Origin of the sequence: Virgisporangium aurantiacum, assembly GCF_016863635.1 — a bacterium.
GTDB lineage: Bacteria > Actinomycetota > Actinomycetes > Mycobacteriales > Micromonosporaceae > Virgisporangium > Virgisporangium aurantiacum.
In genome coordinates, this window is sequence record NZ_BOPG01000076.1 from 57672 (window position 1) to 114602 (window position 56931).

A 56931-nucleotide genomic window follows, 5' to 3' on the forward strand; every position below is an offset into this window, starting at 1 on the left:
GCAGCTCGCGGTGCACCCGGATCATTGCCGCGGAGTCCAGCCCGAGTTCGAAGAAGTTGACGTCGTGGGGCAGCGCGGCGCCGGTGGGCAGGTGCCGGGCCAGGATGTCCTCGATCGTCCGTTCAATCGTCCGTTCGATCGCCCCGGCGGCAGCGCCGGTCGTCGGCGCGGGCTCGGCGAGCGCGGCCGTCGCGGCGACGTCGGGCTTGCCGTTGTGGTCCAGGACCAGGTGCGGTACGACGTGGAGCGTCTCCGGCACCGACCACGCCGGCAGCCGGTCCGCGAGCCTCGCGGGCACCGCCCGGTACCGCTCGGCGTCACCGTCGCGGAGCGCGTCGTCGGCCACGGTCACATAGGCGACGAGCGCCCCCGCCGGTGACCGGCCCACGACCGCCGCCGAGATCGCCGGGTCGTCGGCGAGCAGCCGCTCGACGGCGGCCGGCTCGATCCGGTGGCTGTCGATGTCGAACTGCCGGTCCGCCCGGCCGGCCCACTCCACCAGACCGTCGGGGCGCAGCCGACCCAGATCGCCGGTGAGCACCGCCGGGACCGGGCTGCCGTCAGGTGTCACCGAGCGGAGCCGCTCACCGGTGACGAGCACCGGCGGGTAGGGCTCCAGCACGCCGATCTCGCCGAGCTGGCCCACCGCGGCGGGCCGGGAGCCGCGCAACACGACGAGCCGCCTGGCCCCGCAACCGGTCCCGACGGGGACCCCGCCCCGGTCCGCCGGGGACCGGAGGTGAAGGCCGCTGAGTTGCGGTACCTCGGTGAGGCCGTACCCGTTGCCGATGCGGGCATTCGGACACAGCGTGCCGAGGCGGGCCGCGAGGTCCCCGGTCAGCTCCCCACCGGCGGTGACGACGAGCCGCACGTGCGGCAGCCCCTGCCCGTCGGCTGCGGCGGTGAGCAGGGCCGCGCGTGCGGGGGTCAGCTGCAGCACGGTGACCCGGCGCTCCCGGATGAACGCCAGCAGGCGGCGGGGGTCGGCGACGGTCGCGTCGTCCGGCACCGCGACCGTCGCGCCGAGCACGAGGGGCATGACGAGCTCGCGGAGGATCGGGTCGTGTCCCGGTCCGGCCAGGGCCACGAACCGGTCGTCGCGACCGACGCCGAGATGCTCCGCCTGCTCCACGAGGGCGGCGGCCACCGACCGCCCCGGTACGGCGACGGACCTCGGCTCACCGGTCGTCCCCGACGTGGTCAGCACGTGGGCGATCGGACCGGCCGGTGCCGGGTCCGGCCGCGGTCCGGCCGCTGCCAGGCGGCTCAGGACCGGCTCCGGCGCCCGCAGGTCGAGCTCGTGGTCCGCACCCACCGCGCGCAGCACGGCCGAGCGCAGGCCGCCCGGCAGGCGGGCGTCCAGGAGCACCGGTGGTCGGCCGACCGACCACCCGGCGAGGATCGCCACCGCAAGCGCCGGAGCCCGCCGGGCCACGGTCCCCACGGGTCGGCCGGCGTCGACCGACGCGCGCAGCCGGTCCGCCAGCGCGGTCACCCGTCTGCTCAGCTCGCCGTATGTGGTCACCCCGCCGGCGCCGGTCAGCGCCGGACGTTCCGGCTCGGCGCGGGCGACGGCGAGGAAACGCTCCACCAGGTCCGCCACGTCGACGGCGCGCGGGGCGACCAGCGTCGGGAGGCGGCCGGTCGGCAGCGCGTCGGCGATCGCGGCCGTGGGCCGCCCGACGAACGCCGCCACCACGTGGGCGACCGCCGCAGCGAGGTGCCCGGCGACGTCCCGGCCGAACAGGTCCGCCGCGCAGCTGGTCGAGAGGTCGATGCCGCCGCCGCGACCGGCATAGACGTAGAGGCCGACGTCGAACAGCGCGGGCGGGTCGGGTACCCGGACCCGCTCGACGTCGCCGCACTCGGCCGGCAGGGGCTGCTCGGCGCCGCTCAGGTCGTTGAACCACGCCTGGAAGACCGGGTTTCGGCCGTTGCGGCCGGCCGGGCCTGCCTGACGCACCACCGTTTCGAAGTCCACCGCGCCGTGTCGCATCGCGGCGACGAGCGCGTCGTGGCAGCCCGCCGCGAGGTCCCCGAGCCGGCGGTCACCGTCGACCGCCACGGTGAGCGGCAGGGTGTCGACGAAGAACCCGACGACGTCGGTGTCCGCCAGCGACCGCCGGCCGTCGACCGGCACGCCGACCACGACACTCCCGTCACCGGACCAGCTGCACAGGACGGCGGCCAGGGCCGCGAGGAGCACCGGCGAGCGGCGGAGTCCGTGTTGACGACAGACCGTCGCCAGGGCCGACCAGGTGGCCTCGTCGAGGTGCCGCACCGCGGTGACCCCACGGAACGTCGGCGTCCGCGGCGGCGTGCCGCCGAACGGCAGGCGCAGCGGCTGCGGCGAGGCCACGTGCCCGCGCCAGTAGGCGAGGTCCTCCGGTCGGGCGTCGACGTGTGCCCGGATCCGTCGCTCGACCGCGGCGTGGTACTCGTCGACCGGCCGGTCGGTGCGCGGTCGCCCGAGCAGCTCCGCCCACAGCAGCTCGACGGAGTGCTGGTCGGCGATCAGGTGGTCGGCGGCGAAGACGAGAGCCGTCGTGTCCGACGCCGGGTCGGACAACACGGAGAGCGTGTGCAGCGGCGCCCGGTCGAGGTCGAACGGCATCCGTTGCAGGCGGCTGATCTCGCGGCGGACCTGCCCGTCGAACGACGTGTGCCGGTCGACGGCCACGACCCGCGGCCGCACCGGGGCATCGGCGAGCACCTCCTGCCACGGCTCGTCGGCGTCGACGCGGATCCTGGTGCGCAGCGCCGGATGCCGGCGCACCGCACGGGACAGGGCGTCCTCCAGCCGGTCCGGGCCCACCCGGCCCCGGACGGTGACGGCGCTGACCACGTTGTACTCCGGCAGGCCGCCGTGCATCCGGTGGAGCAGCAGCAGCCGGTGCTGCGCCGGGGTCAACGGCAACCGGTCCGGTGGCCGGGTCGACGGGGCGGCCCGCGGGATCTCGGCCCGCAGCCGCGCGCGCACCTCGTCCAGCGACGCGTTGTCCGCCACGAGCCACCGGACCGGCACTCTGGTGCCGGTGTCGCGGTACAGCGCGGCGGAGAAGCGCGCCGCGCGGAGGCTGTCGCCGCCGAGGTCGAGGAAGCCGGTGCCGGACAGGCCCGGGTGGCTCTCCGCCAGGTCACCCAGCGCCGCGAGCCAGATCTGTTCGATCGGGACCGCTGCCCCGTCCCACTCCGCCGCCGCACCCACCGCAGTGACGTTAGGCAGCCCGCCGACGATCGACACGTCGCCGGAAGCTGGGACGGGCCCCGACGTCACCCCTCTGTCGTCGGTCATGCGGGGGCGGCCCGGTGCCGGTCGATGGTGCGGATCACCTCGTCGTACCACCCGATCTGCTCGCCGGCCGGGCCGTCCTCGGGCAGGTACCAGTCGTCGGAGCCGCCGATGCCCAGGTCGCGCCCGACGTCGCGGAGCAGCTTGAGGCCGTCGGCCCAGGCCCGGATGGCCTCGTCGCGGGACAGCGCCGCCGGCACGGCCAATCGGTGCTCGAGGAAGTGCCGGGCGGCGGCGATCTCCCGGCGCAGGCCCTCCTCGTCGGCCGGCGCGGGACGCAGCAGCAGGTCCCACGCCTCGGCGGCGAGCGCCGGATCGGCCCCGGCGAGGCACCGCAGCACGACGAGAGCCTCCTCGACGTAGTCGGCGGCGCCCGGCGGATAGACGCCGCGGCCGTGCAGAGCCAGCTCGACGCCGAAGACGATCAGGTTCGACCGCGCCCGCCAGGCCAGTTCGAGCTGCCCGGCGGCGACGGCGCCGTCGAGGTCGAAGTGGTGGATCCAGAGGATCTCCTGAACCACGTTCGTCCGTCGCATCCGCCGCAGCCAGGACAGCAGCGGTTCGGCGGCCGCCGTCATCGCCCGGCCAGCCGGGCGCGCCAGTGCTCGGGAAAGTGGTCGAGCAGTCCGGTCTCGGCCAGCAGTGTGATGCCGGCCGCCGGGTCGGGTGCGGTGAGTATCCTGCTCAAAGACACGATCACGCTCCAGCTGAAGTCGGGTGCGATGGTGCCGGCGAGGTCCCTCATCGCCGCCTTCACGTCGGGGTCGACGTCGAAGCCCAGCTCCGCGGCGAAGCGGGCGTACCGGACCATGGTGTGCGGGTTGCCGGCGATGGCGACGTGCGGATCGATCGGCGGCCGCAGGATCCGGGCGGCGATGTCGGCCTCCGCGCCGAGCGGGTCGATGTACCGGCGTCCGGGCAGCACCACGGTCGCGCAGTTGATGGTGACGTCGGCGCACAGCAACTGGTTGAGCAGCGGGTCGTCGTACAGCCGGGCCGGGTCGAAGTCCGGACACCAGTCGCGCGGACTGCGGAACGTGAGAATCTGCAGCTTCAGGCCGTCGACGGTCGCGCTGACGACGCCGAAGCGGTTCGGGCTGCGGGTGGCGTTCCCGGCCCATCCGGTCAGGATCCGTTCGCTGTCGGCCGGGTCCGCGTCGCTGACGAAGTCGAAGTCGTGCGGGCGCTTGCCCAGGAGGAAGTCCCGGGTGGCTCCCCCGGTGAGTGCGAGTCGGTGGCCGTGCGCGGCGTAGACCTCGGCCAGGTCATCCGCGAGCGACATGACGGGGTGGTCGAACACGAGCCGGACGCCCGCCCTCATCCGCCGACGGTGTGCCGGAAGTACCGATCCAGGCTGGTCGCGTTCACCATGTCGAAGATCTCGACCTCGACGCCGGTCAGCTCCTTGATCCGGACGGCGAGTTGAAGGGCGTGCAGCGAGTTACCGCCCAGGCTGTAGAAGCCCTGGTCGGGGTCGACGCTCGCGTCGAAGACCTCGTTGAGGGCCGCCAGGCACCCGGCCAGCTTGTCGTTCATGTCGATCCGTTCTGTTGATTGGACGCCGTCAGGACAGGAACCCCTGCGCGCGTAGCTGCCTCGTCTCCGCCCACATGGCGGTACGGACCTCGACGGGCGGCAGCCGCAGCGACCGGCCGACCGGGTCCGTCGCCTCCCGCCAGGACCGGCCCTCGGCGAGCTGCCGGCACAGCGCCGTCGTGGGGCCGGCCACCGGCACGATCGAGTCCCGGCCCTTGATGAGGTGCGCCGTGTCGCCGGTCTCGACCAGCCGGACGCCGGCCGCGAGCCGGCACGACCGGGAGTCCAGCGCCTCGGCCAGGTCCGGGTGCACGGCCAGCGCCGCCCGCAGCTGGTGGATGCGACCGTCGAGCGCGCCGGTGGGGCGCAGAAAACCGTCGACCAGCTCCCGGAACCGCGCCGAGTCCCGGCCGTGGCGACGGGCCGCCTTCTCCCCGGCCCACTTCAGCGACGGGTACGCCTCGCCGTCCTCGGCGAGCGTGGCGGTCGACCGCCACTGGATCGCCTCGCGCAGCAGAAGTTCGGCCTCCTGACCGGCCCCGGTCGCCGCGGCGAGCGCGGACCGGGCCAGCTGCTCGAAGGCGCGGTAGGTCGCGTGCCGGGCCAGCGCGGTGGCGGCGCACGCCGGGCTGAGACCGGCGAGGGCCCGGGCGACGGCCGGCGTCACCCGCACCGGCACCCCGATGGCGAGCCGGTAGTACCGGTCGATGTCCTTGAGGCTGTGGTCGACGACGTCGTGCCAGTCCTGCCGCTCCACCCGCTCGCCGAGCTGCTCCAGCTCGACCAGCTTCAGGTACTCGCAGTCGACGTAGTGCGACCCGCGCAGACCGATGGTGGTGCTCCGCCCGGGCGAGCCGTCCTCGCTGATCACGTACAGGTCCAGGTCGGAGCTGGCGTTGCCGATGCCCTCGATCAGGGAACCGGAGACGACGCAGGACGCCGTGGGGGCAAGCCACCCGACCACCCGCCCGATCTCGGTCTGCAGGTGCTGCGGCAGCGCGGCCAACCGCCGGTCGCCGCGCTCTGCGGTCTGTGCCAATGCCCGTCCTCCGTTCACGACCGGTGTCACCGCGCCGGCGTCCGGCTGCCGAGTGCCTTCTCCATCAGGGCGAGCGCCGGGCGGCCGCCCTCCGGCGGCCGGGTCGCCTCCGCCACGGCCGCGGCTTCGACGGCGGCCAGCACGTCGGCCGGGTTCGTCGCGCCGACCAGTCGCGGGTCGACGCTCAACAACAGCTCGGGCGCGGCCCCGGTGCCCGCCACGGACAGGTGGACGGCGCGCCGCACGTGCGGCGGCGCCGAGCCGAGTAGCGGCGCCTCGGTGACGTCGGTGTGCGCGCGCAGCGCGGGAATGCCGTCCGGTGGGACCGGCGCCGCAGGGGCCGACCGGTGCACGTTGTTGACCACGCAGTCGACCTGGTCCAGCAGCGTGGCCAGCCCACCGTCGACGAGGTCGTCCATGTCGTAGAGGGCGTTGCTGAAGGCGTCGAGGCTGGCCACCTGCGCCCGCCGCAGGACCGTCGGCAGGTCGGCGTCCGCCAGGTCGACGGCCATCGGCGCGTACTGGTTGAGCGTGCCGACGTAGTCGACGCCGCGCGAGATCCACCGGTTGGACGCGACCGTGTTGAGCACGCACGCCGTCCGGCCGGACAGGGTGCCCACGACGACCGCCAGGAGGCCCAGGTACACCTGGGCGGCCGTGACCGCGTGCCGCGCGGCGAGCACCCCCACCGCGGCGCCGAGGGCCGGCGAGCGCATCCGGGTCCGGGGGCGCGGCCCGGACGGCGCGGAGCCGAGGTCCGCCGCGCCGAACGTCGGCACCATCGCGGGGTCGAGGACGCCACGCAGGTAGCCGACGGCCCTGCGGTGAAGCGCCGCCGCGGCCGGGGTCGCCTCGTCGGCGGCGCGGTCGGCCGGCTGGTACCGCTCCACCGGCGACCGCTCCACCGGCGGCCGTTCCACCGGCGCCTGGTCGCGGACACCGCTCAGCCGGCCTGTCAAAGCCCGCCGCACCAGGCGTGCCCCGGTCAGGTCGACGCTCAGGTGCGACAGTTCGAGGACGACCCACGCCGGAGCGTCGTTCGCGGTGACGACGGCGACCCGCAGCGGGAAATCGTCGGCGGGCCGGAACTCCGTCCCGAACCCGGGAAAGGGCGCGTCCGGGTCGCCGTTCCAGCCGTCCGCCGCGACGACGGCCAGCGGCAGCACGCCCTCGCGGCGGACGCGTTGGTACAGGCCGCCCGCCGGACGCGTGGGGCAGGTCGTGCGCAGCGACTCGTACTCCTCCACCAGCCATCGGACGGCGGCGCGGACCTGCGACAGCGTGGTGCCGGCGGGCACCGGCAGCATGGTGCGCACGTTGAAGAACGCCGCGTGCGGCGTCTGGTGGCTCCACGCCCGGTAGATGTCCTTCTGCCCCCACGTCAACGGGTGCGTTCCCGCGCGCGCCCCGCGGAACGGCACCGGGATCGTTCCGGTGTGGCGCAGGACCACGGCGGTACTCCTTCGGTCGCCGCCCGGCCGGCGGCGGTGGACGGCGGTGGCTAGGCCGGGGTCGGAGCGACCTCGTGCGAGAAGTACCCCGTCGACGACTTGTGGCCGCCCGACCGCAGATGCGCGCCCTCCTGCACCTCGTACAGCGAGTTGAACTCCGCCTCGGCGATGGGCAGCCGCCAGTGGCCGCTCTCGCACCGCGCGACCTTCGCCGGTCGGCCGCGCAGCAGCCGTGCGTTGGGCTCGTTGTGCGCGGCGCGCGGGCCGTAGTACACCGGGAACGCGTCGGCGCTGCGGTAGGAGGGGATGAACGCGCGACGGTAGCGATCCGAGATGTTCTTCTCCGATGCGTGCGCCAGCAACGGATGCAGGAAGATGGCCGTACCGGCCGGCGCCTCGCAGTCGACGACCGAGGACTCGTCCACGCCGACCCCGGCCAGGGTGGCGATCTTTCCCCGGAAGTGGCCGTCGACCTCGTGGCTGAGCAGCCCGAGGCGGTGCGAGCCGGCCGCCACCTTGAGGCACGCGTTCTCCCGGGTGGCGTCGTCCAGGTAGATGAGGACGGCCACCAGGTCGGTGTTGGTGTGCGGGTAGTACGCGAAGTCCTGGTGCCACTCGACGACGCTGCCCACCCGGGGCGCCTTGATGTTCAGCTTGGAGTACTGGAACTCGACGTCGTCGCCGACCAGTTGGGACACCGCGTCCAGCAGCGGGGGGTACTCCACGATCTCGTTGAACACCGGGTCCCGGCTGGTCGGTGCCCACACCCGACGGATCATCGCCGGATCCTCGGGCTCCGGCTCGCCCACACCGTCAGTCGCGTCCGACGCCAACAACGCGTCCACGAAGCCGCGCGCCCGGTCGACGAGCTCGTCGCCGACGAGCCCCTCGACGACGAGAAACCCGTTGTCCCGATAGGTTTTGACATCGTGCCCGGTCAGGATCTCGGTCATCCGCAAGCACTCCCTTCGCGTCCACCGCAGTCTGGTGTCGCGCATCGGGCCCGGGCAAGGCATTCCACGAACGTGCCGGCGGCAGGTTCGCCCCGAATCTGCCGCCGGATCTGCCGGGTCGTTCTGCCGGACCGCACCGGCGGGCGCCGGTAGGTTCCGGCGGAATGGCAGATGCATCGAGGATCCGGACAGCGGGCGGTGCGGTGGTCTCCGCCGACGTCATGGACTGCACGCTGCGGGACGGCAGTTACGCCGTCGGGTTCCAGTTCGCCGAAGGCGACATCCACGCGGTCCTGACGGGGCTGGACGCGGCGGGCATCCGGCTCGTCGAGCTGGGCCACGGCCTCGGGCTCGGTGCCGCCGGAGCACTCGGCAAGCCGATGCTCGTGCCGGAGGAGCGCTGCTTCGAACTCGCCGCCGGCCTGCGGCGGGCGGCGTGGGGCATGTTCTGCATCCCCGGTATCGCCACGCTGTCGCACCTGCGCCGGGCCGCGGCCGCCGGCATGCGGTTCGTCCGGGTCGGGGTCGACATCACCGACGTCACGCCGGCGGAACGGTTCGTCGAGACGGCCAAGGGGCTCGGCCTGCTGACGTTCGCCAACCTCATGAAGACGAACGTGCTCGACGCGGACGGAGTCGGCGACGCCGCCCAGCAGTGCGAGAAGTACGGCGCGGACGCGGTCTACCTGGTCGACTCGGCCGGCGCCTACCTGCCCGACGAGGTCCGCGACCTGGTCGCCGCGGTCGGCCAGCGGCTGGACGTCCCGCTCGGCTTCCACGGCCACGACAACCTCGGCCTGGCCAACGCCAACGCCCTCGCCGCCGCGGCCGCCGGCGCGAGGTACATCGACACGACGCTCGACGGCATCGGCCGCGGTGCGGGAAACGCCGTCACGGAGTGCTTCGCGGCGATCGTCCGCGACGACGCGGCCGGCGGCTACGACTACCGTGCCCTGGCTCAGCTCAGCGAAACGGTGGTGCGCCCGCTGGCGCGCCTGCACGACGACCGCGTGTACCAGGTGATGGGTGCCGTCACCCGCACGCATTCGAGCTTCTTCCCGCTCATCTCCGGGTGTGCCCGGGCCGCCGGCGTCGACGCGTTCGAGCTCATGGCGGAGGTCGCCGACGTCGACCGGATCGCGCCCACCGAAGGCCTGGTGCGGGAGATCGCGGGCCGCCTCGCCGCCCGCCTCGCCGCCCGGTAGCGGAGCCGTTGGATGCGGATCGACTTCGACCTGGCGCTGTCGGGCCCGAACACCTGCTTTCCGCGCGGCGTCGAGACCACCACCGACGCCGTCGCCGCCGGCCGCGTCGACGCCCGTTCGGCGGAGGAGCTCGGCGTGGAGCTCATCCACATCGCCGACCCGGACGAGACTCCGCCGGCCCTGGCGGTGACCGCGGCGCGGCGGGCGCTCACCGCGGCGGGGCTGTCGGGGCCGGACGTCGGGCTGCTGCTGCACTGCTCCGTGTGGCACCAGGGCTGGGACATGTGGAGCCCGGCCCACCACATCGCCGCCCGGATCGGCGCGGACGCCGCCCTGCCCATCGGTGTCAACCAGGGATGCAACGCGGTCATGGCCGCCGTCGAGCTGGCCGCGCCGTGGCTGGCCGCCGACCGGTCCGGCCGCAGCGTCATGGTCACGGCCGGCGACCGGTTCCTGGCGCCGGGGTTCGATCGCTGGCGTGGCAACTTCGGCTTCGTGCACGGTGACGCGGCCACCGCGGCGGTACTGCGCCGCGGACCCGTGGCCGGCGCGTTGGCGGTGCGGGCCGTCCGCAGCCGCACCGCCCCGCACCTGGAGGAGATGAACCGGGCCGGGCTGGAGCCCACGGTGGCGGCGCGGATGAACGGCGACGTCGACCTGCGCGCGCCGAAGAAGGCGTACTTCATGCGCCACGGGCTGCGTGACTTCGAGAAGCTCACCGAGGAGTCGGTGCGCGGCGTGATCGAGGAGAGCCTGGCCGACGCCGGTGTGGCCCCGGACGATGCCCGGATCCGCGGCGTCGCCGTGCCGCGCATGAGCGAGGCCCTCGTCCGCCACGTCTACGCGCCGCTGCTGTCGACGGTGACGCCCGCACCGGTGCTGCCCATGCAGCGCCGCACCGGGCACCTCGCCTGCTCGGACGTGCTCGCCAACGTGGCCGACCTGCACGTGGTGGCGCTCGACCGGCCCGGTGACGTCGGCGTCGTGCTCAACATCGGCGGCGGGTACACGTGGTCGGCGCTGGTCGTCGAGGTGCCGGGGTGGTGAGCTCCTCCGCGCCGTCGCCGGCCGAGGACTTCGGCGTCAACGCCTGGCTGGTCGAGGAGATCTACCGGAACTACCTCGCGGATCCCGCATCGGTGGACGAGACGTGGCGCGGCTTCTTCGACACGCCGTGCCTGGCGACCGTCGTCCGGGAGGTGCCCGCCACGCTGCTCGCCGAGAACCGGTTCGTCATCAACCGCGACCGCCGCGGCACCGGTCGCGGGCGGGTGTCGGTCGTCGACCTGGTCGGCCACGCCCTCGTCCACGCGGTCCGGTCGCGACCCGGCGGGAATGCCTCGTTCCGCGTGGTCGACGGCCGGCCGGCGGCCGGTGCCGGCACCGGCCCGACGATCGCGGTCGGCCCGGTGGAGGTTCCGGCGCGGTACCGGGGCCTCCCGCGGCGGACCCTGGCCGCGTCGGCCATCGGGCCCGTGCTCACGGTGACCGCGACGTTCGACCGCCGGGTCGTCGAGGCCTCGGCGGCGGCCGAACTCCTGCGTGCGATCGAGGCCTCGCTGCTCGGCGAGGGCGGGTTCTACGGGGACGTCTTCGCGTCGCTGGGAGTCGCGCACCAGCCGGTGCGGTGGCCGCCACCGGGGTCGGCCCGGCGGGTGACCGGTTCCGGGCGCGCGGTCCGCGTCGCGCGCCTGATCGAGGCCTACCGGGCGCACGGGCACCTGGCCGCGGACCTGGACCCGCTGCGGCGGCCACGTCCGGGCCACGCCGACCTCGACCCGGCCGCCCACGGCCTCGCCGTGTGGGACCTGCGGAGCACGGTCGACACCGAGGGGGTCGGCGGCCGGCCACGGGCCCGGCTCCGCGACCTTCTCGCCGCGCTGCGCGACCGTTACTGCGGCACCGTCGGCGTCGAGTACACCCACCTCGCCGACCCGGAACGACGCCGGTGGATCGAGACGGCCCTCGATCGCCGCCCCCGCCGACCCGATCGCGGGCGGCGACTGCGCATCCTCGACCGGCTCACCGCCGCGGAGTCGCTGGAGCTGTTCCTGCACACGCGGTACCCGGGGCAGCGGCGGTTCTCGTTGGAAGGCGGCGAGTCGGCGGTCGTGCTGCTCGACGAGGTCCTCGGCGCAGCGGCGGACGCCGGGCTCGCCGAGGTCGCGGTGGGCATGTCGCACCGCGGCCGCCTCACCCTGATGGCCACCGTTCTGGGCCTGCCGTACCAGGAACTCCTCCGGCGGTTCGAGGGCCGGCACGAGTCGGCACCGGCCGCGATCGCCGGCGACGTGAAGTACAACCTCGGTGCGCGGACGACGTTCGTCTCGCCGTCGGGCGGCCGGACCGAGCTGTCGCTCCTCCCCAACGCCTCCCACCTGGAGGCGGTCTACCCGGTGGTGGAGGGCTTCGCGCGGGGACGGCAGGACGCGCGCCCCGGCGGGCCGTTCGACCCGCTTCCGGTGGTGCTGCACGGCGACGCCGCGTTCGCCGGCCAGGGCGTCGTCGCGGAGACGCTCAACCTGTCCGGGCTGCGCGGGTTCCGCACCGGCGGCACGATCCATGTGGTGCTCAACAACCAGATCGGTTTCACCACCGCGCCCGCGGACGCCCGCGGCGGCACCTACCCGACCGCCGCCGCCCGCACGGCCGACGCGCCGGTCCTGCACGTCAACGCCGACGACCCGGAGGCGTGCGCGTGGGTGGCCCGGCTGGCGTTCGCGTACCGGCAGGCGTTCCACCGCGACGTCGTCATCGATCTGGTCTGCTACCGGCGGCGCGGCCACAACGAGAGCGACGACCCGACGATGACGCAGCCGGACCTGTACCGGCTCATCGAGGCCAGGCCGCCGGTGCGCGCGCTCTACACCGACCTGCTGGTCCGCCGCGGCGACCTCACCACCGCCGAGGCCGAGGCGCTGCGGACGCGGTACCGGCAACGGCTCGAACGGGCCGTCCCCGCACCGGTCCCCACGCCGATCCCCACGCCGGTCCCCGACGCGGCACCGGCGGAGCCCGCGCCCGCCGCGCCGGTGGTCACCGCGATCGACGACCAGACCATCAAGCTCGTCGCCCAGGCGCTCGCCGAACTGCCGGCCGGCGTCGAGCCCCATCCCCGCGTGGCGGCGCAGCTCCAGCGGCGCGCGGCGACGGCTGTCGACGGTGTCGTCGACTGGCCGATGGCCGAGACGCTGGCGTTCGGCTCGCTCCTGCTCGACGGGCGGCCCGTCCGACTGACCGGCGAGGACTCCCGCCGCGGCACGTTCGCGCAGCGGCACCACGTCCTGGTCGACCGGAGCACCGGCGCGGAGCACCCGCTGCTGTCCCGGCTCAGCCCGGACCAGGCCCGGTACGCCGTCTACGACTCGCCGCTGTCGGAGTTCGCGGTGCTGGGCTTCGAGTACGGCTACTCGGTGGCCCGCCCGGACTCCCTGGTCATCTGGGAGGCGCAGTTCGGTGACTTCGCCAACGGGGCGCAGACCGTCATCGACGAGTACGTCGCGGCCGGCGAACAGCGGTGGGGCCAGCGGTCCGGCCTCTGCCTGCTGCTGCCGCACGGGCTGGAGGGCCAGGGACCCAACCACTCGTCGGCGCGGGTCGAGCGCTTCCTCCAGCTGTGCGCGCAGGACAACCTGACGGTGGCGATGCCGTCGCTGCCGTCGTCGTACTTCCACCTGCTACGCCGGCAGGCGCTCGCCCCCGAGCCCCGGCCGCTGGTGGTGTTCACCCCCAAGTCGATGCTGCGCCTGCGGGACGCGACCTCCAGCGTGCGGGAGCTCACCGATGGCCACTTCCGGGCGGTGGTCGGCGACCCCGCCGCCCACCGCGCGACGACCCGGCGAATCCTGCTCTGCTCCGGCAAGCTCGCCTGGGACCTGGAGGCGCGGCGGGCGCGGACGGGCGGCACCGACACCGCCGTCGTCCGGATCGAACGGCTGTACCCGGTTCCGCTGCCGGAACTGGCCGCCGAACTGTCGGGCTACCCGGCCGGGGCCGAGGTCCGGTGGGTCCAGGAGGAGCCGGAGAACCAGGGCGCATGGCGGTTCCTGCGCGGGCACCTCCCCGCCGCGCTGGGCGGCCGGCCGCTGCGTGCGGTGACGCCACCCGCTGCCGCGACGACCGGCACGGCCTCCCCCGAGCGCCACGCGACCGCGCACCGCCACCTCGTCGAGCGCGCCTTCCGGTAGCCGGCGGGCCGCGTCGGTGCGGCTCCCGGGTCAGTCCGGCTCCCGGGTCAGTCCAGCGCGGACCCCGGCCCGGCGCGGACCACGTTCCGGAGGCGCCCGACACCCTGCACGTCGGCCTCCACCCGGTCGCCGTCGCGGATCACACCGGCTCCCGGTGTACCCGTGGCGATGACGGATCCCGCCTCCAGCGCCATGCCGCCGGAGAAGTAGCTGACCAACCAGTGCGGGTCGCGCATCATCGCCGACACCGGGCCGCTCGCCACCGTCCGCCCGTTCACGATCGTGGCGATGCGTACGGCCGCGAGGTCGGGGATCTCGTCGGGTGTCACCACCCACGGGCCCAGGCTGCAGAACGTGTCGAACGCCTTCGCCCACGGAATGAATCGGGGGTTGGCCCGGATCACGTCCTCGGCGGTCATGTCCAGCACGGTCGTGTAGCCGAAGATCACCGATCCGGCGTCGCCGGGCGGGACGTCGCGGCAGTCCTCGCCGATGACGACGCCGAGTTCCGCCTCCGCGGTGACCCGCGCGGACTGCCGGGGCAGGAGGATGGTGTCGCCGTCACCGATGACCGTGCTGCTCGGCCGCAGGTACGAACCGGGCATGCCCGCCGGCTGTGCGACGTCGAGGTCCACGGCGTGCCCGCTGAAGTTCAACCCGACGCCCCAGAGCTTGGGCGGGTTGCGGTACGGCGCGGTGAAGCACCCGTCGCCGAGCGGCGCCGCGGTGCGCAGCACGGCGGGTTCGCGCAGCGCCGACCGGATCGCGTCGAGCTGTCCACCCACCACCACACCGAGCAGGTCCGGCCCCAGGTCCCGGTTCAGCACCGCGTTGATCGTGCTCAACCGGACCACGCCAGGGCCGACGCGGATGCCCACGTCGACGCCGTCGTCCGTCCGCATGCCGCACAGGCGCATGGCGACTCGCTTCCGCTTCGGGGTCAGGAAACCGTGCCGCCGCACCGGAACCGGACGACGTTGAGCACCTCCAGGACCGCGCGGTCGCCGTCGTCGCGGCGGCGCAGCAGGCCCAGCGTCAGCAGGGTGAAGACGTCGCTGGCGCAGTCGTCCGCGTCGATCCCCGCCGCCGCGGCGGCAGCGCCGACCGACCAGGCGAGCCGGCGGCCCGACATCGTCGTCAGCAGGCGTCGCTGCCGTGGGGTCAGGCCACCGACGATCTCCGGTACGGAGTCGAACAGCGGCGGCATGCCCGCGTCCACGAGGTCCGGCGGCCTGGCCACCAGCAAGGGGTTCGCCCGCAGCAGCCCGGCGAGCTGGTGCGGCGAGTAGACCAGGCTCCACCGGGCGGCGGACTCCAGGGCGGCGGGGATGCCGTCCAGCGCGTGGCAGATCCCGGCGATCGCCGCGGCGTTGTGCGCGTCGAGCCGGAAGCCCGGCCGGAGCAGCGCCGCGTGGCGCAGGAAGACCTGCACCGCGGCGGACCCGCCGACCGTCGCCGGATCGGCCTCGCTGTCCGGGGCCGGCTCGGGAAGTGTGAGCGGGGCGAGCGGCAGCAGCGATTCACCGGGGATCCCGACCGGGGACCGCGCCGTCACCATCACCCGCAGCCGGCCGCAGCCCTCCAGGAGCGCGTCGACGACGGGCGCCAGGGCGGGGCCCTCGCGGTCGCCCCGGGCGCCGTCGAAGACGATCAGCGCCCGCCGGGCGGCGACCGCGTCGCGCAGGTGACGGACGCCCGCGTCGCCGGCGCGAACCAGCTCTGGCAGCGTCAGGGCCGGATCTCCCGACCGCCCGGACCGGTCGTCCGGCGGGGACGGGCGCTCGCCGCACGGGATCCACAGCACCAGCCAGTCGCCGCGCTGCCGCACCGAACGGGCGAACTCCGCGGTGGTCCGGGTCTTGCCCACCCCCTCGATGCCCGTGACGGTCACCAGCCGGTGGTGCCCGGCACCGAACAGGTCGGCCAGCGCATCGAGCTCCGCGGTCCGATCGAGGAAGGGTCCGCCGGCCCGGGCGCCGGGTGGCGGACCCGGGTGGGTCGCCGGTCCGGTTCGCCGGTGCGCCGGATCGTCGGCCGCCGGAACCGGGCGCGGATCCTCGACGTCGAGCACGCGCATGAGAAGGTCCAGCGTCTCCTGTCGGGGCCTGGTGACCCGGCCGTTCTCGATGTCGCGGATCGCCCGCACGCTCAGCGTGCTGAAGTCGGCCAGCTGCTGCTGCGACAGCCCGGCGCGCAGCCGGAAGTCCCGCAGCCGCAGGGCCAGCGCCGGCGGGCGCGCATCCGCCGGCGGAACGGTCGGCGACGGCGGGTTCAGCGGCCACCGCACCAGGTTCGGCCCACCGGTCTCATAGGCGACGCGCACCAGCACCACCTCCGCCGCCCATCATGCGTAGCCGTCTCCCCCGGGCGCACGTCACCGCTTCCGGTGACGATCTTCGATCGCGTCGGCCCGGCCGACGGCGTAGACGCGGGCCTATACTCGGCCGGTGCCCGACCGCGACGACGCAGACCTCACCTGCGTCGAGATCCGCGACGAGACGGAGTTCCGGAAGCACCGCGACGACCCGCGCGCCTGTCTGCACATTCTCGACGGCACCTATCCGGTCATTTCCAGCACCGCCCGGATCAAGTCGATATTCTCCGGTGCCCGGGTGGAGCAGGTGCTGGGCCGCACCCGGATCGGTTCACTGCGCGGATCCACCAGTGTCCAGGTCATCGGCGCCGAAGCCGTCGTCGACTGTGTATGTGACTCGGCCGCGATCGGCTATCTCCGGGACGCCGCGACGGTGCGTCGGTTGTGTGACTCGGCACGGATCGGGTTCGCGTCGGACCGTGCGCGGATCCGGTCGGTGGAGGACTGGTCCACCGTCGGCTCTGTCGCCGGAGCGGCCCGCATCGGCGGCGTCCGGGACCAGTGCCGGATCGGCGACGTCCGCGGCGCGGCAACCGTGGCACTCGTCACCGGTCAGGCCGCGGTCGGCTCGATCGACGGCGACGCGGTCATCGGTTCGCTGGCGGGATCGGCCGCCGTGCACCGGGTCGGCGGCGCGGCGGCCGTGACGGCCACCGGCACCTCCCGGGTCCACGCCTACGGTGGCAGCGTCACCGCCACACCACTGGTCACCGTGTACCGGCACGCACCGGCCGCCCGGATCGCCGGCGGCACGGTCATCGACGTCTCCCGACCGGGCACCGACCCGCTCGCGTGGGCCGAGCACGCGGGAGTCCGCACCGTGGACGGTGTGTTGGTTCTGTACCGGGCGTCGGGTGACATCGAGGGCTCGCGGCTGACGAGCCATCCGCTGGCCGGAGACGTCGGCCGGGCCGAGACCCGCTTCGTGGCGTGCGCCGTCGACGTCGCCGACGCCGTGGTCGTCGACGAGGAGACCGTGACGGCGCGTTCGTGGCGCGTTCTGCACGAGGTCGACGAGTCCGGAAACCGCGTGTAGGTCCGCGGATCAGGACAGGCGCCAGTCGACCGGTTCGGCACCGCAGCGGCGCAGAAGCTCGTTGACGCGCGTGAACGGGCGGGATCCGCAGAATCCGCTCGCCGCCGACATCGTGCTGGGGTGGGCCGAGGCGATCTGCGCCACCCCGGCGAGGAGCCGGCCGTGGGCACGGGCGCGGTGACCCCACAGAACCGCCACCAGCGGACGGTCCCGGCCGGCCAGCGCCCGCAGCGCGTGTCCGGTCACCGCCTCCCAACCCCGGCCCTGGTGCGACGCGGGCATGCCCTCCCGGACCGTCAGCACGGTGTTCAGCAGGAGCACACCCCGCTCCGCCCACGGCGTCAGGTCACCGGTCGAGGGCATCGGCAGACCCAGGTCGACCGAGTACTCGCGAAGAATGTTGACCAGACAGCTCGACGGCGTGACGGAACGCGGTGCGGCGAAGCTCAACCCGTTGGCGTGTCCCCGCGTGGGGTACGGGTCCTGGCCCACGATCACCACGCGTACGTCGTGGAACGGCTCCCGAAAGGCGCGCAGGACCGACGTCCGCTCCGGCAGGTACGGACGACCGGCCGCGGCTTCCGAACGCAGGAAGTCGTCCATCGCGTCGATGTCGGGCAGGACCGGTGCCAGCGCGGCCGCCCAGCCCGGGTCGAGGTCGCGCGTCAGCGGTTCAACCGTCATCACGGCCGGCAGTCTCACCTGTGAAGCGGACGGGCGGAAGTCGCCTCTTCCTGGGACGCCGTCGCCTACATCCGACGCGGTCGCGGTTGTGGCAGAGTCCGCGCATGGAGTACGCGAAGCCGGGCCGCGCGTGAGCACACCCGCACTGTTCGATCGCGTTGCCGACGACTACGACCGGAGCGCGGCGGTGAGCAGCGGGGCCGCATCCAGGCCGGGGAGGTGCTCCGGTGGCTGGTGCCCGGACCGGTGTTGGAGGTGGGCGTCGGTACCGGCCTGGTCTCGGCGGCGCTGCTCACCGCCGGACGCGACGTCATCGGCGTCGACATATCGGCCAACATGCTCGTCCACGCCCGTCGACGGCTCGGTTTCCGGGTGGTCCGCGGCGACGCACGCGCGCTGCCGCTCGCCGACGAGTCGGTTGCCAACGTGGCCTTCGTGTGGATGTTGCTGTTCGTCGACGGCGCCGGCGCGGCGCTGGCCGAGGCGGCGCGCGTCCTTCGACCCGACGGCCGCGTCGTGGTGATCGGCGGCCGGCCCGCCGGCCCCCGCACCGACGTCGACGAGACGATCGCGCCGCTGGACGGACTGAGGTCGCGCCGGCCCCAGGACGTCGACGCGAAACTTCCGCGGCTCGCGGCCGCGGCCAGGCTCAGACCGGTGCACCAGGGTCTGACCACCGGGTACCCGGTCGAGACCGTACCGGAGGACATGGCCCGGCTCGTCGAGGAGCGTTCGGCGTCCTGGATGTCGCAGGTGGACGACGCCGTCTGGGAGAGGACGGCGGTGCCGGTCATCTCGGCGCTTCGTGGCCTGCCCGAACCGCAGCGCCCGCGGCGGTACCTGCAGCGCAACACCCTGCTGGTGTTCCGGCGCCCGTGACCTGAGGACGCGGGGCTGACGGCGGCGGGCCGGGTTATGCTGCCGCGCACCCCGACCGCGCAATCACACACACGAAGGAACCCCTGGAAATGACGACGAGTCCGCCGATTGTTGTCAACGGAGATCTCGGAAGCGGCAAGACGACGGTCTCCGAGGAACTGGCCCAGCGGCTCGACATCAAGCGCATCTGCGTCGGCGACCTCTACCGCGAAATGGCGCGCCGTCGCGGCATGACCAATCTGCAGCTCAATCTGCACGCCCAACTCGACGACGAGGTGGACGCGTACGTCGACCGCCTGCAGAGCGAGATCGCGCGGTCGGGTGAACGGTTGGTTGTCGACAGCCGCCTCGCGTGGCACTTCTTCCCGGGGGCGTTCAAGGTCCACCTGATCGCCGACCCTGTCGTCGCCGCGCAGCGGGTGATGTCCCGGCCGGCGAGCGCCGTCGAGTCGTACGCCTCGGTCGACGAGGCCATCAAGCGGCTGCGCGAGCGGAGCGACAGCGAGCGCCTGCGCTTCGTCACCCGGTACGGCGTCGACAAGACGCGGCTGCGCAACTACAGCCTCGTGTGCGACACCACCAGCGCCACGCCGGAGGAGGTGATCGGGTGCATCACGCGCTGCTACGCGGACTTCGCCGACGGCAGGATCGGAACCGAGGACACTCCCCTGCTGTTCCTGGATCCGCGGCGCATCCATCCGACCGCACCCGACGACCCCGACACGGCGCCGCAGCGGCCGATCCTGGCGGGATACACCGGCACGAGATTCTTCCTCGTCGACGGCCGGCGCAGGGTGAGTGAGGCGCTGCGCCGCGGGCATTCACTGATCGCCGCCCGGCTCGCCGCCGAGGCCGAGGAGGTTGTCGACGGTGGGCTGACCGCCGCCGAGTACTTCGCGTCACGAGTGGATCCGCGGCTGGTCGCCGACTGGGAGTCCGCTCACGACACGACGTTCTATCTGTCGGACGAGCCGTAGCGGCGCACGTCCGGCGGTTCGGCGGTCCGGCGGGTGGCGGTGGCGTCGAACGCCTGCCGGTAGGCCCGCAGCGGCACGCCCCGGTGCTTGACGAACCGCTCACGTAGGACGGTGGCACTGGCGTACCCCACTCGCCGGGCGACCTCCTCCATCGGCAGCTCGGTCGACTCGAGCAGCTCCTCGGTACGGATCAGCCGCTGGTGCAACAGCCAGGCGTGCGGGGTCGTTCCGGTGATGGCCTTGAACCGGCGGACGAAGGTGCGGGTGCTCATCAGGGCACGCCGGGCCATTTCGGTGACCGGAAGCGGACGGTCCAGGTTCGCGGCCGCCCAGTCCATCACCCCGGTCAGCCGCTCGCCCTCGCTGTCGGACGGCGCCGGCGCGAACTGTGCCCGTCCGCCTTCCCGGTACGGCGGCACGACGATGTACCGGGCAATGGTGTTGGCCACCGTCGAGCCGTGCTCCCGGCGGACGAGGTGCAGGTACAGGTCGATACCCGCGCCGGCACCGGCGCCGGTGACGATCCGCCCCTCGTCGACGTACAGCACCTGGGGCACCACCTCGACGGCCGGGTGGCGGGCGGCGAGGTCGTCGACCCGCAACCAGTGCGTCGTGGCTCGACGACCGTCCAGCAGCCCGGTCGCGGCCAGCGTGTAGGTGCCCACGCCGTGGCTGGCGAGGATCGCGCCCCGCCGGTGCGCGCCCCGGATCGCGGCCGTGAGCTCCGCGGACGGCTCCGGCGGCTCCGCCGACGGCAGCACCACGAGCAGGTCCGCTCCGGCGAGCCGGTCCGGGCCGTTGCCGACGACGAACGACAGTCCCAGATCCGTGGTCAGCCGCCCGGGCCGGTCGGTGCAGTACCGGATGCCGAACGCCGGCAGGCCGCGGGCGGCGCCGCCGCCGAACACCTCGGGCACCAGCCCCAGGCTGTAGGTGTGAACGTGATCAGGAACGTACACAGCAATGGATTCGAATCCGGACACGCTCCGACTCCCGTTGGCTGCGGATGGGCCGAAGCGAGGCTAGGTCCACGTCCTGACATTCCACGTTCGTGGCACTTGCCGGACGCTTGCGTCAGCCGATTCCGGTCGGCACGCCCATCTCGGCGAACCGGCTCGCGGCCTCCGACCGCAGCCGGTCGGCCGCGGCGGCGTTACCGACCGCCGCCTCGACCCGCGCGATACCGGCCGTCGCGCGGGCCTGTTCGTACCGGTCGCCGACCCGGGCCGCGACCGCCGCGGCCCGTTGGTGGTGTTCGCGGCTGGCGGCGTGGTCGCCCATCGCCGCGCGCACCTCGGCGACGCCGTTGAGCGCGCTCGCCTCGTGCCCGGGCACGCCGATCTCGGTCGCCACCGCCAGGGCGCGTCGGTGCTGGTCGAGCGCCTCGCGGTACCGGCCCAGCCGGGCGTACGCGCCGCCAGCGTGGTCCAGGGCGGACGCCGTCCCGGCCCGGTCACCGACCTCCTCGTAGATCGGTAGCGCCCGGGCGAGCAGGTCGAGGGCCTCGTCGGGCCGGCCCTGGCGCACGAGAGTACCCGCGAGGTTGTCGAGGGCCTCGGCCTCGCCCAGGCGGCTCCCGGCCGCATGGTGGGCGGCGTACGCCGCGCGGTGGTGACGCTCGGCCGCCGCGTAGTCGCCGAGCCGGTCGCAGGCGTTGCCGAGGTTGTCGAGCATCCCGCCGAGCGCGACGGCGTCGCCGGACTCCCGCGCGATGGCGAGCGCATCGAGGTACTGGTCCCGGGCCTGCCGGTAGCGTCCGGTCTGCCAGTACACGACCCCGAGGTTGCTCGCGACGCGGCCCTGGGTGCGGTGGTCACCGAGTTCCTGGTAGATCGCGATCGCCTGGCGTAGGTGTTCGATGGCCTCGTCATGGCGCGACCATCGCGCGTGAACGGTGCCGATGTTGTTCAGGCAACCGGCCTCCCCCGACCGGTCGCCGGCCCGCCGGACCAACGCGAGTGCCCGGACGAACTGCTCCAACGCCCGGTCGTGGCGGCCCCACCGCCACTCGACCGTGCCGAGCTGGCGGCGGCACATGGCCTCGCCCGCGACGTCGCCGGTGGCGCTGGCTGCGGCGACGGCCGGCGCGAGCATCGCCGCCGCCTGGAGGTGGTACGACGCGGTGTCGAGCCACGGCCAGAGCACCGCGATCAGCTCTACGGCATACCGCTCCCAGCCGTCGTCGGCGGCCCGCGCGACGACGGCCACCAGGTTCTCCAGCTCCGTCTCCAGCCAGCGCCGGGCCGCGTCGGCGTCGGTGAACGGCGCCGACCCCTCCGCGGTGCCGGACCCGTCCGGGAACACCGCGGCGACGGCGGCGCGGCCGGCGGCGACGTAGTGCTCGAGCAGGCGCCGCACCGCCGCCCGCCGCGCCGGCTCGTCGTCCTCGTCCGCGCACTCGGCCGCGTACACGCGGAGCAGGTCGTGCATGCCGACCCGGCCGGGAGCCACGGCGGCGATGAGGTGCGAGCGGGTGAGCCGGTCGAGGATCCGGCCGGCCCCGTCCGGGCTGGCGTCGAACAGAGCGGCCGCCGCGGCGTGGTCCACGGTGCGGCCGGGATGCACCCCGAGCCGGCGGAAGCCCTGCCGGGCATCGGCTGGCAGCCGCCGGTACGACCAGGACAGCACGCTGCGCACCGCGGTGCGCTCGTCCCCGTGTACGTCGAGCAGATCGAGCCGCCGGCGCTCGTCGGCAAGCTCGGCGTCGAGGACCCGCAGCGGGACGGTGGGCCGGCTGGCCGCCAGTTCGGCCGCCACCCGAAGCGCGAGGGGCAACCGGACAGCGCGCTCGGCCAGCCGCGACGCGGCCTCCGGCGCCAGGTCGACCCGTGCGCCGATCAGCGACCGCAGCAGGTCGACCGCCTCGGCCGGTGCCAGCACCCCCAGCGTGATCCGCCGGGCGCCGTCGCGGGCGACCAGCCCGGAGAGGTCGTCGCGGCTGGTCACCATGACCGCCGCCGACGGTCGGCCGGGCAGCAGCGGCCGGACCTGCTCCACCGAGGCGGCGTTGTCGAGCATGAGCAGCATCCGCCGGTCGCCCAGCGTGCTCCGGAACATCGCCGAACGCTCCGCCGGATCCACCGGGATCTGCGCGCCGTCCACGCCCAACGCGCGGAGAAATCCGGCCAACGCCTCCGTCGCGGTCACCGGCCGGTCGGTGTCATAGCCGCGCAGGTCGACGTAGAGCTGGCCGTCGGGGAAGTCGGTCCGGACCTGGTGCGCGCAATGCACCGCCAACGCGGTCTTCCCGACGCCGGCCGTACCCGACACCACGACCACCGGCGGGGCGAGGTCGGACCCGGCCGGCCGCGCCAGCGCGTCGATCAGCTGGCGGGCCTCCGCGGCGCGGCCGACGAACGCCCACGTGCCGGCCGGAAGCTGCGCCGGCCGGGCCGCCGGGCCCACCCCAGGGTTCACCGCCAGCGCCTCCGGCGCCTCGGGCGCCTCAGGCGCCTCGGTCCGCAGGATCGCGGTGTAGGCCTCGATCAGCTCCGCGCCGGGGTCGACGCCTAGATCCTCGGCCAGCCGCGTCCGGGTGGCCTGGTACACGGTCAACGCCTCCGACCGGCGACCTGCCGCGTCGAGCGCCCGCATGAACAGGCCCACGAGCCGTTCCTGCAGCGGATCCTGCTCGACCAGCGGGGCCAGCGCGGCGAGCACCCGGCCGGCGTCGCCGACGGCGAGATCCGCCTCGGCCCGCAGCTCCACCGCCTGCAGGCGCAGCTCGTCGAGCTCCAGCCCGACCCGCGCGCGCAGCTCGGCCGGCATCGAGTCGGCCATCAGCGGCCCCCGCCACAGCGCCAGCGCGTCGGCCAGCCGGGCCGACCGCGCGGCCGGCTCGGCGATCAGGCACGCCTGCCGCACCGCGGTCCGGAAGCGGTGCACGTCGACGGTGTCCGGGTCGGTCTCGATGACGTACCCGGGCCCGCGCGTGATCAGCCGCGCACGGGTCTGCGCCGTGCCGTCCGGGTCGAGCCGCCGCCGCAACCGGGAGACGTTGACCCGCAGCTGCGCCCGGGCGTTCGACGGCGGGTCGGCCACCCACAGCTGGTCGACCAGCCGGTCGACCAGGACCAGGCGGCCGGCGTCGAGCAGGAGCAGCCCGAGCAGGCAGCGTTCCCGCCGGCGGCCCAGCGGCACGCGGTGCCCCAGGTGCCAGGCCTCGATCGGCCCCAGGAGCCGAAATTCCATGGTCGGCCATCATAACGAGGCGCGGTCGCGGCGCGCTTACCGCAGGATCTCGCGCCACTGTCGTACCCCGCACACCCGATAGCGGTTGATCCGGCGGGTCGGCGCGGGCACCCGCCCGGCCAGCACCAACTCGTCGACGGCCCGCACCAGGCCGGGGTACTGCCGCGGCCGGTAGTCGTCGAACACGACGACGGCGCCGGCGTCGAGGTGGGGTTCGACGGCGGCGAAGTCCGCCTGCACGGCGTCGTACGTGTGCAACCCGTCGATGAACAGCAGCCGAACCGGCCCGTGCGACCAGGTGCCGGCCGCGTCGGTGGCGGTCGCACACTCGATGTCGACGAGGTCGAGCAGGCCCAGCCGGTGCAGGTTGTGCCGCATCAGGGGCAGCGTGCTGGCCGCACCGGTCGGGTCCTGGGAGTCGACGTCGCCGGACCCGCCGCGGTGCGGGTCGATCGCCACCACCCGGCCCTGTCCGCGCCCGCGGACCGCCTGGGCGAGCACGGCGGTGGACCGCCCCAGGAACGAACCGATCTCCACCACGCAGCCGGTGCCCGGCAGGTTCTTCGCCAGCGCGTAGAGCACGACGGTGTCGGCGCGCTCCCGGCTGAACCCGCCCACCGAGTCGACGTGCTCCCAGACCGCGCGGAACTCCGCCGGCCCGCGCAGTTCGAACACCGCGGAGTTCAGCTCGTCCCGGACCCGCTGGCCCAGGTCCCGACCGACCTGCCGAACGGTCGCGAGCCGGCCGGTGGCGGCCGTCGCAGGCGTCATCACAGAACCTCCTCCGGGGTCAGCCCACCGGCACCGGGCCGACGGGGGTGAAGTCGCGCGAGCCCAGGAACTCCGGCCGCGGCGCGGCGGCGGCGAACGGCTCGACCAGCGTGTTGTGGACACTGTTGAAGACCACGAAGAGGTTCATGCGCGGATCAGGCGTGATGTTGCCGTTCGACCCGTGCATGCAGTTGCTGTCGAACACGACGGCGTCGCCGGCACGACCGGTGAACGCGGTGATCCGGTGCGCCGCGGCGAGCGTGCGCATCGCGTCCTCGTCCGGTACCCCCACCGTCTGATCCTTCAACGACGTGCGGAAGTTCGCTCCCGGCGTGCTGCCGCGGCCGGTGACGAAGGTGCGGTGCGAGCCGGGCATCAGCAGCAGGGGGCCGTTGTGCGCGTGGTTGTCGGTCAACGCGACGCAGACGGTGAGGGCGCGGATCCGCGGCATCCCGTCCTCGGCGTGCCAGGTCTCGAAGTCCGAGTGCCAGTAGAAGTCCCGGCCGCGGAAGCCGGGCTTGCAGTTGACCCGGGTCTGGTGCAGGTAGACCGCCGAGCCGAGGAGCTGGCGGGCCGGCGCGACCAGCTTCTCCGCCGCGCACAGCGTGGCGAACACCGGGCTGAGGCGGTGAACCGCGAAGACCGACCGCAGTTCGGCGGAGTCCGGCTCGGGCACGAGCCGTTCGTCGCCGCGCAGGTCCGCCGCCGTCGCCAACCGCCGCACCTCCCGCCGGCAGGCGGCCACCTCGGCCTCGTCGAGCAGCCCGCGCACGACGAGGAATCCGTCGTCGCCGTAGCGGTGCATTGTCTCGGCGTCCAGCGGCCCGTCGTCGACCCCGCCGTACACCACCGGGTCCCGCCGGGGCAGGGCGACGGACGGGCCGCCGCGGCGGGTGGGGTAGCCGTCTCCGGCATGTTCGTTCGGCACGGCACGGCACGGTAACCGACCCGGTCCGTGTGAAGACCCACCGTTGTTGGCAACGTTCTGGCAACGCCGGCACGCAAGGGTGACACGGTTTCCGGCCACGGCCGCTCGTGCGGTGGCCCGGAGTGCGGTCACGGAAGGTGGACATGCGCGACGCCAGACAGAACGCGGAGGCCGATGCCGGGCCGGCCCGAAGGGCGGTCATCCACGTCGAGGTCCTCGACCCGCCACCGGTGTTCCTCCGCCGCCTCGTGGAGATCCTCGAGGCGGCGGGCGTCCGCGTGGTGGCTGCCCGGACCACGTCGACGGACCGGTCGGGTGGCACAGCCGACGGGCGCCCCGCCGACGCGGACGCCACCGGCGGCTCCGTGTTGTCCGCCCGCGAGGAACAGGTGCTCACGCAGATCTCGTGCGGGCTGACCCACACGCAGGTGGCCCGCCGGCTCGGGATCAGCGCGCACACCGTCGACACCTACGTCAAGCGGATCCGGTCCAAACTGGGGGCCGGCAACAAGGCCGAACTCACCCGGGCCGCGGTGTCGATGCGGTTGTCCGCCCCGCCGCCACCGTCCACCCGCCCGCCCCGCTGAGCCGGTCGCGTCGGCCGCGTCGGACTTCGCCGTGGTCAGCGGGCACCCGTGCCGGTCAACCGCTCATCGTGCGCACTTGCACAGCTGGCAGGTCGTCGGGTGCGCCGGCGAGGTCGTCGAGCCGGTCGGCGAACTCCAGCCATCGCTGGGCGCACGAGCGGGCCAGTTCGGCCATCAGCAGCGCGCAATGTGCCGGTAGCCGTTCCAGGTGCGCCTCGCCGCCGGCCGGGCCGCTCGCCCGGGCGTCGAGCCACCGCAGCAGGCCGCGGCCGTGCTCGGTCAGGCGCAGCGACGGGTCGCGGCGCAGGATGTGCAGCAGGGCCGCCGGATCGCGCAGCCGGTCGACGCGCACGGCCGCGTCGGCACCGTCGTGCGGGGCGCTCCGGTGCGGGCGGACCGCGTCGTCGCCCCGGGTGATCCTGGCCCGCACGTCGCGGGCGGTGCCGGTGGAGATCCCGGCGGCGCGGGCGATCTCGCGCAGCGAGGCGTCCGGGTGACGGGCGATGAAGTCACCGGCCAGCCGGCGTCCTTCGGTGGCGTCCAGCGGCCGCCGGCGGCCGTCGCGACCGATGCGCGCCGCGCCGGAGGTGGTCGGCGCCCAGCGCCGCCGGATGGCCGCGACGGTGTTGGGTGCCAGGCCGGTCACCGCCGCCACCGCCCGGTCCGACCAGTCCGGCTCGGTACGCAGGATCCGCTCCGCGGCGGCCTCCCGCTCCGCCAGGGACAGCGGCAGTCCGTGCATGACGTTGGCCTCGACCGCGAGCGGAAACGTCATGCTCTCCGCGCCGTCGAAGAACCGCACCCGGATCGTCTGGGCGCCGCGCAACCGGGCGGCGAGCAACCGGTGTACGCCGTCGATCACCTGCATCGTGGCGCGGTGCACCAGGATCGGGGGCAGCTCCGACTCCGCCTCGGCCAGGGTCCGGACGTGGTCCGGCCGCTCACCGCCGAGCCGCGGCGAGGTACCGGGCCGCACCGCGCTGACCGGCACGACCGCCGTGGGCGCGTTGTGCAGCAGATGCGACACCCGCCCGCCACCCGGGCCGGCCCCCGGCATCGGACGCGGGGCCGGCGCCCGGCGTGGTGGTAACGGCTGCACTGAACAGGTTCCTCCGAGCCCGACATCGTGACCGCGCCGGACCCGCCCCGACGGCGACCACCCTTCGTCGCCAAGCATGCGACGCGCCGCGCGGCCCCGCACGTCCCGTCTTCCCGGGACACGCCCGGCCCGGCCCGGCTACGCATACTTCGTGCCGTGGGTGGGGCTGCGTCCGGACGGCGGATCCGGCGCAGCGGCGACGCCCGGACCCTCCTTGCCCGGCCGGCCTTCGTCCGGCTGTGGATCGCCGCCCTGATCTCCCGCACCGGAGACTGGTTGCTGCTGGTCGCGCTGCCGGTGTTCCTGCTGCAGGAGACGGGCTCGGTGGCGGCGACGTCGACGATGCTGCTGATCGAACTCGTCACCCGCGTCGGCAGCGGGCACCTTCTCGGCGTCCTCGCCGACCGCTACGACCGCCGGTCGTTGGTCACGTGGACCTCGATCGGCCAGGCCGCCGCGCTGCTGCCACTCCTCGCGGCACAGGGCGACCGGCTCGTCGTGATCGTGTACGCCGTCGCCGCGGTCGAGGCCGTCCTCGGCACGCTGGCCGGGGTGACGCTCGCCGCGTTGCTGCCCGACATCGTCGACGGGGCGGACCTGATCCGGGCCCGCGGCCTGCTCGGCATGACCTCCGACATCGGCCGGTTCGCCGGCGCGACCGCCGCCGGGTTCGTGCTCGCCGGCGGCGGCATGACCGGCGTCGTGCTCGTCGACACCGGCTCGTTCCTCGCGGTCTGGTTGGTGTTCGCCACGCGGCTGGACCGCGCCGTCGCCGCCACCCCGGCCGGGAAGGCCCGCACCGGTTTCCTCGCCAGTTGGACGACCGGCCTCGCGGCGGTGCGCCGGGACCGCCGCCTGTGGGGTGCCGTCGTCGTCACCGGATGCACCGCGACCGCACAGGGCATTCTGCTGATCGCGCTGGTCCTGTTCGTCCTGGCGGTGCTGCACGGATCCGCCGCGCAGGTCGGTGTGTTCCGCGGCGTCGTCGGCGCCGGTGCGTTCGCCGGCGCGGCACTGGTCAGCGCGCTCGGCGAGCGGATCGCGCCGCACCTCCTCGCCGGTGGCAGCCTCGTCCTGACGGCCGTCCTCCTCGTGGCGATCTGGAACGCTCCACAGTGGACGACCGCGTGGCCTTACTACGTCGTCATGCTGACGCTCCTCGGGCTTCCGGCCGTCGCGTCGTTCACCGCGCTGTCGGTGCTCGTGCAGCGCCATGCGCCACGCGCCGGCCGCGGCCGCGTGTTCGGACTGCTGGCGTCGGTGAACAGCGGCGGCCAGGGCCTCGGGCTGCTGCTCGGCGGTGGCCTCGTCGATGCGGTCGGCCCCACCGTGATGCTCAACGGGCAGGCCGCGTTGACGCTGGTGGCCGGCGTGGTCGCGCTGACCGTGCTGCGCCCGGCGCCCGGCGCGCACCGACAGGTCGCCTGAAGACGGGACGCGCGGCCCGGCCGGAGCGTGTGGTTGGGTTGTCCGCGTTGCTTCCCGACGGTCGGCGTGCGGCGCCGCCCGGACCGACACCGACAGGCAGCGGGGATCGGCTGTGATTGACATTCTCGACCGGGTGACGGCGCGTTGCCAGCGGGCCGTCGACGACGGCGGATACCTCGGTATCCAGGTCTACGCCGCGCTCGACGGCCGGCCGATGGTCGATCTCGCCGTGGGGCACCGGGATCCGGTCCGCCCGCTGACCGCGGACGACCCGCTGCCGTGGGTGTGCGGGGCGAAGGCGTTCGGGTCGATCGCCGTCGGGCAGCTCGTCGACCAGGGGCTGCTGGACCCGTGGACCGCGGTCGCCGACGTCGTGCCCGAGTACGCGGCCGGCGGCAAGGCGGGCGTCACCGTCGCGCAGCTGATGTCCCACTCGGTGCCCATCGCCGACCCATCGCCGACGCTGCCGCTGATGTCCGACGACGAGGCCCTCGCCGAGGTGTGCCGGACCCCCCTCACCGCGCCGGCGGGCACCCGGGCCCGGTACAGCGGGTTCGCGTCGTGGGTGGTCGTCGCCGAACTCGTGCGCCGCCTGTCCGGCCGCACCTACGAAGACTACGTGGAGGAGCAGATCCTCGACCCGTTGCGGCTGGACCGCACCGTGTTCGGCCGTCGCCGCGCCGATCGGCAGGGCGGACCGCCGTTCGGGGTGCTGTACGAGGTGGTCGACGGTCACTTCGTCCCCTCGTCCCGCCTGGCACCGTCCGCCATGGCTCCGCACCTGCCGGGGACCGGCGCGCACGGCACCGCGGCCGAACTCGCCCGGGTGTACGGCTGCGTGGCCACCGGACGGTGGGGCGAGCGTCGCCTGCTCTCGGCGGAGGCCGTGACCGCGATCGCCCGCCCGTACCGGGCCGGGCTGCCCGATCCGACGTTCGGCGGGCTCGACCTGCGGTGGGGACTCGGCGTCTGCATCGACGGTGTGCTGTTCGGCGCGCCACCGACCGCCTGCGTCGTCGGCCAGATCGGTTACAACTGCTCCCTTGTCCTGGCCGACCTCACGGTCGGGCTGGTGGTCGCGTTCCTGACCAGCAGCGTCTACGCGGGCACGGGTCGCGACCGGGTGGAGAAGCGGCTGGTCCGTGACCTGTACGACATGGCCGCGGCGGAACGGTGACCCCGCCCGGCGGTCGGGGGCTGGTCCGCTGGCCGGCGCCGGCGCCGCGGGTGCGGTTGCTGTGCGTTCCGCACGCCGGCGCCGGTGCGGCGCTGTTCGTCTCCTGGCCGTCCCGCCTGCCCGCGTGGATCGAGGTCGTCGGCGTGCGCCTGCCCGGGCGGGAGAGCCGGCGCCGGGAGCCGCCGCTGACCTCGCTGGACGCGATGGCCGACGACGTGCTCGAACGGCTCGGGGAACTCGGGGACGACCTGCCGGTCGCCGTGTACGGGCACTGCTCGGGTGCGCTGGCGGCGCTGCGGATCACCGAACGGCTGGTGCGCCTCGGCTGCCGGCCCGTTCCGCGGCTGTTCGTGTCGAGCGCGCCCAGCCCGAGCCGTCCCGGCATCGGCGAGCCGGTGCACCTGCTCAGCCGGTCGCACCTGATCCGCTACCTCGACGACGCCGGTGCGGGCCGGTTCGGCGACGCCGACGTCGACGAGGTGTTCCGGCTCACCGAACCAGCCATCCGGGCCGACTTCCAGGCGTTCGAGACGGCGGTGCCGCTACCGGTGTCGGCGCTGCCCGTGCCGATCACCGTGTTCCGGGCGCGCCACGACCGGGTCGTCTCGGAGGCGAGCAGCCACGACTGGGCCGGGCGGACCAGCCGGGGGGTGACCCGGCGCGTGCTGCCTGGACGGCACTTCCTGCTGGACACCGCCACGGCCGACGTCCTCGCGGGCATCCGCGTCGACCTGACCGACGACCTGACCGACGACCTCGCCGACGGCGCGTGGTGACCGGCCCGCCGCCGCGCGGCGTCACCCCGACGGTGACCCGGAGTCCGGCGCGGCCGCGACCGGCTCGAAGCAGCAGCCGAGGAGCGCGCCACCGAGGCCGAGCGACACGATCCCGGGCGCATCGGCCCGGGCGGCTCGGGCGACGAGCCCGGCGTACCCGCCGCCGATCACGTGCACGCCCAGGTTCACGGTGCGACGCACCGGACGGCGCGGCCAACCCTCGAGGAACGTCTCCGGCGCCGCCGCCACGTGGCGTTGGACCACGTAGTCGGCGCGCAGGCCGCTCTCGACCGCCGCCGACCACTCCGCGTCGGTCGTCTGATTGCCCATGACGACTCCCGCGCCGCCCTGCAGCATCGCGGGTTTGAGGACCAGGTCGGCACGGTGCCGGCGGCAGTGGTCGACGGCCGGTACCGTGGTGCCGTCCTCGGTCGTGACGGCCGGCCGCAGCCGCCCGGTCCACGGCACCAGATCCGCGACGAGGGCCCGCTCCCGCTCGCTCAACCGGTCCCGGACCGACGGCTGCCACAGCAGCGCCAGCGCCGCCTTGCTGCCGCACAGTTCGGCCGAGAACGGCGCCACGACCCGGATCCGGCCGCGCTCGTGCGCCCGCAGCAACGGCTCCACCAGGTCCCAACCGCCGGGGACGTCGACGTCCTCGATGACGAAGAACCGGTGCACGACGTCGACCGGGCGCCCGTCGAGCACCACGGCGTCGTCGACGTGGCGCAGCTCGTCGAGCCCGCACGCGATGACGTCCAGGCCCCGGTCGGCCAGCATCGCGGCGACGAGGTGGATGGTGCGTTTGGTCGGAGCCGCCCCGTCCGGCCAGTAGGCGAGCACGATCCGCGGGCGGTCCCCCGCACCGGCCCGCTCGCACGCGGCGCGCAGCACGGCCGCGAGCCGTGGCATCGGATCGACGTAGCCGAGCCCTTCCCGCGCGACGAACGCGCTCACCTCCGGCATGTGCAGCATCGCCCGGCACACCTCGCCGACGTCGGTGCCGCCGGTCGCGCTGGTGAGGTTCATCTCCAGGACCTGGAACCGGTCGCCGGTCCAGAACAGATCCGCCCGGCCGACCTCGAACCGGACGCCGTCCTCGGTCCGCAGCACGGCTTCCCGCTGCCGGGGCGACGCCCCGCACATGGCCGCGAAGCCGTCCAGGCCGGCACCGGTGCGCTCCGGAAGCGACCACAGCAGCGCGGTCAGCTCGGCCAGCGGACCGCGGATCAGGTCGCGCTGGGCGGCGGTCAGGAACAGTGGCCGGGTGAGGTAGCCCCGGTCCAACGCCCGCTCGATCCGCACGTGGGTCGACCACGTCGCCTGGGCGACCGACTCCGGCGCCTCGCCGGCCGCGGTCATGAACCGGGCGGTCAGCTCGTTCATCGCGCCTAGTAGCTCGATGCCCGGCCGGCGCTGAGCCGGTGCTGCTCCGACCCGTTCAGCGCGGGGTTGAACACGCAGATCAGCCGCAGCCCGTGGGCGGAGCTCAGCAGATGCTCCTCGCCCCGGGCGGGCGCGTACAACGTGCCGGGACGGACCTCGAACCGACCGGCCGCCGATTCCACCGTGCCGGCGCCGCCGACGCAGAGGCACGCCTCCCAGTGGTTGTCGTACCGCAGCAGCGACCGGGTGTCCGCGAGCACCTCGGTCTCGGTCACCGTGAAGCCCCACCCGTCGCGGGCGACCAGCAGCCGCCGGCTGATCCCGTTCCCCCAGTCGACCTCGTGCTCGGTGCCCCGCAGCGCGTCAAGCGTCCGTACCAGCAACGTGCCCCTCCTGCACCCGCGCCGCCGCGGTCAGCTCGGTCTCCAACCTCGCGCGGTCCACCTTGCCGTTGCCCGTCAGCGGAAGCCGGGCGACCGGCCGCAGGCGGAGCCCGCGCGCCTGCGACGGCAGGCGGCGACGCAGGTCCGCCGCGACCGTGTCGGCGTCGTGGCCGGCGCGCAGCACGGCGAAGACCACCAGGTGCCGCTCCTCCGGCGGTCCGACGACGGCCGCCGAGGCCACCTCGATGCCGGCGCACCGCTGCGCGACCGCCTCGATCTCGCCCAGTTCGATCCGTGCCCCGGCGAGCTTGACCTGCCGGTCCAGCCGGCCGATGAACGCGAAACTCCCGTCGACGCCGCGCCGGACCAGGTCGCCGGTCCGGTAGACGATCCGTCCGGCGTCGGTGTACGGATCGGGTACGAAACGGGCCGCCGACTCCTCCGGCTGGAACAGGTAGCCTGCGCCGACCCCCTGGCCGCCGATCCACAGCTCGCCCGGCTCGCCGTCCGGCGTCGGGGTGCCGTCGTCGCCGACCACCCGCGCGTACGCGTACGGCAGCGGCACACCGATCGACGGAACCGCCGCCGCGCCGGGCGTCACGTGGCCGGCCGTCGCGATGACGGTGCACTCGGTCGGCCCGTACATGTTCAGCACCCGGTACGGAAGCGGCCCGGGCACCGGCCGCAACCGGTCGCCACCGACGGTGAGGAGGCGCAGCCGCAGGCTCCGCGGCGGGTCGAGGGTCATCACCATCTCGGCCAGCGGGGTGGCCAGGAACGTCGCGTCGACGCGCGCCTCGCCGAGCCAGTCCAGCAGGGCCGGTGGGTCGAACCGCACGTGGGCGGGTGCCACCACGACCCGCGCCCCGGCCGTCCACGCCGGCCACACCTCCCAGATGCTGGCGTCGAACCCGACGCCGGCCAGCTGCCCCACCGTGGAGTCCGGCCCGAGGTCCAGCAGCCCGCGCCCCCACGCCGCGAGACAGGCCAGGGAGGTGCGCCGGATCGCGGCGCCCTTCGGCACGCCGGTGCTGCCCGAGGTGAACATCACGTACGCGATGGTCGGTACGGCGGGACGCGACGGCGGCGGAGGCTGCGACGTCGGGACGAGCAGCCGTTCCCACCGCAGGTACTCGGGGCCCGGCGCCAGCTGCCGCAGCCGGTCGGCGTCCGCGTCCGCCGTCGCTGCGACGCTGATGACGAACCGGCACCGGGCCTGGCCGACCATCTGCGCCAGCCGGTGCGCCGGCTGGCGGCGGTCCAGCGGGACGAACGCCGCACCGGACCGCAGGACCGCGTACTGGCAGGCGAAGAACGCTGCGCCGGGCTCGCCGAGGATCCCCACCACGCCGCCCGGCTGAGCGCCGAACCGGCCGGCGAGCACGTCACCGAACCGGACGAGTTCGCCGTATGTCAGCGCGTCGGAGTCGTCCTCGATCGCGATGCTGTCGGGGCGGGCGGCCGCCGCGGCGGTGACGGCCGCCACGACGTCCACAGTGGACGGTTCGGGCTCCGCCGGCCGGTACCCGACCAGGTCGGCCAGCTCACCGACGAACCCGGTCCAGGCCCGCCAGAGGTCGTCGACCCCGGTGGACGCGTCGTGGGCGGTCAGCAGCACCTCCACCGACAGCGGTCCGGCCGACGCCACGGTGACCACGGCGCGGGCGCCCGCCACCACCGCACCGGTGGACGGGGCGGGCGGCGGTGCGGGCGGCGTCGCCGCGTCACCGGTTACCCGGATGCCTCCGCCGACGACCCGGCTCAGCGCGGTGACCACCAGCCGCGCCGCCTCGGACGGATCCTCCCCCGCCGCGCGTCGGGTCGCGCGGACCAGGTCACGCGGCACCGGCAGCCGCAGCGCGGGACGGACCGCCGCGTCCGGTGCGATTGCCATGGTGCTTTCTCCGCCCCCCGTAGCCCGGCCCGACAAGGCACCAGAATGGGTGGGCCGGGCCGGTGCCACCAGTAACTGCTTCGGGGGACGCCCGCAGATGTCCCAGTTCCGGGGACAACCGCCGCCGTGGCCCGCCGTGACACACTCCGCCGGGTGACGGATCTGCCCACGGGAGACCAGGAAACCGGTGCGGCGCCACGAGTGATGCGGCCCGGTGTCGAGGCGCTGGTGCGGGTCTGGCGGACCGTGCTCCGCGACGACTCGCTCGACGAGGTGACCGACTTCTTCGACGCCGGCGGCACGTCGCTGACCGCGGTACGGCTGCGTTCGCACATCCGGGTGGAGCTGCGTCGCGACCTCGACCTGCTGACGATCATCGACAACCCCACCCCACTCGGTCTGTCACCGCACCTGCACGACGCACCGGTGTGGGAAGCCTGAGGCCGCGGCGATGCGGGACCGGCACGTGCTGCTCGTCGGCGACTGCGGTCAGCTCGCCACCGCGTTGTGGGCGGTCGGCGACGTGCGCACCAGCGTCCTGACGTATCCGCAGGCGCTGCCGCGGCTGGCGGGACCCGCCGAGCACGAGGCCGTCGTCTGCGTCCCGCACCGCTCGTCGGTGCGGGACTGGGTCGACGCCGCGGCCTGGTTGCACGGTCGCCGTGCGGTCACGGCGGTCGTGGCCGTGGAGGACGACTTCTGCCCGCACCGGGCGGCGATCGGTGCCGAACTCGGCGTGCCGGCCGACTCCCCCGAGCTGATCCAGCGGGTCCTGCACAAGCCGACCCTCCGCGCCCACCTGGCGGCCGCCGGGGTGGACGACACGCCGTACCGGGTCGTGGCCGACGCCGCCGGGGTCGCCGCCTTCGGCGTGGACCACGGCTGGCCCGTCATCGTGAAACCGGCCACCGGCACCGGTAGCCACGGCGTGAGCGTGGTCGACTGCCCGGCGGACGCGGCCACCGCGATCCGGCGGTTGCGCTCCGACCGGCGGGTGGCCGCGCGGGAGGTCCTCGTGGAGCGGTACCACCGTGGCCCGCAGTTCAGTGTCGAGGCGTTCTCCGAGCGGGGCGAGCACGAGATCGTCGCGCTGACGCGCAAGTTCTCCGACCCACCGCACATGATCGCCGTCGGGCAGGCGTCGTCGGCCGCCCTCGGACCGGATGAGGAGGAGCGGATCCGCGCGTACGTGACGCTCGTCCTCGACCGCACGGGCGTGTCCGACGGTCCCAGCTTCACCGAGCTGGTGCTGACCGATCGCGGCCCCCGCGTGTTCGAGACGCACGTGCGGCTGCCCGGCGGCGGCGCCCGGGAGATGATCCTCGCCGCCACCGGGGTCGACCTGGCCGAGGCGTGGGCCCGTCAGCTCGTGGGCGAGCAGGTGCTGCCGGCGGTGCGGAAGCGCCTGCGGGAGGGCCGCCGGACGTTCTCCGCCGTCTGGTTCGCCTATCCCGACACCGACGGCGTTCTGCGCGCCGTTCGCGGTGTCAAACGCGCCCGCGCCGTGCCCGGTGTCCGTGAGCTCGGGGTCCTCGTCCACCGCGGTGACCGCGTCCGTCGCCGGCGCAGCACCCGGGACATGGGCGCGTGGGTCCGGACCGAGGACGCCGGTTGGGACGCCGCCGTCGCCGCGGCCCGTGCCGCGGCCGGCTGCCTGTCCTTCGACGTCAACGTGGCCTGGCGCGCACGCGAACTGGCATAGCCGGCCACTGCCGGCCACTGCCGGCCACTGCCGGCCGGAAGGGAGACCACATGCAGCTCGGGTACCACCGTCCGGTACGGACCGTGGGAGTGGTCGGCGGGGGGAGCATGGGCAGCGGCATCGCCCTGACCTACGCCCTCGCCGGACACGACGTCGTCGTGGTGCGGCGCACCGCGCGAGGCTGCGCCGCCACCCGGGACCGGCTCGGCGGGCTCGCCCGTCAACTGGTACGGGCCGGATCGCCGGACGCCGGCCGGATGTCCGCGGCGCTGCACCGGATCCGGACCACCACCGACCTGGCGGACCTGGCCGCCACCGACCACGTCGTGGAGGCGGTCGCCGAGGACGTGGCCGTCAAGCAGCGGGTGCATGCCGCGCTCGACGGCATCGTCGCCGCCGACGTGGTCGTGGCCAGTGCGTCGACGGCGATACCCGTCGACGTGCTCGCCCGGGACTGCAAGCACGTCGAGCGGGTGCTCGGTACCCGGTTCTACCTGCCCGCGCCGCTGGTTCCCCTGGTCGACGTGGTGCGCGGCGAGCGGACCGCCGAGGCCGCCGTCGAGGTGGCCACCCGCCTGCTCGACGGCGCGGGCAAGTGCCCGGTGACGTTCGACCGGCACGCGGCGGGTGCCGTCGGCCCCCGGCTGCAGACGGCGCTGATCAATGAAGCGCTGCGCATCGTCGACGAGGGCCTCGCCCAACCGGAGACCGTCGACCGGGTCCTCACCCTCGGCATCGGGCGGCGGTTCGGGGTCACCGGGGTGTTCGACCGGCTCGACCTCGCCGGGCTGGACACCGTCGCCGCGACGCTGCGCGGCCTGGGGCGGCCGGTGCCGGCGCCGATCGAGGAGCGGCTGCGGCAGGGCCGGCTGGGCGTGAAGACCGGCGCCGGCTTCTACCGGTGGACCGACGAACGGGTCACCGCGGTGGAGGAGGCGCTCGCCCGTCACCTCACCGCCCAGGCGGCCCTGGCCTGCGCCGCGGCGCCCGCCGCGGGTCCCGACCTCGTCGTGGTGGACCGGTCGGTGCTGCGCCCGTTCCTCGACGCGGCGGTGGCGGCGTACCGGTCCTGCACGCCGGAGCGTCCCCCGGGCTCCTTCGCGCTGCTGGTCGGCCGGGTCGAGCCGGACCGGATGGTCGTGGAGCGCGCGGTGGCGGCCCGCAACGTCCGCGGCACCGACCGGGCGGCGCTCGGCGAATACGAGTCGACCATCGTGCCGTGCTTCGGCGAGGCGTACGACAACGCCCACCGTGGCTTCTGGTGCCACGCCGTGGACCAGTTGCGGGTCCACCGCGAAGCCGAGGCGGACGGGCTGGAGGTGCTCGGCTCTATCCACCTCCACCCGGACTGGCACCGGATCGGCCCGCCCGCCGAGCGGGCCATGCGGATCAGCCAGCACCCGACCCCGATGGACGCGTACATGTTCCAGCAGACGCAGTGGCCGCTGAACATGATCTGCTACGTCGAGTCGTCCGGTGCCGGCTGCACGTACACCGTCGGCGCGTGGGCACCACCCGCCGACGGCGGTGCCCGGTGCCGGGAGCTGGCCGTCCACTGGGCCGTACCGGGCGGCAGCCGCGCGAAATGAGACCCGCGGAAGCGGGACTAATCCTCCGGTGTGCGGCGAGGCAGGAGGATTTCGCGCGGATCTGGAAGGTTGCTGGGAGAACCGTCCAGGTTCGCCAAGATACCGTCGACGTAGCGCTGAAAGTCGATGGCGTAGTCCAAGCGCTCATGATGCCAATACGCCACAAATCCTGGATCGCCGAGGTCCCGCCGGAACGCTTCGCGCCAGGCCGCGAAGTATTGACGTGGAAGTAGCCCACGAGAGTGTTGCAGGTAGAGATTCTCGTGAAAGCAGAACCACTGGACGCAAGAGTAGAAGAATCTTGCACGTTCTTCTCGCTCGAGGGAGGCGGGCTCCTTGCGTCCCCTGATGTAGAGATCGGCCGCGCCCTCCACCGTTGCCAGCGTCGCATAGAACTGGCTTACCGAGCTGACGAGATTGTGGTAGCTGTCGCACTCGGCAATTCGACGGCTCACGCGAGATTGAACGGCGATAAAGGGGAGAGTGGCCACGACTGCCACCGCCCCGACCATCTGCGCGATCGAATTGATCACGTCAAGGCTCGCCATCGGCGACTCCCATCATGGCGCCATGCCCGGCATCGCCCTCAGCCTTGCCGACAGGCTGGCCGGTCTTCAACACCCGATCGAGGGCCTCCGGTCGACCGAACCGGGATGGTCGAATCGACGGGCCGCTCCCGCCCTACCTGCCCGGATCGCTGTCGAGCGGCTCGACCCACTCAGCGCGGTAGGCAGGTGCATCCCAGGGTTCCGCGATGTAGATCCGTTCCCGGACCACCAGTCCGTCGCGTAGGTCCAGCACGGCGACAACCGGATGGGGATCTGCTCCGCTGTACCGCAGCGTCAACTCGACGACCTGCACCTGCTCGGTGCCCGCCGAACGATGAACCTCGAATGCGGCCGGCCGGCCGGGATACGCCTGACGTGAGGCGATGATGTTCGCTCTACCGCGGATGCGTTCGCCGCTCTGCACGTACTCGAGGACCGCGTCCTCGGCGTATATCTCGCCAGCTCGAACCTCGTCCCTGCCAATCGCCTCGAAGTGGCGCGCGATCGCGCCCGCCATCCTGTCGCCCATCTGGCCCCTCCCGCCCACGCCGACGCGGTCGCCGCATCAACCATGGGCAGTATCGGCCTCCAGCCCATCGAACAGTAGCTGCGAGGTTGTTGGGATGGGTCGCAGCTATCGTCGGTTTGCGGTGATCTCGGTTCCGTACTGGCGGACGGTCAACGATTCGGCATTTCCGTCCTCGTCCACCGTGAAGATAATGGTGGCGCCGGCGGCCGGGGCCAGCGCGGCGGTGTCGGACCGGACGTCCAGGGCCAGCGGTGGCTGCGCTGCGATCACAAGGTGGTATCCACCGGCGTCGGCGATGACGGTCAACCTGACGTTGGTGTCGGTGAGGTAGTCGCCGACATAGCGGGCTCGGATGGCCTCGGCGGTCTGCATACCCGACATATCCGCCGGCCGCGGCTGTGGCGGATCGGGCCAGCCGGTGCTCCGGGCGGTCGCGGCAACCAGCACGCGGGCCACCGGCCCGCCGTCCTCGCTGTTGGTCATCGCCGCCGCGGCGTGGCCGGGGGCAACTGTGGCGACCAGACCGCACCGGTAGCCGTGGTTGCTTCCGCCGTGCATGAACCGGCGATGGGGTCCCTCGCCGTCCAGCTGGACGCCCAGTCCCCAGCCGGGCAGTTGGGTACTCATCATCTCGCGGGCGAGGTCGGGCGGCAGTAGCGCGTCGGGTTCGCCTGCAACGGCTGCGTGCAGGGCGGCGGCGAAGCGGACCAGATCCGTCGGCGTGCACCACAATCCGGCAGCTGCCTGCTCGGGATAGACATGCCAGCCGCCGGGCACCGGCCCGTCGCCGACATGCCCGCACGCGGCCCGCTCCGGCGGTGGTTGCGCGTAGGTCGCGGTGCTCATCCCGGCCGGTCGCAGTACCAGCTCGGTGGCCAGTTCGGCGAACGTCGCTCCGGTGAGGTCCTCCAACAGCTGCTGAAGCACGACGTAGCCGCCGCCGGAATACCGGTGGGTGAGCCCGGGAATGCCATCGACCCGGACGGCCGGGGTGTTCGACGGAGGCCGGCCGTCAAGGATCTCGACGAGTGCCGGCAACGAAGCCTCGCGCGGATAGCCCGGATAGCCGCTGACCGTCAACGCCCCACCATGACACAGGAGATGACGTAGCGTCACCACCGGCGCCCACCCGGAGACAGCCGGCAAACGCCACGACCGCAGGACGGTGTTCACGTCGGTATCGAGAGCCAACCGTCCCTCGGCCACCAGCCGCAGCGCGGTCACCGCCGCCACTGGCTTGCTGATCGACGCCGCCTGGAACACCGCATCGGGCGTGGCGCCCCACGCCGCCGTCCGCACCGCCCCCGCGGCAAGCACCGCCACGGACACCGCAGGTACCCGATCACCGCCCGGAATCCCAGCCAGCACCGCCGAAAGCTCGCCAACCAGACCATCCACCAGCCCATCGTGCCGGACCCGAGACCTATCCGCTGACCGGCATCGAGTCCGGGTCCGGATCTGGCCGCACCTTGCGCATCGGGTGGGCTCGCTGGCCCGTCAGCGACCGCCCGGTCGGCTACGCGGGCAAGTCGCCTCGGTGAGATGGCGCGGCGGCGGTGACGTCCGGACGCAGCACGGGTAGGCCGGCGCGGAGTCTCTCCAGAAACGCCGACACGATGATCGTTGCGTCTTCGGCGTCGACCACTGGGCTGACAAACGCCGCTCCGATGTTGCTGCGACTGAAGTCCGAGTCGGCGTCGTCGCCGTGGTTGTCGATGTGGTAGGCGTCGGGTGCCTTGACACGCAGATCGTGACCAGAATTGATCACCCAGGGGGTCGCTACGGTGCCGGTCTCCAGAATGCCGTGGTTGTAGTACCCGTAGACCAGGTACGTGAAGGCGCCGTCTCCGATGTAAATCTCCGCGTCGCCGCCGACCAGGGTCTCGGCGCGGGTTGTGCCTGCGACGTACAGGCCCGGGCGTGACTCGTCGAGCTCGATATCGCCGGCCACGGTCAGGTCGCCGGTGACGACGATCAGATCGATGCCGGTCGGCCGATAGGCGCGGCCGACGGGTTTCACGGGCGGCCAACGTCGATCATTCGTGGGCATGCCGCGATGCATCGCGGCGACCGCCGGGAGGAAGTTCCCGTCGAGCGTGACGTGGCCATCAAAGAACAGGACCGTGTCGTAGGCTCCCTCGAAGCTCGCCGACAAGACTCCGTCGACGCGGGTGTCAGCTTCGGCAAAGGACAGACGTTCGGGAACGGTGGTCGCGGCGGGCACGCGCACGACGGTAACCCACGCGGCTAAGCAAACCGGGTCAGCTCGGGTCGGCGTTGCCCTTGTGTCCGGCGAACTGCCGGACGATGGCCCGGTGCCGGTCCACGGCTCGGGCTACCTGGTCGCTGTCGAGGGTCGTGCCGGGCAGGCGACCCAGTCGGTCCACCTGGTCGGCCAGGCGGAGGTGTTCGCGGTGCGTGTGCTCGCGGCAGGCCAGGCAGGTCACGCTCGCGGGCTCTGCGGAGGTCATCGCGTACGCCACCACGATTCCGCAGCCGGTAGTGACGGTGGCCGGTAGGTCCGCGGCGAGGCCGAACGTCGACGCCAGCAGGTTGCGCGTGGCGGCGCGCGCCTGGAAGGTCAGCTCGACGTGGATGTGCGGGTCACGGACGCTCACGTCTACTGCCTAGCGCAGTGGACGAGATTGTGCGAGCAGCGACCACGAGGTGGTCAGGCTCAGCGCCACCGCTCGCCAGGGGTCAGGACGTACTGCCGGTAGACGTACGGCCACGGCACCGCCACCAGGAAGATGACGACGAGAAGGCACGAGACCGTGTACCCCCACGTCTCGTCGTCCATCGAATCGGAGAGCCACGCGGGCAGGGCCACCGCGCCCAGCCAGATCAGCTTCCAGGCCGACTCGAACAGGAGCAGCGGGAGCATCGTCACGGGGTGGCGCAGGCCGACGAATGACAGGAGCGATATCGCCGCCAATACGCAGTAGAAGAGGCTCTCCGTCCCTCTCCAGGACGATTCGTGGTTCAGGACGACAGGCCACGCCTCGATCGCGAGGAAGATGGCGAGCAGGGAGTATCCGAAGCGCAGCGCGTACAGGCGCGGCAACGACAGGGCGACATCTTCCACCTGGGTACTCGTGGTCATGGGCCAACGGTAGGAAGAACGCGGTCGACGCTCATCAGTGGAAGTACGGAGCCGGTACTGAGCTACCGTCGTGCCGTGGCTACCCGCAGTCGACGACCGGGCAACCTCCCCGCCGAGGCCACGAGCTTCGTCGGTCGCCGCCATGCGCTGGCCGAGGCGAGGAAGAAGCTTGCCGACGGGCGTCTGGTGAGCTTGGTCGGGCCCGGTGGCGTGGGCAAGACGCGCCTCGCGGTCCGTCTCGCCACCGATCTCGCCCGCGGGTTCCGAGACGGCGCGTGGCTGGTCGAGCTCGGTAAGCTGCGCGATCCGGCGCTGGTGACCCACACCGCGATGGCGGCCCTCGACCTGCGCGACCAGGCCGCCTCCGAACCGCGTGAACTGCTGCTCCGGCACCTCCGCGACGCCGAACTGCTACTCGTCGTCGACAACTGCGAACATCTGCTCGACGCCGCGGCCGAGCTGATCGGCGAGGTGCTCCGGGCGGCACCGGCGGTTCGGGTGATCGCCACCAGCCAGGCGCCGCTCCGGGCTGCCGGGGAACACGTGCTGCGGGTGCCGCCGTTGTCGCTCCCGGCGGACGATCCGCTGGAGCGTCTGCGCGAGAACGAAGCGGTTCGGCTCTTCGTCGAGCGCGCAGCGGCGGCGTCGGGCGACTTCGAGCTCACCGAGGCCAACCGGGCGGCCGTGGTGGACCTGTGCCGGCGCCTCGACGGGTTGCCCCTGGCGATCGAGCTGGCGGCGGTCCGGACCCGGGCGCTCGCCCCCGCACAGATCCTCGACCGGTTGCACGACCGGTTCGCGCTGCTCGCCCGCGGCACCAGGGCGGCCCTGCCGCGCCACGAGACGCTGCGCACGACCCTCGAGTGGAGCTACGACCAGCTGACTTCGGCCGAACAGACGCTGTTGTCCCGGCTTTCGGTGTTCGCCGGCCGTTTCACGCTCGACGACGTCGAGGCGGTGTGCTGCTTCGGTGACGTGCCGGCGGCGCAGAGCGTCGAACTGGTGTCCTCGTTGGTCGACAAGTCGCTGCTGCAGAGGGAGCCCGCTGCGGGCTCCCTCTGCAACACGGCCGTCTACCGCCTGCACGAGACCATGCGCGAGTACGCCGGCTCGACGCGTTCCCCGGATGGCCTCGAACAGCGCTGGGTGGACCACTACCTGCGACGATGCGCACGATTCGGGGCCGAGGGCCGGTACCGGCTGGTGGAGTGGCTGACGTGGATCGAGCCGGAGATCGACAACGTCCGGGCTTTGCTGCGGGCGTTGTCCGACGACGTGCGCGGCGTCGCTCTGGCCACCAGCCTGATCTGGTACTGGGTCACCCGCGCCACGACCGAGGGCGTCCGATGGCTCGACGAATTGGCTCCCGTGGCGGCGGCCCCGTGGACCTACTTCGCCCGGGGCTTCCTGGCCGTGCTGCAGAGCGACCCGGTCGTCGCCGTGCCGGTGTTGGAGCGTGGCGTGCTCGCCGCTCGCGCGGCCGGGCAGCCGGACGTCCTGAGCCAGCTGCTCGCGATGGCGGCGATCGCGGCGAACATGGCGGGCGACCGTCCGTCCGCCGAACGGTTGCTCGACGAAGCGGTAGCCCTGTCCGCCGACCGGGACGACGTCGGTGCCACGCTGATGGTGCACCAGGCGCGGACCCTCAACGCACTCGGAGACGGTGATCTCGAGACCGCCCGTTCCGCGGCCGCGGACGGCGCGCGGTTGAGCCGCCGGGCGGGCGATCTGTACAGCCTCACGATGATGCTGCTGAACCAGGGCTTCGCCGCACTGCGCTCCGGTGACGCCGACGAGGCGGAGCGTCGGTTCGTCGAGGCGCTACCGATCGCCCGCCGGATAGACGACCGGGTCGCGCAGTGTTACCTGCTCGGCGGCCTCGGCGCGTGCGCCGCGTCGGTTCGCGACCCACAGCGTGCGGCCCAGTTGCTCGGGGCCATGGACGGGCTGTGTGTCGAGGTGGGTGTGATCGTCAACAAAGGAATGGCACCCGCACTGTCGTCGGCGACCGAATCGGTGCGGGCGGCTCTCGGTCCGGCGCGCTTCGAGTCGTCGCTGCGCGACGGCCGGCGGATGAGCCGTGCCGACGCGCTGCGGCTGGCGCTGCGCGAGGTGGCCGCCCCGGGCCCGAACGGTCCGTTGCGCCAGCGCGAGAAGGACGTCGCCCGGCTGGTGGCCGAAGGCCTGAGCAACAAGGACATCGGCGCGCGGCTGTTCATCTCCGAACGCACGGTCGAGAGCCACGTGCGCAACATCCTGAACAAGCTGGGCTTCCACTCGCGTACCCAGATCGCACGCTGGGTCGCCGGCCCCGAGAGCACTGCAACGGCACCTGTGACGTGACCGGACGCGGCGGCTGGGGAAGTGAGCCGCTTCGGGAGCGATTCCTTTCGGGTGTCTCGGCGGTCTGTATTGCCGAGACTGGTGGGCACGGGTGCCCTGGCTCTGCCTGCGAGGCGGGTGGTGGTGGTGAGGATGCGGTGATGATGGAGCGGTCAGCGGAGTTCGTGCGGCTCACCGAGCCGTTGCGGCGTGAGTTGCTCGCGCACTGTTATCGGATGCTCGGCTCGGTGGATGAGGCCGAGGACGTGGTGCAGGAGACCTATTTGCGGGCATGGCGTTCCTACGACGCGTTCGAGGGTCGATCCTCGCTGCGCACGTGGATCCACCGCATCGCCACCAACGCCTGCCTGTCCGCGCTGGAACAGCGTGGCAGGCGGGTGCTGCCATCGGGGTTGGGTGGCCCCGCCGACGATCCTGATGCGACGCCGGGGCCGGTCGCACCCGGGGTGGCCTGGTTGGGGCCGGTTCCGGATGCTTTGGTCTCCCCGGAGACCCTCGATCCGGCCACGACTTTCGTGGGGCGTGACAGTGTGCGGCTGGCGCTCGTCGCCGCCCTGCAATACCTGCCCGCTCGGCAACGAGCCGTACTCCTGCTCCGGGAGGTGCTGGGCTTCAGCGCGGGTGAGGTCGCGGTCATGCTCGGTGTCTCGACCGCGGCGGTCAAGAGTGCGCTGCAGCGGGCCCGCGCCCAGCTCGACGCGATCGCTCCCTCTCCCGAGAGCGTTGCCGAGCCGACCGATCCGCACGCCCGCGACCTGCTGAATCTGTACATCGCCGGGTTCGAGAACGCGGACTTGAGCTCCCTGGAGAAGGCGCTGCGCACCGACGCCGCCATCGAACTGGTGGGCACCCGGGCCTGGTTCTCCGGCAAGGTGACGTGCCTGCGATACCTCACGCACGTGCTCGGATCCTCCGGCGACTGGCTGATGATCCCCACCGGTGCCAACGGGCAGCCCGCCGCAGCTACGTACTACCGCACCGACGACGGAACCCATCAGGCTCTCGGGGTCGCCGTTCTCACCGCCACCCCGGCCGGGGTCTCCCGCATCACCGTCTTTCCTGGCGGCCCGCCGCTCGTGGTGAGATTCGGCCTTCCCGCCTCTCACCCGAGTCGCAGCCACCCTCGCGACAAACAACGGGAGTGAGCCATGCCTGCTGTGCCATCCGACGAAGAGTTCCGGACCTACAACGAGGGCGTCATCAGCGAGTTCCGCGCCAATCACGGCAAGGTCAGCCGGCCGCCGTTCCCGATCCTGCTGCTGACCACGACCGGGGCTCGAACGGGACGGCGAGCGACCGTGCCGCTCGGCTTCGGAGTCGACGACGAGGGCCGCGTGTTCGTGGTCGCCTCCAAGGCGGGTGCCCCTGAACATCCGTCCTGGTTCCACAACCTACGAGCCGACCCAGCGGTGACGGTCGAGCTCGGCGACAGCTCCTACCCGGCCCGGGCCGTCGTCACAGCAGGCGAGGAACGCGACCGGCTCTACCGCATGGTCTCCGACGGCACCTCCGCCTACGAGCACAACACCAACCGGGCATTCCCGGTCATCGTCCTCGAAGGCGTTCCCGCACCCACCTGACATCCCCAACTCGTGCGAGCCTTCGACGGGCTCGCGGGTCCAGGTGATTCACGATCGCGATCAAATGCGCGGCCTGCTCTGGTCCATCCCGCGGCGGTATCATGCGCGGAGATTGGAGGTGTTCAATGACTAAGCTCATCGCATCTCTCGGCGACCGACTGCTCGGCGCACTCGTGCCGAAGGTGCAGGCATCCGCGGCATGCCGCTGCGGGTACTGGTGCGGCTCCTGCAACTGTGGAGGCAACCGCAGGTACTCGTACTGGTGCTGCGACTACGGGCAGTACTGCCAGCAGAGCAGCATCAGCTGCCGGCACAGGGCCTCCTGCGATCCGTAAACCACCCGGGCATGGCGGCCCTGGCCAGTTTGGTCGGCGGCCGTCATGTCGGAAGTCTTCGCAGTGCGGTTCCCAGGATGCGGCCGACCGGGACGAATCCGATGTACCGCGAGTCCAGGCTCCGGCCGGGAGCGTCGCCGAGCACCACGACCATCCCCTCGGGCACCGTCGCGCCGGCCCCGGCGGGCAGTGCCGGCACCACCTCGGGTGGTACGCAATCCCCCGCCGCGGCCACTACACGCTTGATGATCCACGCCCGCCGGTGCAGGTCGCCGTGCAGCGGGGGCGTCGGCCAGCCACCGGACGAGCCCGGGCGTTCCAGCACCACCAACTCGCCCACCCGGACCCCGCCGCTACGACGGCGTACGAGCACCCGGTCTCCGCTGCGGTAGGTGGGTTCCATCGACGAGCCGTTTATCTGCACGGCGATCAGGCTCCGGCGGAGCACCACCAGGACTACCCCGAGCCCGACCACGACCAGGCCGGCGATCGGGACCACGAACCGGCTCATCGGACCGGAGTTCCCGAGTCCTGATCAGCCTCGTCGGGATCCGAGTCGGAGTACCCGGACGCCTGCAGGCCGAAGAGTTCGGCGTACACGCCGCCGGTGGCCATGAGCGTCGGGTGGTCTCCGCTCTCCGCGACCTCACCGTCGCGCAGCACCACGATGGAGTCGGCGTCCCGCACGGTGTTGAGCCGGTGGGAGATCAACAGGCTGGTTCGGCCGGCTCGGTGCTCCCGCAGCCGGGTGTGTACCTGATGCTCCGCCTCGGCGTCCAGCCCCGCGCTCGGCTCGTCGAGAATCAGCAGATCGCAGTCGTCCCGGAGGATCCCGCGCGCGAGCGCCACCCGCTGCCACTGGCCACCCGAGAGCACCACCCCGGTGCCCGGGTCGTCCCGATCGGCGTTGTCGAGGTAGATCCGGGTGAGCATCGTCTGATAGCCCCGCGGCAGTGCGGCGAGCGTCTCATGACACCCCGCCCGTCGCGCCACCGCCTCGATCCGGGGTTGGTCGTCCATCGCCTCGACGCTACCGACCCCGATGTTCTCCGACGCGCTGAGGTCGTACGTCATGAATTCCTGGAAGACCACACCGAGCCGGCGCCGCAGGTCCGCAATGGACAGTTGGCGGATGTCGTCGCCGTCCCAGGTGATGCTCCCGCGGGTCGGATCGTAGAACCGGCAGAGAAGCTTGACCAAGGTGCTCTTGCCGGCTCCGTTGCGGCCCACGAGCGCGGTCGCCCGCCCGGCCGGGATGGTGAGGTTGACGCCACGGAGAACCCACGGGAGGTCGTCGCCGTACCGGAACCAGACGTCGCGCAGTTCGATGCCGCGGCGCAACGGCGGCGCTGGACGCACGTTCGGGGGCGACGGCAGATCGGGACCGGCCTCGATCACGTACCGGTAGTGTCCGAACAGCAGCATGGCCTGGTGCGCCTCGCCGAGGTGCGACACCAGCAGGCTCAGTCCGCCCTGCACCCCGGCGACCGCGGCGACGAACACCGACACGTCGCCGATCGTCAACGCACCCACCCGCGCCGCCTCCACGGCCCAGATCAGACCGCCTCCCGCGACCAGCGCACCGCACAACCCGAGCGCCGCCTGCACGTACAGCTCGTGGCGGTCCATCCGGCGCTGCTGCTCGTTGATGGTGTGCAGCTCTCGAACCATCCGGGTGCCGAACAGGGCCCCGAGGCCGTACAGCCTGACCTCCTGCGCGGCCTGAGCGCTGGTGAGGATGCCGGTGTAGAAGAACTCCCGGCGCGACGCGTGGCTGAGCCCCCACAGCGTCGCCGCCCGGCGCCGACTCAGCAGCACCTCGGCGCGCAGCGTCGGCACGGCCGCCACGGCGACGATGAGCGGCATCCACGGGTTGAGGAGGCCCAGGGCGACCACGAAACCGGCGACTCCGAGCACACCCTGGGCCACGCCCAACGCGCTTGTCACCAGATCGGACGGTCCCGTCGTCGCAGCCGACCCGGCCAGCTGCAGCCGGTCGTGGAACACCGGGTCCTCGAATCGGCGGAGCCCGTCGAGCCGTCCGACCGCTGCGTAGAGCCGCTGCTTGACCGTCAACGCGATCGAACGTCGCATGTCGGCCTCGACGAACCTGACGCACTGCGGCGCCATGGCCGCGACGACGCCCGTGCCCGCCAGCAGCACCACCGTCCCGAGGAGCGGATAGCCGGGGCTCGCCAACCGGTCGAGCACCACCTTCGTCAGCCAGGCGACGGACAGCGGGACCAGCCCGGACACCAGCGTCAGGCCCACCCGCACGACCAGCGCACCGGGCGCGCTGACCCACGCCAGACCGCCCGCCTCGACCAACGAACGCCACGTCGACGCGGCCCTGTCAATCGGTTCCTGGTCGGTGCCGACGGTACGTCTCACGCTGTGACGGAATCGGTGAGCCGGGCGAACACGAAGTCGCTCGCCTTGACCCTGTCGCCGTCGAGGATCCCGTACGCGGGATAGCCGTCGACCGCGAACGCCCGGCTGATCTCGCCCTGCTCGACGTCCCGTACGACCCTGGACACCGGCTCGAGCTGTCGGGTCATCTCCGCTGTCTCCGCCTCAGAACCCACTACCACGCTGAGCACCGCGTCCCGGCCGCCCGGATGCGCTTGCGCGTGTGCCACGTACGTCGGCATGTTCTCGGCGCACGCCGCGCACGTGGGGGAGAAAAATCCGACCAGCCGCTGCCCGGTCAGGTCTGCGCGCGACACGGGAACGCCGTCGGTGGTCGTGACGCTGAAGTCGCCGACCGTCGCGCCGGCCTCCAACATGATCGGGCCGGGAGCTGCGGCCCGATCCACGATGCGCTGGTTCAGAAGCTCCGTGTGCTCCCGCAGCCGGCGGATCACGCCGAAGGTCAACACCAGGTTCAGCAGACACATCGCGCCGACGACCACGACCGCGATCGACAAAATGACCATCAGAGACTCCCCGGATCGGCTTCGGCGAGGCGAACCGTTTACCGCCGTGAATACTACGTACGAGCACCGTGGAGCTACAGGCCCCAATGTACGGACCCCGGGCGCGAACCGGTCGGCCGCCAACTGCTCGGAGTACGCCACCGCGGGACCCTGTATATCGATCGCTGGTGCTCGACGGTGGTGGGTACGGTGGCAGGGCCGGCCGCGGGACTCCGGTGCGACTTCCGGAACCCACCTCTGAAGTGATGCTTCGCAGTTCGCGCCCCTACTCCCCGGCCGGCGCCAACGTATGGAGAGGTCCATGACGGTGCTGTCGGCGCACGACCGGGTGGCGTGCGAGGACGTGGTGATGTTCGTCAACGCGGCGATCACCTCGACCGGCCAGCGGGAGTTCCACAGCGGCGCCGGCGAGCAGCGGATGTCGCTGGCGTTCCTCCACGAGTACGTGCTGGGCAACTACCGCGAGCTGTACGCGGCGACGCTTGCCCTCGACCTCAACGACTTCAACGCGGCGCTCATCGCGACCAACCTGTTGCGCACGGCGCGGCAGGTCGACGCCGACACCCGCCGGCACGAGGGCCGGCTGATCGCCGCCCGGCTGCGCCTCCTGCCACCCCAGCGGGTGTACGGGCTCTTCCACGACCTGCGCCGGCACGGCGTCAACAATCGGCGCACCCGCGCGATCATCCGGGAGTGGGTCACGGCCCGGCCGGATACCGCGTTCGATGCCGTGAAGTACCGCCGGTCCCTGGCCGTCACCGCCCGGCACGCGCACCTCGCCCTGCCCGACGAGGTCGGCACCGCGCTGTTCGCCTGGCGCGGCCGAAAGCGGTACGACACCCCGATCCTCGAGTCGTGGCGGCGCGCCCACTACGACCGGCAGGCCCTCTACGACCTGCCGTACACCGTCGCCGAAGGACTCGCCGCGACTCACGGCATCGACCGGGCGGCGTTCCTCACCGGGATCGCACCCAACCTCACCGCGCGGGAACGGCTACGCCTGCAGGGCGCCGCCGACCGCGCCGACGTCAGCGCGGTCACCGTCAACCTGGCGGGCATGCCGCTGACCCGGCTCGCGCTGTACACCCTGTCGCTGCCCCGTTCCGAGCGGGCGCGCCGCCGCGACGAGCTGACCGCCGCGCTGCGGTCGGCAGCCCGGCGCGCGGCCGGGAGGCAGAGCGGCCGGTGGGGGCACACCGTCGCCGTCCTCGACGACAGCTACTCCGCCTCCGGGTCGGCGGTGAAGCGCCGCCGGCCGCTCGCGGTCGCGCTCGCCTCGCACTACCTGCTGGAGGCGCTCGCCCCGCGGTACACCGGTATGTGGCTGCACCACCGCGGCGATCCCCTGCTCGTACATCCGATCGGCGCGACCGGGCTCGGCGAGCGCCTCCTCGACGGCCTCGACCAGCGCCCCGACCGACTCGTCGTGGTCTCCGACGGCTGGGACAACGCCCCCGCCGGGCTCGCCGGCGAGGTGCTGCGGGTCTGGTGGGAGCGGCTCGACCCGGCCCGGCGCACCAGCGTCGTGCACCTCAACCCGGTCTACGACACGGCCACCTTCGACGTGCGGCGGCTGGCACCCGGGGTGGCGACGGTCGGGGTCCGCGACGCGGAGGACGCGGCCGCGCTGGTCGAGCTGGCCCGGTTCGGCACCGGCCGGGCGACGTTCGCGGAATTGCGCGCCCACCTCACCGACCGGGTCGAACGGTTCCTGTCATGACCAGCCTTGCGGGACTCGTCGCCGGGCCGGCGCAGGTGTGGGGCGGCGTCCGGCTCGTGCCGTTGCTGCGGCCCGAGCCGATCGTCGACCTGCGGCTGCATCCGAAGCTGTTCGCCACCGCAGGCCTGTCGGTGGTGTCGGTGGCGCCGCGGACGGCATACGTCGCGTACGTGCCGCACGCATTCGTGGCGGCCTGGACCGGCGACGGGTCCCCGGCCGCCGCGTACGGCACCCAGCTGCGCCCCGCCGACGTGGCCGACCCGCCGCTGAGCTGTTGCCCGCTGCAATTCACCCGCCGGATGGCCCGCCGGGAAGACAAGCAGCGGCTCCGGTTCCTGCCGCTGCACCTGGCGTTCGAGGGCTATCTTGCGATGCAGTTCGGCGGCCCGCCGACGGTGTGGGCGGAGTGGAACCAGCGAGCGATCCGGGAAGGGCTCTCCCCGCGCAGCGAGGCCGCGTACGCCGGGACGGACATCCCCGGCCTCGACGATGCGCTGCGCATCTTCGAGATCCACCCCGACCAGTGCGGCGTCGCCGTCTACCTGGCCGACGCGCTCGCCGGGATCTTCGTGGTGCCGCATCCCGACGACTACCGGCTGCTGCACCCCACCCTGTTGCTCGACATGTACGGCGAGCTGATCCACCAGTACGCACTTTTCTACGACGAGGTGCCGGACTTCCGGCCGGCGCTCGACGCCGCCGCCGTGGCCACGGTCGCCGACCTGCGCGACCAGGTCACCCAGGCGCACCGGGACTGGCGTTCGTTCCACTCGGTGATGGCCGGTGGCCTGCTCGGCGTGCCGCCCGGCACGGTCGAGACGGTGTACCGGATGGGTCGGTTCACCCTGTCCCGGTTCCTGCCCACCTTCCGCGTCGACACCGACAACCACGTCGGAGAGACGATTACCGACGAGGACGGGCAGGTGGCCTACCTGAAGACGTTCCGGCTCTCGGCGGCGCAGGTGCGGCGTGGTCACCTCCTGGCGACGCTGGCGGCGAACGACTGGCACCTCGACGCCACCGCGACCGCGCTGACGACCACCGGGGACGGGCTGATCGGGCGGCTCGACCGGGCCGGCTTCGGCGACCTGCTGCGCGCCGACATCATCGACGCGTTCCGCAACCGCTCCCGCCGCCGATAGCCGCTCCCCGCCGACAGAGCTCGACTGGTCGATCGAGTGCACGCTTCTGCCGCTCCGTTGGTGTGGTGGTCTACGTGCGGCGTGACGCACGGTCAGATTTGGCTGCCTTCACCGCTGCGGGGTGTTGACCTGTGGTCGGATCAACTCGTGCTGGTGCGGCGATCGCGCTTGCCTCGGCCAGACCTGCTTCCTCAACTCCGGCTTTCGGATCTTCTTGCGGTGGTGCGACGAGCTGAGCCTGCAACCGCTGACCGCGGCCGGGCCGACATCGAGCGGTACCTGCGCTGGCTGCCGGCGACCCGCCTCTTTGCAGCCCTCCACGGCACTCGCCTGCGGATCACGTCCGCCGGCCGCCAGTCAGCGGGTCAGTAGGGCACCGTATGGAAGTCCAGGTGTGGGGATGTCTGGCCCACAGTCCGGGCTCTGGCCGAGGCGTCGGCGAGGCGTGCTGCGCCGACACAGTGCGCCGGCTGGGCTGGTCCCCTGTCCGTCGCGGCGACCATGTCCTCGATTGCTGGCCGTCGTCGCCGTCACGGTTGTGGGCTGGTGGCTCGCTGCAGGATGCCGTTGGCCCATGACCCCAGGTGCTGCGACCTCGGGTCGCGGACGTTCAGCAGTCCGTGCCCGAGACCGCGGGCCTGCCGGGCCACGGACTGCACCGCCAACGCGAGGGCCGAGTCGCGGCGCCACCCATCGAGGTAGTCGACGGCGTCGCACGCCGCGAGCACCTGCGCCGCCGTACCGGTGGCGGGGGTCGAGCCGTGAGCGGCCAGTGCGTCGTCGAGATCGGCGGTTGCGGCGGCGTCGAGCATGCCGCGCAGTCCCTCGCCCCAGCCACCGCCGCTGTGCCGCAGGTGCACCAGGTTGCCGTCCAGGCGGGCGATGAGGTCCGTGAGCCGGTCGCCGGGTCGTGGTGGAGGTGTCAGCATGTACGGCGCGCCGGACACCTCGGGGTCGGCCAGGTCGTGGGTCAGGTTGCCCTTGGTGAAGCAGAAGGCCTCGCCCGTCGCGGCCGACAGGACCGCCACCTCGATGCCGACCCGGAGGGTATAGGCGTCGGGATGGTCGTCGATGGCCAGGTGCAGCCCGACAGGATCGAGGAGCACGGCCGGATCACCGGCCGCGTCGAGGTCGGCCGCGAATAGGTAGTCCAGCGCGGGGAGCGTGCCGACCCGGTTGACGCACAGCGCATCCTGCCACCAGTCGGCGACGACACTGTCGACGACCCAGTCGCGCAGGGCGGGCAGGACCCGGGTGGCGAGCGCGTTCATGTCGAGCATGAACAGCACCGTCGAGTAGCCCATGCGCGTCAGCGTAGGCGCGGCCGAACAGCGTCGCCGGTCAATTTGCGAGGTCGCCGACCACGGCGCCCTCGTACGGCCGTCGATACCGGGGAGGCCCACGGCCGCCCGGGCAGGGTCAGCAAATCTTCGAGCACCCGCCAAGTGGTCCGAACACGCCAAGCCCTGTGGGCGGATTGCCGCTGTCCATGCGCGGCGTCTGGTTGTCGACGCACTGGCTGGCACGCCGGTTCGGCTGTTACCTTCCCGGGGTGTCCAATGCTGATCAAGGGACTCGACATGCCGGGCTGGGCGGAGATCGACGAGCGCCGCGGGCGCTTGTACATCATGAGCTGGTCGGCGATGCGGCACGGCCGTCGAGCCAACGGCTGGGTTCGAGTCGTTGAGCGGAGTGTGCCGTCGCAGGAACTGGGTTTTCTGGTTCGTGAGGCGCTGGCGCAGTCCGGTACCGATGTGCCGATGGTCAACTTTCAGGACCCTGCCCAGTCTCCGATGACTCCGTTGCTGGACGCCGCAGGTGTCAAGTCCTACCAGGGGTACGCCCGGAGCATGCGCGCATGCTTAATCGACTTTGATGATGTTCAGCAACGGTTCCTGATTCGTCCAACCCGAAACGAGTCGAGAGACGGGCTTGTAGATCTTCCCGACGCACAGATCTGGCTGCCCGCAACGGCGAACGACGCTGAGGTCGGCGAGGCCGTCCTGCAAGGCATCAAGCGGTCGATCGGACGGTCTACCGGCGTTCGGCGCGGAAGCGGCGTGGACGCTGCCAAGGTGTGACGACTCCCGCGCTGATTTGCTGCCGTCAGTGCGCTGGATGGCATCTCGTCCACGGCGCGCCATGTGATCACGATCGGGCGCAACTCGCCCGTATCGTTCGTGGCGGAGTCGGCTGCCATGAACCCGCAAGGATGGCGGCCGACTCCTCGATCTTGTAGCTTCCGGAAGGTCCGGGTCATGGTCGTTCCACCATGCCGATGTGCCCGCACCCGATCACGGTAACGGTGAAAGGAGACCGAGAGATCATCTTTTGGATGCAGCGACCGCCACCGGCTTGTCGATGCTGTGTCATCATGCTGCCGTGGCTGAGGAGCGGGCTGGCCTAAGCAGCATGGTCGACGACATCGTCCGGGCCTGCCAAGCGGAGGAGCACTGGTGGCCGGACCCCGACAAGTGGGCCTCGCTGCACGGCCTGGCCGCTGACGATCCGCAGTCCATCACGGTGGGCCTGTCGTATCTGTGGGCCTCGTTTATCGAGTATCCGAACGTATTCAAGCCGGCGGTGCCGGCCGTCCGGTACGTGGTGGCGCTGCTGGATCGCAAGCTGGGTGGCGATACGGTGATCCGGAGCCCGGACGGTCGACTCCGGCCGTTGCGAGGCCACCTGCTGACCTGGTTGTCGGATGTGGCCGATGCGGTCGGTGACCTCCGCGTCCGCGAGTTCGTCGAGCTCGCCGGATACTCGCCGCTGGAGTCCCCGACTTCGGCGTGGCACGCGGTCCGGCAGCTCCGTTCCCAGATGTACGATGCCGCCGCCGCATTTTTGGACGACCCGCACCCCGGTGTTCGGCAGGAGGCGATCACCGCGGCGGTGGTGCTCGTGCGAGTTCCAGAACTGGCCGTCCACCGTCAGCACGTCGCCGCCGCGGCGCGAGCATTCCTGGATGCCTGCACCGACCCGGTGCGCAGGCGATGGGCGGATGAAGCATTCCACGAGTTGAGCCCGACGTACGTCGCCGACGAAGCGGTGAGGCGCCATCGGTTGCCCGGCAGGGTGACCCACGTGGACGACGGCAGCCCGAGGACCGTCACCAACAGGTCTCCAGGATAGAAGTCGCCTTCGGCGAGTGGGTTGTCCACAAGCATGTCGACTGCCAGCGGTAGCAGGATGGGCACTGCTTCCCGTGCGTCGCAGTGCCGTACAGCGTCGAACCAGAGCCGAGCTGTCGGACGGCGGGTCACCCACTCCATTTCGTCGGCCTGCTGAATCGTGGTCACCTCCTGACCGGAACTGATCAACCGGCTTCGGGAAGCAGGGCTCTCGCGTCGTAGTGATCCCGCGACCGGATCTGCCGCGATTGGTGCTGGTCGCCGATCGTGGAGCAGAAACAGTCGCCCGTCCTTGCTGACGACGATTTTGTCGGACGCGTCTCGGTAGCTGCACCTTGAAGTGCCTTCCGAGACGGACGGGACCCTGGACAGGTCCTATCGTTCCAGGTCAGAAGGCTTCGTGTTCCCGCACACGTAATCAGCCGCCTGAACTGAACGGCCTGGGGGGCACTGTGTGTCGTACGGCACAGCGATCGGCGAGATTCGTCTCAACCGATCCGTCGCGGCGGCGTCGTAGACGGTGTGGAAGGCAGGGGCATGGAGCGGTGGCGGGACCTGTTCGTCGCCGAGTACCCGCGGCTGGCGGGCTGGGCGCGTCGCCTCGTCGACGACGAAGAGACCGCACAGGAGATCGCCGCGGAGGCGTTCACCCGGCTGATGGCCCGCTGGCAGCGTCCGGACAACCCGCACGCCTTCCTGTACAAGGTCGCCACCAACCTCGTCCGCGACCACTGGCGGCGCGACGCCCGGCGGCGTCGAGCCCTCGTCACCGTGGCCGGGGGACAGCGGGACGTGACCGTCGCCGGGGTCGGACACGACGCCGAACTGCGGGCGCTGCTCGCCGAACTCACCGATCGGCAGCGCACCGCAGTGGTGTTGCACCACCTGGCCGGCTTCTCCGTGCAGGAGGTGGCCGAACTGGAACGCCGCCCGGAGGGCACCGTGAAATCCGACCTGTACCAGGCGCGGCAGCGCCTGCGGACGTTGCTGGAGACCCAGCCATGAGCGATCACTTCGACACCTGGCTGGACCGGCAGCGGATCGAGCCGCTGGCGCCACCGCCCGGCGCGTTCGAACGCGCCGCGCAAGGCGCCGCCCGGCGCCGGCGCCGCCGGGCGGTGACGGCCGCCGGGGTCGGCGTGCTGGTCATCACGGCCGTCGCGATGGGTTCAGTTTCGTGGGGACGCGAAGCGGCGCCGCCGATCGGCCCGGTGCCGACGGACACCAGGACGGGCACCACGACGGCCGCGGAACCCCCGCCGTCCTCCACCCCGAGCGCCGCCAGTTCACGACCGACCCCGTCGGGGAGCGGGACCGGTCGGGCCGACGTCGCCCGGTGCACGGTGGCCGACCTGCGGGTGACCGTCGAGGCGGACCCGCGGCCGTACGGCCCTGATCACTACGGCATGAAACTGGTCCTCACGAACATTGCCCCGCAGCGGTGCCTGCTGACCGGGTACCCGCGCGTGGCGTTCGCGCAGGGACCGGACGGCCCAACGGTCGGCGCGGACTTCACGCGGACGCCGAGCGCGCGGCAGCTGGAACTGCGGATGGCCCAGGGCGCGGCTGGCGAGGTGTCGATGCGGCTGGCCCGAGCCGGCACCTACGACCCCGCCGCGTGCCGGCCAGCCCCGGTGGCCGGTTTCCGGGTGTACCCGCCGGAGCAATCCGAGTCGGTGTTCGTGCCATATCCGACCGAGACGTGCTCCGTCCCGGGCGTCGACCCGCCGACAATCATGCCGGCAACCCCGTCGGTCTGACGATCCAAGGTCTGCTGCGCACATCTGCCGTTGCGACACGATGTCACACCTTGTGAGTGGACTCTCACCAGCGACCGTGAACGTCCGCCCTGGCGGCATCGAGGTGTGGCTCGACCAGGCCTCGTCGTGCTACGTCATCCGGCACCGGACGAGCGGGTCGCGATCGTCGACGCGCTCGGACTCACCGCGCTCGGACTCACCGCGGACGACCTGCATCCGACCGACGCGCCACGGATCGCCGCGCCCGGCGACCACGCATGCTGGCGCTGGTCCACGGCCG

51 protein-coding genes (1 of these 51 cut by a window edge) are annotated in these 56931 nt (G+C 72.7%); 21 read left to right on the forward strand and 30 right to left on the reverse strand.

The window, feature by feature from the left end; genetic code table 11:
• The 7 genes in view from Vau01_RS48590 to Vau01_RS48620 are tightly spaced (at most 50 nt apart) and all read right to left on the reverse strand, a layout consistent with a single transcriptional unit that may run on beyond the window.
• On the reverse strand, window positions 1-3295 hold the 5' portion of the coding sequence (locus Vau01_RS48590; RefSeq protein ID WP_204007745.1) for a condensation domain-containing protein. It extends 167 nt beyond the left edge of the window; 3295 of the gene's 3462 nt are visible here — the first part of the coding sequence; its start codon is at window positions 3293-3295; its stop codon lies off the left edge, out of view.
• Window positions 3292-3870, reverse strand: a complete 579-nt coding sequence (locus Vau01_RS48595) for a hypothetical protein (RefSeq protein WP_204007746.1) — start codon at window positions 3868-3870, stop codon at window positions 3292-3294. The genes Vau01_RS48590 and Vau01_RS48595 overlap by 4 nt, the downstream gene beginning before the upstream one ends.
• Complete coding sequence (locus tag Vau01_RS48600; RefSeq protein ID WP_204007747.1) at window positions 3867-4613, reverse strand: tRNA nucleotidyltransferase/poly(A) polymerase family protein; 747 nt, start codon at window positions 4611-4613, stop codon at window positions 3867-3869. The genes Vau01_RS48595 and Vau01_RS48600 overlap by 4 nt, the downstream gene beginning before the upstream one ends.
• Window positions 4610-4828 (reverse strand): acyl carrier protein, encoded by a 219-nt coding sequence (locus tag Vau01_RS48605; RefSeq protein WP_204007748.1) that lies wholly within the window; start codon window positions 4826-4828, stop codon window positions 4610-4612. Before Vau01_RS48605 ends, Vau01_RS48600 begins: the two co-directional genes overlap by 4 nt.
• 28 nt (window positions 4829-4856) lie before the next feature.
• Window positions 4857-5867: a hypothetical protein gene (locus tag Vau01_RS48610; RefSeq protein WP_204007749.1), complete on the reverse strand. Its 1011-nt coding sequence runs from the start codon at window positions 5865-5867 to the stop codon at window positions 4857-4859.
• Between the two features lie 26 nt (window positions 5868-5893).
• Entirely contained in the window at window positions 5894-7318 is a 1425-nt protein-coding gene (locus Vau01_RS48615; protein WP_204007750.1) for a condensation domain-containing protein, read from the reverse strand.
• Between the two features lie 50 nt (window positions 7319-7368).
• The gene (locus tag Vau01_RS48620) at window positions 7369-8271 is read right to left on the reverse strand and encodes a phytanoyl-CoA dioxygenase family protein (RefSeq protein ID WP_204007751.1); all 903 of its coding nucleotides are present in this window, start codon (window positions 8269-8271) and stop codon (window positions 7369-7371) included.
• A gap of 164 nt (window positions 8272-8435) precedes the next feature.
• On the opposite strand from Vau01_RS48620, the gene Vau01_RS48625 reads away from it, so the two are divergent.
• Genes Vau01_RS48625 through Vau01_RS48635 form a run of 3 tightly spaced genes read left to right on the forward strand, consistent with a single transcriptional unit; the run spans window position 8436 to window position 13663 of the window.
• Complete coding sequence (locus tag Vau01_RS48625) at window positions 8436-9476, forward strand: hydroxymethylglutaryl-CoA lyase-like TIM-barrel protein (RefSeq protein ID WP_204007752.1); 1041 nt, start codon at window positions 8436-8438, stop codon at window positions 9474-9476.
• Window positions 9477-9488: 12 nt separating this feature from the next.
• Window positions 9489-10523, forward strand: coding sequence for a ketoacyl-ACP synthase III family protein (locus Vau01_RS48630; RefSeq protein ID WP_204007753.1), 1035 nt, complete (start codon window positions 9489-9491; stop codon window positions 10521-10523).
• On the forward strand, window positions 10517-13663 hold the full coding sequence (locus Vau01_RS48635) for a multifunctional oxoglutarate decarboxylase/oxoglutarate dehydrogenase thiamine pyrophosphate-binding subunit/dihydrolipoyllysine-residue succinyltransferase subunit (RefSeq protein WP_204007754.1): 3147 nt from the start codon (window positions 10517-10519) through the stop codon (window positions 13661-13663). Before Vau01_RS48630 ends, Vau01_RS48635 begins: the two co-directional genes overlap by 7 nt.
• Window positions 13664-13710: 47 nt before the next feature.
• Here Vau01_RS48635 and Vau01_RS48640 read toward each other — a convergent pair whose 3' ends face one another.
• Entirely contained in the window at window positions 13711-14565 is an 855-nt protein-coding gene (locus tag Vau01_RS48640) for a fumarylacetoacetate hydrolase family protein (protein ID WP_204007755.1), read from the reverse strand.
• A gap of 38 nt (window positions 14566-14603) precedes the next feature.
• On the reverse strand, window positions 14604-15986 hold the full coding sequence (locus tag Vau01_RS48645) for a helix-turn-helix domain-containing protein (protein WP_204007756.1): 1383 nt from the start codon (window positions 15984-15986) through the stop codon (window positions 14604-14606).
• A gap of 124 nt (window positions 15987-16110) precedes the next feature.
• Here Vau01_RS48645 and Vau01_RS48650 point away from each other — a divergent pair, with 124 nt between their 5' ends.
• On the forward strand, window positions 16111-17073 hold the full coding sequence (locus tag Vau01_RS48650; protein ID WP_204007757.1) for a YdhT family protein: 963 nt from the start codon (window positions 16111-16113) through the stop codon (window positions 17071-17073).
• A 9-nt stretch (window positions 17074-17082) separates the two neighbouring features.
• On the opposite strand, the gene Vau01_RS48655 is transcribed toward Vau01_RS48650, so the two are convergent.
• Window positions 17083-17757, reverse strand: a complete 675-nt coding sequence (locus tag Vau01_RS48655) for a uracil-DNA glycosylase (protein ID WP_204007835.1) — start codon at window positions 17755-17757, stop codon at window positions 17083-17085.
• 219 nt (window positions 17758-17976) lie between these two features.
• On the opposite strand from Vau01_RS48655, the gene Vau01_RS48660 reads away from it, so the two are divergent.
• Both Vau01_RS48660 and Vau01_RS48665 read left to right on the forward strand, forming a co-directional pair.
• Window positions 17977-18636, forward strand: a complete 660-nt coding sequence (locus tag Vau01_RS48660) for a class I SAM-dependent methyltransferase (protein WP_204007758.1) — start codon at window positions 17977-17979, stop codon at window positions 18634-18636.
• Between the two features lie 89 nt (window positions 18637-18725).
• The gene (locus tag Vau01_RS48665; protein ID WP_204007759.1) at window positions 18726-19613 is read left to right on the forward strand and encodes an AAA family ATPase; all 888 of its coding nucleotides are present in this window, start codon (window positions 18726-18728) and stop codon (window positions 19611-19613) included.
• On the opposite strand, the gene Vau01_RS48670 is transcribed toward Vau01_RS48665, so the two are convergent.
• From Vau01_RS48670 to thpD, 4 genes are all read right to left on the reverse strand, one after another.
• The gene (locus Vau01_RS48670) at window positions 19592-20530 is read right to left on the reverse strand and encodes a GlxA family transcriptional regulator (RefSeq protein WP_239152515.1); all 939 of its coding nucleotides are present in this window, start codon (window positions 20528-20530) and stop codon (window positions 19592-19594) included. The genes Vau01_RS48665 and Vau01_RS48670 overlap by 22 nt on opposite strands.
• A 157-nt stretch (window positions 20531-20687) precedes the next feature.
• Window positions 20688-23804 (reverse strand): AfsR/SARP family transcriptional regulator, encoded by a 3117-nt coding sequence (locus Vau01_RS48675; protein ID WP_204007761.1) that lies wholly within the window; start codon window positions 23802-23804, stop codon window positions 20688-20690.
• Window positions 23805-23840: 36 nt separating this feature from the next.
• On the reverse strand, window positions 23841-24575 hold the full coding sequence (locus tag Vau01_RS48680) for a class I SAM-dependent methyltransferase (protein ID WP_204007762.1): 735 nt from the start codon (window positions 24573-24575) through the stop codon (window positions 23841-23843).
• A 19-nt stretch (window positions 24576-24594) separates the two neighbouring features.
• Window positions 24595-25503, reverse strand: a complete 909-nt coding sequence (gene thpD / locus Vau01_RS48685) for an ectoine hydroxylase (RefSeq protein WP_204007764.1) — start codon at window positions 25501-25503, stop codon at window positions 24595-24597.
• Between the two features lie 143 nt (window positions 25504-25646).
• On the opposite strand from thpD, the gene Vau01_RS48690 reads away from it, so the two are divergent.
• Window positions 25647-26090, forward strand: coding sequence for a response regulator transcription factor (locus tag Vau01_RS48690; RefSeq protein WP_204007766.1), 444 nt, complete (start codon window positions 25647-25649; stop codon window positions 26088-26090).
• 55 nt (window positions 26091-26145) lie between these two features.
• Here the strand turns inward: Vau01_RS48690 and Vau01_RS48695 are convergent, their stop codons facing one another.
• The gene (locus Vau01_RS48695; RefSeq protein ID WP_204007768.1) at window positions 26146-27117 is read right to left on the reverse strand and encodes a ParB/RepB/Spo0J family partition protein; all 972 of its coding nucleotides are present in this window, start codon (window positions 27115-27117) and stop codon (window positions 26146-26148) included.
• Window positions 27118-27345: 228 nt separating this feature from the next.
• Here Vau01_RS48695 and Vau01_RS48700 point away from each other — a divergent pair, with 228 nt between their 5' ends.
• The 3 genes from Vau01_RS48700 (at window position 27346) to Vau01_RS48710 (ending at window position 30570) form a co-directional block, all read left to right on the forward strand.
• Window positions 27346-28617: an MFS transporter gene (locus Vau01_RS48700; RefSeq protein ID WP_204007770.1), complete on the forward strand. Its 1272-nt coding sequence runs from the start codon at window positions 27346-27348 to the stop codon at window positions 28615-28617.
• Between the two features lie 112 nt (window positions 28618-28729).
• On the forward strand, window positions 28730-29794 hold the full coding sequence (locus tag Vau01_RS48705) for a serine hydrolase domain-containing protein (protein WP_204007771.1): 1065 nt from the start codon (window positions 28730-28732) through the stop codon (window positions 29792-29794).
• Window positions 29791-30570 carry a thioesterase II family protein gene (locus Vau01_RS48710; RefSeq protein WP_204007773.1) on the forward strand — a complete coding sequence of 260 codons (780 nt, stop codon included), beginning with the start codon at window positions 29791-29793 and terminating at the stop codon, window positions 30568-30570. The genes Vau01_RS48705 and Vau01_RS48710 overlap by 4 nt, the downstream gene beginning before the upstream one ends.
• Before the next feature lie 21 nt (window positions 30571-30591).
• Here Vau01_RS48710 and Vau01_RS48715 read toward each other — a convergent pair whose 3' ends face one another.
• Genes Vau01_RS48715 through Vau01_RS48725 form a run of 3 tightly spaced genes read right to left on the reverse strand, consistent with a single transcriptional unit; the run spans window position 30592 to window position 34233 of the window.
• Window positions 30592-31956, reverse strand: a complete 1365-nt coding sequence (locus Vau01_RS48715) for a hypothetical protein (RefSeq protein ID WP_204007775.1) — start codon at window positions 31954-31956, stop codon at window positions 30592-30594.
• A gap of 5 nt (window positions 31957-31961) precedes the next feature.
• The gene (locus tag Vau01_RS48720; RefSeq protein ID WP_204007777.1) at window positions 31962-32339 is read right to left on the reverse strand and encodes an ectoine synthase; all 378 of its coding nucleotides are present in this window, start codon (window positions 32337-32339) and stop codon (window positions 31962-31964) included.
• Window positions 32320-34233 (reverse strand): amino acid adenylation domain-containing protein, encoded by a 1914-nt coding sequence (locus Vau01_RS48725; protein ID WP_204007779.1) that lies wholly within the window; start codon window positions 34231-34233, stop codon window positions 32320-32322. The genes Vau01_RS48720 and Vau01_RS48725 overlap by 20 nt, the downstream gene beginning before the upstream one ends.
• A gap of 153 nt (window positions 34234-34386) precedes the next feature.
• Between Vau01_RS48725 and Vau01_RS48730 the strand changes: the two genes are divergently transcribed.
• The 3 genes from Vau01_RS48730 to Vau01_RS48740 are packed head-to-tail and all read left to right on the forward strand — an operon-like array spanning window position 34387 to window position 37524.
• Complete coding sequence (locus tag Vau01_RS48730) at window positions 34387-34674, forward strand: acyl carrier protein (protein WP_204007781.1); 288 nt, start codon at window positions 34387-34389, stop codon at window positions 34672-34674.
• 10 nt (window positions 34675-34684) lie between these two features.
• A complete protein-coding gene (locus tag Vau01_RS48735; protein ID WP_204007783.1) occupies window positions 34685-35935 on the forward strand; it encodes an ATP-grasp domain-containing protein in 1251 nt (416 codons plus the stop codon).
• Window positions 35936-35985: 50 nt separating this feature from the next.
• The gene (locus Vau01_RS48740; protein ID WP_204007784.1) at window positions 35986-37524 is read left to right on the forward strand and encodes a 3-hydroxyacyl-CoA dehydrogenase NAD-binding domain-containing protein; all 1539 of its coding nucleotides are present in this window, start codon (window positions 35986-35988) and stop codon (window positions 37522-37524) included.
• 17 nt (window positions 37525-37541) lie between these two features.
• Here Vau01_RS48740 and Vau01_RS48745 read toward each other — a convergent pair whose 3' ends face one another.
• The 6 genes from Vau01_RS48745 to Vau01_RS48770 all read right to left on the reverse strand — a co-directional run bounded on the left by Vau01_RS48745 (window position 37542) and on the right by Vau01_RS48770 (window position 41704).
• Window positions 37542-38072: a hypothetical protein gene (locus tag Vau01_RS48745; protein ID WP_204007786.1), complete on the reverse strand. Its 531-nt coding sequence runs from the start codon at window positions 38070-38072 to the stop codon at window positions 37542-37544.
• A 133-nt stretch (window positions 38073-38205) separates the two neighbouring features.
• Window positions 38206-38601, reverse strand: coding sequence for a nuclear transport factor 2 family protein (locus Vau01_RS48750; RefSeq protein ID WP_204007787.1), 396 nt, complete (start codon window positions 38599-38601; stop codon window positions 38206-38208).
• Between the two features lie 105 nt (window positions 38602-38706).
• Window positions 38707-39999: a serine hydrolase domain-containing protein gene (locus Vau01_RS48755; protein WP_204007788.1), complete on the reverse strand. Its 1293-nt coding sequence runs from the start codon at window positions 39997-39999 to the stop codon at window positions 38707-38709.
• Window positions 40000-40117: 118 nt separating this feature from the next.
• Window positions 40118-40825, reverse strand: coding sequence for a hypothetical protein (locus Vau01_RS48760; RefSeq protein ID WP_204007789.1), 708 nt, complete (start codon window positions 40823-40825; stop codon window positions 40118-40120).
• 37 nt (window positions 40826-40862) lie between these two features.
• Window positions 40863-41219: a hypothetical protein gene (locus Vau01_RS48765; protein WP_204007790.1), complete on the reverse strand. Its 357-nt coding sequence runs from the start codon at window positions 41217-41219 to the stop codon at window positions 40863-40865.
• 59 nt (window positions 41220-41278) lie between these two features.
• Window positions 41279-41704 (reverse strand): hypothetical protein, encoded by a 426-nt coding sequence (locus Vau01_RS48770; protein WP_204007791.1) that lies wholly within the window; start codon window positions 41702-41704, stop codon window positions 41279-41281.
• Between the two features lie 75 nt (window positions 41705-41779).
• Here Vau01_RS48770 and Vau01_RS64855 point away from each other — a divergent pair, with 75 nt between their 5' ends.
• The 3 genes from Vau01_RS64855 (at window position 41780) to Vau01_RS48785 (ending at window position 45627) form a co-directional block, all read left to right on the forward strand.
• Entirely contained in the window at window positions 41780-44047 is a 2268-nt protein-coding gene (locus tag Vau01_RS64855) for a helix-turn-helix transcriptional regulator (RefSeq protein ID WP_204007792.1), read from the forward strand.
• A gap of 140 nt (window positions 44048-44187) precedes the next feature.
• Entirely contained in the window at window positions 44188-45192 is a 1005-nt protein-coding gene (locus Vau01_RS48780) for a sigma-70 family RNA polymerase sigma factor (RefSeq protein WP_204007793.1), read from the forward strand.
• Window positions 45193-45195: 3 nt separating this feature from the next.
• On the forward strand, window positions 45196-45627 hold the full coding sequence (locus Vau01_RS48785) for a nitroreductase/quinone reductase family protein (RefSeq protein ID WP_204007794.1): 432 nt from the start codon (window positions 45196-45198) through the stop codon (window positions 45625-45627).
• A 378-nt stretch (window positions 45628-46005) separates the two neighbouring features.
• Here the strand turns inward: Vau01_RS48785 and Vau01_RS48790 are convergent, their stop codons facing one another.
• From Vau01_RS48790 to Vau01_RS48800, 3 genes are read right to left on the reverse strand one after another with little or no spacing between them, the layout of a single operon-like run.
• Entirely contained in the window at window positions 46006-46473 is a 468-nt protein-coding gene (locus Vau01_RS48790; RefSeq protein WP_204007796.1) for a S26 family signal peptidase, read from the reverse strand.
• A complete protein-coding gene (locus Vau01_RS48795) occupies window positions 46470-48353 on the reverse strand; it encodes an ABC transporter ATP-binding protein (protein WP_239152518.1) in 1884 nt (627 codons plus the stop codon). Before Vau01_RS48795 ends, Vau01_RS48790 begins: the two co-directional genes overlap by 4 nt.
• Window positions 48350-48898: a TlpA disulfide reductase family protein gene (locus Vau01_RS48800; RefSeq protein ID WP_204007798.1), complete on the reverse strand. Its 549-nt coding sequence runs from the start codon at window positions 48896-48898 to the stop codon at window positions 48350-48352. The genes Vau01_RS48795 and Vau01_RS48800 overlap by 4 nt, the downstream gene beginning before the upstream one ends.
• Window positions 48899-49199: 301 nt before the next feature.
• On the opposite strand from Vau01_RS48800, the gene Vau01_RS48805 reads away from it, so the two are divergent.
• Together Vau01_RS48805 and Vau01_RS48810 are read left to right on the forward strand one after the other, a co-directional pair.
• Window positions 49200-50618, forward strand: coding sequence for a hypothetical protein (locus Vau01_RS48805; RefSeq protein WP_239152519.1), 1419 nt, complete (start codon window positions 49200-49202; stop codon window positions 50616-50618).
• The gene (locus Vau01_RS48810) at window positions 50615-51760 is read left to right on the forward strand and encodes an ARPP-2 domain-containing protein (protein WP_204007800.1); all 1146 of its coding nucleotides are present in this window, start codon (window positions 50615-50617) and stop codon (window positions 51758-51760) included. Before Vau01_RS48805 ends, Vau01_RS48810 begins: the two co-directional genes overlap by 4 nt.
• Before the next feature lie 530 nt (window positions 51761-52290).
• On the opposite strand, the gene Vau01_RS48815 is transcribed toward Vau01_RS48810, so the two are convergent.
• Complete coding sequence (locus Vau01_RS48815) at window positions 52291-53064, reverse strand: hypothetical protein (protein WP_204007802.1); 774 nt, start codon at window positions 53062-53064, stop codon at window positions 52291-52293.
• Between the two features lie 255 nt (window positions 53065-53319).
• Here Vau01_RS48815 and Vau01_RS48820 point away from each other — a divergent pair, with 255 nt between their 5' ends.
• Complete coding sequence (locus tag Vau01_RS48820; RefSeq protein WP_204007804.1) at window positions 53320-53841, forward strand: contact-dependent growth inhibition system immunity protein; 522 nt, start codon at window positions 53320-53322, stop codon at window positions 53839-53841.
• 322 nt (window positions 53842-54163) lie between these two features.
• Here the strand turns inward: Vau01_RS48820 and Vau01_RS48825 are convergent, their stop codons facing one another.
• Together Vau01_RS48825 and Vau01_RS48830 are read right to left on the reverse strand one after the other, a co-directional pair.
• Window positions 54164-54697 carry a hypothetical protein gene (locus tag Vau01_RS48825; protein ID WP_204007806.1) on the reverse strand — a complete coding sequence of 178 codons (534 nt, stop codon included), beginning with the start codon at window positions 54695-54697 and terminating at the stop codon, window positions 54164-54166.
• Window positions 54691-55032, reverse strand: coding sequence for a contact-dependent growth inhibition system immunity protein (locus tag Vau01_RS48830; protein ID WP_204007841.1), 342 nt, complete (start codon window positions 55030-55032; stop codon window positions 54691-54693). The genes Vau01_RS48825 and Vau01_RS48830 overlap by 7 nt, the downstream gene beginning before the upstream one ends.
• A gap of 396 nt (window positions 55033-55428) precedes the next feature.
• Here Vau01_RS48830 and Vau01_RS48835 point away from each other — a divergent pair, with 396 nt between their 5' ends.
• Window positions 55429-55896 (forward strand): RNA polymerase sigma factor, encoded by a 468-nt coding sequence (locus Vau01_RS48835; RefSeq protein WP_204007808.1) that lies wholly within the window; start codon window positions 55429-55431, stop codon window positions 55894-55896.
• Complete coding sequence (locus Vau01_RS48840) at window positions 55893-56651, forward strand: DUF4232 domain-containing protein (RefSeq protein WP_204007810.1); 759 nt, start codon at window positions 55893-55895, stop codon at window positions 56649-56651. Before Vau01_RS48835 ends, Vau01_RS48840 begins: the two co-directional genes overlap by 4 nt.
• Window positions 56652-56931 lie beyond the last annotated feature (280 nt).

Excerpts from the sequence above, each read along its gene's own strand:
- Vau01_RS48745 (WP_204007786.1), bottom strand. The coding sequence starts at position 38,072 with ATGGCGAGCCTTGACGTGATCAATTCGATCGCGCAGATGGTCGGGGCG.
- Vau01_RS48640 (WP_204007755.1), bottom strand. The coding sequence starts at position 14,565 with ATGCGGACGGACGACGGCGTCGACGTGGGCATCCGCGTCGGCCCTGGC.
- Vau01_RS48725 (WP_204007779.1), bottom strand. The coding sequence starts at position 34,233 with ATGGCAATCGCACCGGACGCGGCGGTCCGTCCCGCGCTGCGGCTGCCG.
- Vau01_RS48620 (WP_204007751.1), bottom strand. The coding sequence starts at position 8,271 with ATGACCGAGATCCTGACCGGGCACGATGTCAAAACCTATCGGGACAAC.
- Vau01_RS48835 (WP_204007808.1), top strand. The coding sequence starts at position 55,429 with ATGGAGCGGTGGCGGGACCTGTTCGTCGCCGAGTACCCGCGGCTGGCG.
- Vau01_RS48655 (WP_204007835.1), bottom strand. The coding sequence starts at position 17,757 with ATGACGGTTGAACCGCTGACGCGCGACCTCGACCCGGGCTGGGCGGCC.
- Vau01_RS48625 (WP_204007752.1), top strand. The coding sequence starts at position 8,436 with ATGGCAGATGCATCGAGGATCCGGACAGCGGGCGGTGCGGTGGTCTCC.
- Vau01_RS48680 (WP_204007762.1), bottom strand. The coding sequence starts at position 24,575 with ATGACGCCTGCGACGGCCGCCACCGGCCGGCTCGCGACCGTTCGGCAG.
- Vau01_RS48805 (WP_239152519.1), top strand. The coding sequence starts at position 49,200 with ATGACGGTGCTGTCGGCGCACGACCGGGTGGCGTGCGAGGACGTGGTG.
- Vau01_RS48780 (WP_204007793.1), top strand. The coding sequence starts at position 44,188 with ATGATGGAGCGGTCAGCGGAGTTCGTGCGGCTCACCGAGCCGTTGCGG.
- Vau01_RS48690 (WP_204007766.1), top strand. The coding sequence starts at position 25,647 with ATGCGCGACGCCAGACAGAACGCGGAGGCCGATGCCGGGCCGGCCCGA.
- Vau01_RS48740 (WP_204007784.1), top strand. The coding sequence starts at position 35,986 with ATGCAGCTCGGGTACCACCGTCCGGTACGGACCGTGGGAGTGGTCGGC.
- Vau01_RS48840 (WP_204007810.1), top strand. The coding sequence starts at position 55,893 with ATGAGCGATCACTTCGACACCTGGCTGGACCGGCAGCGGATCGAGCCG.
- Vau01_RS48715 (WP_204007775.1), bottom strand. The coding sequence starts at position 31,956 with ATGAACGAGCTGACCGCCCGGTTCATGACCGCGGCCGGCGAGGCGCCG.
- Vau01_RS48815 (WP_204007802.1), bottom strand. The coding sequence starts at position 53,064 with ATGGGCTACTCGACGGTGCTGTTCATGCTCGACATGAACGCGCTCGCC.
- Vau01_RS48605 (WP_204007748.1), bottom strand. The coding sequence starts at position 4,828 with ATGAACGACAAGCTGGCCGGGTGCCTGGCGGCCCTCAACGAGGTCTTC.
- Vau01_RS48600 (WP_204007747.1), bottom strand. The coding sequence starts at position 4,613 with ATGAGGGCGGGCGTCCGGCTCGTGTTCGACCACCCCGTCATGTCGCTC.
- Vau01_RS48790 (WP_204007796.1), bottom strand. The coding sequence starts at position 46,473 with ATGAGCCGGTTCGTGGTCCCGATCGCCGGCCTGGTCGTGGTCGGGCTC.
- Vau01_RS48595 (WP_204007746.1), bottom strand. The coding sequence starts at position 3,870 with ATGACGGCGGCCGCCGAACCGCTGCTGTCCTGGCTGCGGCGGATGCGA.
- Vau01_RS48665 (WP_204007759.1), top strand. The coding sequence starts at position 18,726 with ATGACGACGAGTCCGCCGATTGTTGTCAACGGAGATCTCGGAAGCGGC.
- Vau01_RS48800 (WP_204007798.1), bottom strand. The coding sequence starts at position 48,898 with ATGGTCATTTTGTCGATCGCGGTCGTGGTCGTCGGCGCGATGTGTCTG.
- Vau01_RS48820 (WP_204007804.1), top strand. The coding sequence starts at position 53,320 with ATGCTGATCAAGGGACTCGACATGCCGGGCTGGGCGGAGATCGACGAG.
- Vau01_RS48750 (WP_204007787.1), bottom strand. The coding sequence starts at position 38,601 with ATGGGCGACAGGATGGCGGGCGCGATCGCGCGCCACTTCGAGGCGATT.
- Vau01_RS48675 (WP_204007761.1), bottom strand. The coding sequence starts at position 23,804 with ATGGAATTTCGGCTCCTGGGGCCGATCGAGGCCTGGCACCTGGGGCAC.
- Vau01_RS48630 (WP_204007753.1), top strand. The coding sequence starts at position 9,489 with ATGCGGATCGACTTCGACCTGGCGCTGTCGGGCCCGAACACCTGCTTT.
- Vau01_RS48785 (WP_204007794.1), top strand. The coding sequence starts at position 45,196 with ATGCCTGCTGTGCCATCCGACGAAGAGTTCCGGACCTACAACGAGGGC.
- Vau01_RS48810 (WP_204007800.1), top strand. The coding sequence starts at position 50,615 with ATGACCAGCCTTGCGGGACTCGTCGCCGGGCCGGCGCAGGTGTGGGGC.
- Vau01_RS48770 (WP_204007791.1), bottom strand. The coding sequence starts at position 41,704 with ATGACCACGAGTACCCAGGTGGAAGATGTCGCCCTGTCGTTGCCGCGC.
- Vau01_RS48830 (WP_204007841.1), bottom strand. The coding sequence starts at position 55,032 with ATGGAGTGGGTGACCCGCCGTCCGACAGCTCGGCTCTGGTTCGACGCT.
- Vau01_RS48735 (WP_204007783.1), top strand. The coding sequence starts at position 34,685 with ATGCGGGACCGGCACGTGCTGCTCGTCGGCGACTGCGGTCAGCTCGCC.